The 57,671-nt window shown below is 57.0% G+C and carries 43 protein-coding genes, 4 tRNA genes, 3 rRNA genes and 2 pseudogenes (2 of these 52 running past the window's edge); 35 read left to right on the top strand and 17 right to left on the bottom strand.

Annotated features, from left to right (window positions below; translation table 11 throughout):
- On the top strand, positions 1-172 hold the end of the coding sequence (locus ACGHUK_RS13985) for a PTS transporter subunit EIIC (protein ID WP_390574540.1). Its footprint begins 1,376 nt before the window's first position; 172 of the gene's 1,548 nt are visible here — the last part of the coding sequence; its start codon lies off the left edge, out of view; its stop codon occupies positions 170-172.
- A gap of 675 nt (positions 173-847) precedes the next feature.
- On the top strand, positions 848-1,825 hold the full coding sequence (gene gluQRS / locus ACGHUK_RS13980; RefSeq protein ID WP_154255988.1) for a tRNA glutamyl-Q(34) synthetase GluQRS: 978 nt from the start codon (positions 848-850) through the stop codon (positions 1,823-1,825).
- Between the two features lie 54 nt (positions 1,826-1,879).
- On the opposite strand, the gene ACGHUK_RS13975 is transcribed toward gluQRS, so the two are convergent.
- The 3 genes from ACGHUK_RS13975 to ACGHUK_RS13965 form a co-directional block, all read right to left on the bottom strand.
- Positions 1,880-2,539: a phosphatase PAP2 family protein gene (locus tag ACGHUK_RS13975; protein ID WP_097774079.1), complete on the bottom strand. Its 660-nt coding sequence runs from the start codon at positions 2,537-2,539 to the stop codon at positions 1,880-1,882.
- A gap of 183 nt (positions 2,540-2,722) precedes the next feature.
- Positions 2,723-4,090: an MATE family efflux transporter gene (locus ACGHUK_RS13970; RefSeq protein WP_005937406.1), complete on the bottom strand. Its 1,368-nt coding sequence runs from the start codon at positions 4,088-4,090 to the stop codon at positions 2,723-2,725.
- Between the two features lie 90 nt (positions 4,091-4,180).
- On the bottom strand, positions 4,181-4,978 hold the full coding sequence (locus ACGHUK_RS13965; protein WP_390574539.1) for a hypothetical protein: 798 nt from the start codon (positions 4,976-4,978) through the stop codon (positions 4,181-4,183).
- Positions 4,979-5,211: 233 nt separating this feature from the next.
- Here ACGHUK_RS13965 and ACGHUK_RS13960 point away from each other — a divergent pair, with 233 nt between their 5' ends.
- Together ACGHUK_RS13960 and ACGHUK_RS13955 are read left to right on the top strand one after the other, a co-directional pair.
- Positions 5,212-6,867: a putative manganese-dependent inorganic diphosphatase gene (locus tag ACGHUK_RS13960; RefSeq protein WP_097774076.1), complete on the top strand. Its 1,656-nt coding sequence runs from the start codon at positions 5,212-5,214 to the stop codon at positions 6,865-6,867.
- Between the two features lie 176 nt (positions 6,868-7,043).
- Positions 7,044-7,370 (top strand): acylphosphatase, encoded by a 327-nt coding sequence (locus tag ACGHUK_RS13955; RefSeq protein ID WP_044953227.1) that lies wholly within the window; start codon positions 7,044-7,046, stop codon positions 7,368-7,370.
- Positions 7,371-7,432: 62 nt separating this feature from the next.
- Here ACGHUK_RS13955 and ACGHUK_RS13950 read toward each other — a convergent pair whose 3' ends face one another.
- Positions 7,433-8,104 carry a hypothetical protein gene (locus tag ACGHUK_RS13950; protein WP_390574538.1) on the bottom strand — a complete coding sequence of 224 codons (672 nt, stop codon included), beginning with the start codon at positions 8,102-8,104 and terminating at the stop codon, positions 7,433-7,435.
- Between the two features lie 483 nt (positions 8,105-8,587).
- Between ACGHUK_RS13950 and ACGHUK_RS13945 the strand changes: the two genes are divergently transcribed.
- The 5 genes from ACGHUK_RS13945 to ACGHUK_RS13925 all read left to right on the top strand — a co-directional run bounded on the left by ACGHUK_RS13945 (position 8,588) and on the right by ACGHUK_RS13925 (position 15,613).
- Complete coding sequence (locus ACGHUK_RS13945; protein ID WP_390574537.1) at positions 8,588-9,016, top strand: hypothetical protein; 429 nt, start codon at positions 8,588-8,590, stop codon at positions 9,014-9,016.
- A gap of 473 nt (positions 9,017-9,489) precedes the next feature.
- Positions 9,490-10,029, top strand: a complete 540-nt coding sequence (locus ACGHUK_RS13940) for a hypothetical protein (protein WP_390574536.1) — start codon at positions 9,490-9,492, stop codon at positions 10,027-10,029.
- A 283-nt stretch (positions 10,030-10,312) separates the two neighbouring features.
- Positions 10,313-11,740 (top strand): Wadjet anti-phage system protein JetA family protein, encoded by a 1,428-nt coding sequence (locus tag ACGHUK_RS13935; RefSeq protein ID WP_005937511.1) that lies wholly within the window; start codon positions 10,313-10,315, stop codon positions 11,738-11,740.
- On the top strand, positions 11,727-12,323 hold the full coding sequence (locus ACGHUK_RS13930; protein WP_097776755.1) for a DUF4194 domain-containing protein: 597 nt from the start codon (positions 11,727-11,729) through the stop codon (positions 12,321-12,323). The genes ACGHUK_RS13935 and ACGHUK_RS13930 overlap by 14 nt, the downstream gene beginning before the upstream one ends.
- Positions 12,320-15,613: an ATP-binding protein gene (locus ACGHUK_RS13925; protein ID WP_390574535.1), complete on the top strand. Its 3,294-nt coding sequence runs from the start codon at positions 12,320-12,322 to the stop codon at positions 15,611-15,613. Before ACGHUK_RS13930 ends, ACGHUK_RS13925 begins: the two co-directional genes overlap by 4 nt.
- A gap of 397 nt (positions 15,614-16,010) precedes the next feature.
- On the opposite strand, the gene ACGHUK_RS13920 is transcribed toward ACGHUK_RS13925, so the two are convergent.
- From ACGHUK_RS13920 to ACGHUK_RS13910, 3 genes are all read right to left on the bottom strand, one after another.
- Positions 16,011-16,748: a Type 1 glutamine amidotransferase-like domain-containing protein gene (locus ACGHUK_RS13920; RefSeq protein ID WP_097781039.1), complete on the bottom strand. Its 738-nt coding sequence runs from the start codon at positions 16,746-16,748 to the stop codon at positions 16,011-16,013.
- A gap of 145 nt (positions 16,749-16,893) precedes the next feature.
- Positions 16,894-17,871 (bottom strand): hypothetical protein, encoded by a 978-nt coding sequence (locus tag ACGHUK_RS13915; RefSeq protein WP_390574534.1) that lies wholly within the window; start codon positions 17,869-17,871, stop codon positions 16,894-16,896.
- 159 nt (positions 17,872-18,030) lie between these two features.
- Complete coding sequence (locus ACGHUK_RS13910; RefSeq protein ID WP_298637724.1) at positions 18,031-19,380, bottom strand: MATE family efflux transporter; 1,350 nt, start codon at positions 19,378-19,380, stop codon at positions 18,031-18,033.
- 338 nt (positions 19,381-19,718) lie between these two features.
- Between ACGHUK_RS13910 and ACGHUK_RS13905 the strand changes: the two genes are divergently transcribed.
- Together ACGHUK_RS13905 and ACGHUK_RS13900 are read left to right on the top strand one after the other, a co-directional pair.
- Positions 19,719-21,776, top strand: a complete 2,058-nt coding sequence (locus ACGHUK_RS13905; protein WP_207698900.1) for an RND family transporter — start codon at positions 19,719-19,721, stop codon at positions 21,774-21,776.
- A 5-nt stretch (positions 21,777-21,781) separates the two neighbouring features.
- Positions 21,782-23,488, top strand: a complete 1,707-nt coding sequence (locus ACGHUK_RS13900) for a hypothetical protein (protein WP_390574533.1) — start codon at positions 21,782-21,784, stop codon at positions 23,486-23,488.
- Positions 23,489-23,728: 240 nt separating this feature from the next.
- Here ACGHUK_RS13900 and ACGHUK_RS13895 read toward each other — a convergent pair whose 3' ends face one another.
- From ACGHUK_RS13895 to ACGHUK_RS13885, 3 genes are read right to left on the bottom strand one after another with little or no spacing between them, the layout of a single operon-like run.
- On the bottom strand, positions 23,729-24,268 hold the full coding sequence (locus ACGHUK_RS13895; RefSeq protein ID WP_005938490.1) for a histidine phosphatase family protein: 540 nt from the start codon (positions 24,266-24,268) through the stop codon (positions 23,729-23,731).
- A 10-nt stretch (positions 24,269-24,278) separates the two neighbouring features.
- Positions 24,279-25,181 (bottom strand): ketopantoate reductase family protein, encoded by a 903-nt coding sequence (locus ACGHUK_RS13890; RefSeq protein ID WP_390574532.1) that lies wholly within the window; start codon positions 25,179-25,181, stop codon positions 24,279-24,281.
- 16 nt (positions 25,182-25,197) lie between these two features.
- On the bottom strand, positions 25,198-25,413 hold the full coding sequence (locus ACGHUK_RS13885; RefSeq protein WP_005938496.1) for a hypothetical protein: 216 nt from the start codon (positions 25,411-25,413) through the stop codon (positions 25,198-25,200).
- Positions 25,414-25,550: 137 nt separating this feature from the next.
- Between ACGHUK_RS13885 and ACGHUK_RS13880 the strand changes: the two genes are divergently transcribed.
- The 5 genes from ACGHUK_RS13880 to ACGHUK_RS13860 all read left to right on the top strand — a co-directional run bounded on the left by ACGHUK_RS13880 (position 25,551) and on the right by ACGHUK_RS13860 (position 32,622).
- Entirely contained in the window at positions 25,551-26,468 is a 918-nt protein-coding gene (locus ACGHUK_RS13880) for a LysR family transcriptional regulator (protein ID WP_044953327.1), read from the top strand.
- A 312-nt stretch (positions 26,469-26,780) separates the two neighbouring features.
- Complete coding sequence (locus tag ACGHUK_RS13875; RefSeq protein ID WP_097781033.1) at positions 26,781-28,280, top strand: carbon starvation protein A; 1,500 nt, start codon at positions 26,781-26,783, stop codon at positions 28,278-28,280.
- 429 nt (positions 28,281-28,709) lie between these two features.
- A complete protein-coding gene (locus ACGHUK_RS13870; RefSeq protein ID WP_097774059.1) occupies positions 28,710-30,215 on the top strand; it encodes a carbon starvation protein A in 1,506 nt (501 codons plus the stop codon).
- Between the two features lie 227 nt (positions 30,216-30,442).
- Positions 30,443-31,465 carry an ATPase P gene (locus tag ACGHUK_RS13865; RefSeq protein ID WP_390574531.1) on the top strand — a complete coding sequence of 341 codons (1,023 nt, stop codon included), beginning with the start codon at positions 30,443-30,445 and terminating at the stop codon, positions 31,463-31,465.
- 128 nt (positions 31,466-31,593) lie between these two features.
- Positions 31,594-32,622, top strand: a complete 1,029-nt coding sequence (locus tag ACGHUK_RS13860; RefSeq protein WP_390574530.1) for an aldo/keto reductase — start codon at positions 31,594-31,596, stop codon at positions 32,620-32,622.
- Between the two features lie 40 nt (positions 32,623-32,662).
- Here ACGHUK_RS13860 and ACGHUK_RS13855 read toward each other — a convergent pair whose 3' ends face one another.
- Positions 32,663-34,027, bottom strand: coding sequence for an MATE family efflux transporter (locus ACGHUK_RS13855; RefSeq protein WP_371288563.1), 1,365 nt, complete (start codon positions 34,025-34,027; stop codon positions 32,663-32,665).
- Between the two features lie 161 nt (positions 34,028-34,188).
- On the opposite strand from ACGHUK_RS13855, the gene ACGHUK_RS13850 reads away from it, so the two are divergent.
- A tRNA-Arg gene (locus ACGHUK_RS13850) sits at positions 34,189-34,265 on the top strand.
- Between the two features lie 363 nt (positions 34,266-34,628).
- Here the strand turns inward: ACGHUK_RS13850 and ACGHUK_RS13845 are convergent.
- On the bottom strand, positions 34,629-35,405 hold the full coding sequence (locus tag ACGHUK_RS13845) for a type III pantothenate kinase (RefSeq protein WP_044953371.1): 777 nt from the start codon (positions 35,403-35,405) through the stop codon (positions 34,629-34,631).
- A gap of 657 nt (positions 35,406-36,062) precedes the next feature.
- Here ACGHUK_RS13845 and ACGHUK_RS13840 point away from each other — a divergent pair.
- From ACGHUK_RS13840 to ACGHUK_RS13825, 4 genes are all read left to right on the top strand, one after another.
- Positions 36,063-37,573: ribosomal RNA gene (locus tag ACGHUK_RS13840) — 16S ribosomal RNA — on the top strand.
- Positions 37,574-37,839: 266 nt separating this feature from the next.
- Positions 37,840-40,674 (top strand): 23S ribosomal RNA (locus ACGHUK_RS13835).
- 127 nt (positions 40,675-40,801) lie between these two features.
- Positions 40,802-40,918 (top strand): 5S ribosomal RNA (gene rrf / locus ACGHUK_RS13830).
- Together the 16S, 23S and 5S rRNA genes with 1 tRNA gene alongside form the textbook arrangement of a ribosomal RNA operon.
- Before the next feature lie 38 nt (positions 40,919-40,956).
- Positions 40,957-41,032: transfer RNA gene (locus tag ACGHUK_RS13825), tRNA-Lys, on the top strand.
- Positions 41,033-41,137: 105 nt separating this feature from the next.
- Here the strand turns inward: ACGHUK_RS13825 and ACGHUK_RS13820 are convergent.
- A complete protein-coding gene (locus ACGHUK_RS13820; protein ID WP_390574529.1) occupies positions 41,138-41,401 on the bottom strand; it encodes a hypothetical protein in 264 nt (87 codons plus the stop codon).
- 153 nt (positions 41,402-41,554) lie between these two features.
- Between ACGHUK_RS13820 and ACGHUK_RS13815 the strand changes: the two are divergent.
- A pseudogene (locus ACGHUK_RS13815) lies at positions 41,555-41,668 on the top strand (winged helix-turn-helix transcriptional regulator); the annotation flags it as partial.
- Between the two features lie 274 nt (positions 41,669-41,942).
- Here the strand turns inward: ACGHUK_RS13815 and ACGHUK_RS13810 are convergent.
- Positions 41,943-44,204 carry a glycogen/starch/alpha-glucan phosphorylase gene (locus ACGHUK_RS13810; RefSeq protein WP_390574528.1) on the bottom strand — a complete coding sequence of 754 codons (2,262 nt, stop codon included), beginning with the start codon at positions 44,202-44,204 and terminating at the stop codon, positions 41,943-41,945.
- Positions 44,205-44,399: 195 nt separating this feature from the next.
- Between ACGHUK_RS13810 and ACGHUK_RS13805 the strand changes: the two genes are divergently transcribed.
- Positions 44,400-45,257: an AraC family transcriptional regulator gene (locus ACGHUK_RS13805; RefSeq protein ID WP_118528562.1), complete on the top strand. Its 858-nt coding sequence runs from the start codon at positions 44,400-44,402 to the stop codon at positions 45,255-45,257.
- Between the two features lie 148 nt (positions 45,258-45,405).
- Positions 45,406-45,957, top strand: a complete 552-nt coding sequence (locus ACGHUK_RS13800) for a 4-alpha-glucanotransferase (RefSeq protein WP_390574527.1) — start codon at positions 45,406-45,408, stop codon at positions 45,955-45,957.
- Between the two features lie 113 nt (positions 45,958-46,070).
- On the opposite strand, the pseudogene ACGHUK_RS13795 reads toward ACGHUK_RS13800, so the two are convergent.
- Positions 46,071-46,196, bottom strand: a pseudogene (locus ACGHUK_RS13795) (hypothetical protein); the annotation flags it as partial.
- Between the two features lie 216 nt (positions 46,197-46,412).
- Here ACGHUK_RS13795 and ACGHUK_RS13790 point away from each other — a divergent pair.
- The gene (locus ACGHUK_RS13790) at positions 46,413-47,144 is read left to right on the top strand and encodes a GntR family transcriptional regulator (RefSeq protein ID WP_390574526.1); all 732 of its coding nucleotides are present in this window, start codon (positions 46,413-46,415) and stop codon (positions 47,142-47,144) included.
- Between the two features lie 280 nt (positions 47,145-47,424).
- Positions 47,425-48,942 carry a sodium/proline symporter gene (locus tag ACGHUK_RS13785; protein ID WP_349138141.1) on the top strand — a complete coding sequence of 506 codons (1,518 nt, stop codon included), beginning with the start codon at positions 47,425-47,427 and terminating at the stop codon, positions 48,940-48,942.
- A 134-nt stretch (positions 48,943-49,076) separates the two neighbouring features.
- Here ACGHUK_RS13785 and ACGHUK_RS13780 read toward each other — a convergent pair whose 3' ends face one another.
- Positions 49,077-49,739, bottom strand: a complete 663-nt coding sequence (locus tag ACGHUK_RS13780) for a helix-turn-helix domain-containing protein (RefSeq protein ID WP_390574525.1) — start codon at positions 49,737-49,739, stop codon at positions 49,077-49,079.
- A gap of 150 nt (positions 49,740-49,889) precedes the next feature.
- A complete protein-coding gene (gene pckA / locus ACGHUK_RS13775; protein WP_097774186.1) occupies positions 49,890-51,494 on the bottom strand; it encodes a phosphoenolpyruvate carboxykinase (ATP) in 1,605 nt (534 codons plus the stop codon).
- Positions 51,495-52,005: 511 nt separating this feature from the next.
- Here pckA and ACGHUK_RS13770 point away from each other — a divergent pair.
- The 9 genes from ACGHUK_RS13770 to ACGHUK_RS13730 all read left to right on the top strand — a co-directional run.
- Positions 52,006-52,638 (top strand): hypothetical protein, encoded by a 633-nt coding sequence (locus tag ACGHUK_RS13770; protein ID WP_390574524.1) that lies wholly within the window; start codon positions 52,006-52,008, stop codon positions 52,636-52,638.
- An 88-nt stretch (positions 52,639-52,726) separates the two neighbouring features.
- A tRNA-Glu gene (locus ACGHUK_RS13765) sits at positions 52,727-52,801 on the top strand.
- Positions 52,802-52,842: 41 nt separating this feature from the next.
- Positions 52,843-52,919 (top strand) — tRNA-Asn (locus ACGHUK_RS13760).
- A gap of 306 nt (positions 52,920-53,225) precedes the next feature.
- The gene (trpS, locus tag ACGHUK_RS13755) at positions 53,226-54,287 is read left to right on the top strand and encodes a tryptophan--tRNA ligase (RefSeq protein WP_390574523.1); all 1,062 of its coding nucleotides are present in this window, start codon (positions 53,226-53,228) and stop codon (positions 54,285-54,287) included.
- A 156-nt stretch (positions 54,288-54,443) separates the two neighbouring features.
- Positions 54,444-55,205: an SDR family oxidoreductase gene (locus ACGHUK_RS13750; RefSeq protein ID WP_005938331.1), complete on the top strand. Its 762-nt coding sequence runs from the start codon at positions 54,444-54,446 to the stop codon at positions 55,203-55,205.
- Positions 55,206-55,524: 319 nt separating this feature from the next.
- The gene (locus tag ACGHUK_RS13745; protein ID WP_005938335.1) at positions 55,525-56,334 is read left to right on the top strand and encodes a gluconate 5-dehydrogenase; all 810 of its coding nucleotides are present in this window, start codon (positions 55,525-55,527) and stop codon (positions 56,332-56,334) included.
- Positions 56,335-56,437: 103 nt separating this feature from the next.
- Positions 56,438-56,782: a cupin domain-containing protein gene (locus ACGHUK_RS13740; RefSeq protein ID WP_005938337.1), complete on the top strand. Its 345-nt coding sequence runs from the start codon at positions 56,438-56,440 to the stop codon at positions 56,780-56,782.
- 45 nt (positions 56,783-56,827) lie between these two features.
- Complete coding sequence (locus tag ACGHUK_RS13735) at positions 56,828-57,463, top strand: RpiB/LacA/LacB family sugar-phosphate isomerase (RefSeq protein ID WP_097781014.1); 636 nt, start codon at positions 56,828-56,830, stop codon at positions 57,461-57,463.
- A 12-nt stretch (positions 57,464-57,475) separates the two neighbouring features.
- A protein-coding gene (locus tag ACGHUK_RS13730; protein WP_154256464.1) for a DUF1622 domain-containing protein crosses the window boundary here: on the top strand, positions 57,476-57,671 show its 5' portion. Its footprint extends 212 nt past the window's final position; only the first 196 of its 408 coding nucleotides appear in the window; it begins with the start codon at positions 57,476-57,478; its stop codon lies off the right edge, out of view.

The raw sequence follows: 57,671 nt of genomic DNA, 5'->3' as shown, positions 1-57,671 counted from the left end.
CCGCCTGCGTGTCACGGTGAACGACCCGGCCTTCGTCAAGGAGCAGGCCCTGAAAGCCCTGCCCTGCAGCGGTGTGGTGCAAAGCGGCTGCGATGTGCAGATCGTGTACGGCATCCGCGCGCCGGAGGTGCGGCAGGCGGTGGAGCGGCGGCTGAACAGGGTGGTCTGTTGACCTTTGGCGGACGGGCAACTATAATAGGGAAAAAGCGGCTTCCTGTGCAGAGCATATTCGCGTGGATCAAGTTTCATGCCTTTTGTAAAAAGCATTACCGCCGGGTACGTTCTCTTTTGCGTGCCAAAAGAGAACCAGAAAGGACGGCGGTGCCCGCAGGGCATGAAAGCCCCAGTGGGGCTTTTAAGCCGCAGACCGGTTTGCGCAGCAAATGCCGCGTGTTCAGCGCGGCAAGGTCTCCGCTACTTTCGAGGCGCGGGAGGCGGCGGGTTGCGGCTCCCTGCGTCTGCTTTGTGCCTTGCGCGGCACTCGCATCCTGCAGGCCGCTGCCCCAACAGCTCCTCCCTGTTTCGGCCGCTGGCCGCGGTCGTTGCCGTTGCAAACTAGGGGCTGCTCGCCCCTAGTAACCCCAAAGCAGTTGGGCTCCATACAAAAAATCCAAGTCGCTCCGCTAGAGGATTTTTTGTGTTGCGCCGATTTATAGTCGCTGCGCGACGGCGATAAGCCGACAGCAGCAACATGCCGTTTCCCGTTACGACTTTTCCCGTGAAAAAGTAACTCCGAAACGACCGCAGTCGTTTCGGAGTTACAAATTTAAAAATAATATTTCCGCTGATATTGCCAAAGCGAACGCGTCGGCAATTTTAAATCGTCTAGCGGTTGAAAGGATCCCCAATGCAAAACCAAGCACATTGTGATAAATCGGAGATAATACCGCCAACCGGCCGCTTTGCACCCAGCCCCAGCGGGCGGCTGCATCTTGGCAATCTGGCCTGCAGCCTGCTGGCGTGGCTCAGCGCAAAAAGTCAGGGTGGGCGTATCGTGCTGCGCATTGAGGATCTGGATGCCGAGCGCTGCCCGCGCATCTATGCCGACTTACTGGAACAGGATCTGGACTGGCTGGGCCTTGCGTGGGACGAGGGCGGCAGCACCGGCGGGCCGAACGGCCCCTATTACCAGAGTGAGTGCGCGGAGATCTACACCGCAAGCTACAAAAAGCTGGAAGAGCGCGGCCTTGTGTACCCGTGTTTTTGCTCCCGCGCCCAGCTGCATGCGGCCAGCGCGCCCCATACCTCGGACGGCAACGTGGTCTATCCGGGCACCTGCCGCGGCCTGACCGCTGCCGAAATTGAGGAAAAACGCAAAAAGAAGGCCCCTGCCTATCGTCTGATGGTGCCGGACGAGGACATCACATTTGTGGATGGCTGCATGGGCCCGCACACCGAAAATCTTTTGCATGACTGCGGTGACTTCTACCTGCGCCGGGCGGATGGCGTGTTCGCCTATCAGTTGGCCGTGGTGGTGGACGATGCCCGCATGGGCGTTACCGAAGTGGTGCGCGGTGCAGACCTGCTTTCGTCCACGGCACGGCAGCTGTATTTGTACCGCCTGCTGGGCCTGCAGGCACCGGGGTTTGCCCACTGCCCGCTGCTGCTGGCCCCGGATGGGCGGCGGCTCTCCAAGCGCGACGGCGACCAGAGTCTGGAAAACCTGCGGGAAAAGTATACCGCGCAGGAGATCGTGGGCAAGCTTGCCTACGCCTACGGCCTGCAGCCGGAGCCTGCGCCCCGCACACCGGAAAGCCTGATCAAGGACTTTTCCTGGGCAAAGGTACCAAAGCAGGATGTCTGCCTGCCGGAGGATCTGTTCTGAACAAAAAAAGATGCGCTGTCCCTCGATGACAGCGCATTTCTTTTTTATAGAGATTCAGATGCGGCGCATCTGCGGCAGATCGTTGGTGTCCATCATACGGCTGAACGCGGTATCCAGTGCCAGCGCCAGCAAAGCGCCCAGCGCTGCATCGATGCAGCTGTGCTGCTTGAGCAGCATGGTGGAGCATACAATGGAGATGCACAGCACATCAGCGGCCGGGCGCATCCAGCGGAACCGGGGCTGCTCAAAGATGCGGCAGCGGTGATAGGCCAGCATCAGCGTGACCGAGTTGAACACATGGATGGATGGGCAGACATTGATGGGTGTGTCGGTGCTGTACAGGAACCGCACCGCACGGGCGAAGATGTCTGTGCCCGGCACATAGCAGGGGCGCAGATTCAGCCCGGTGGGCAGGATCACGTAGCAGGCCAGCGCAATGGTCATACCGCTGAACAGCGGCATACACAGCCGCCAGAAGTCCTCCCGAGGTGCCTTCCACAGAAGGAAGAACAGGGTGAACGGGATCCACGGAAACCATGCAAAATAGGGGATGACCGCATATTTGCAGAAGGGAATTAGATCGTCCAGCCGGCAGTGCACGAGGATGTGCGGCATATGGATCTGGGTGTTCAGGAAATTGAATGCGGAAAGATAAAGTATGAGATACAGCGCCATGAAGCAAAGCGGATGGCGCGAAAACCAACTGCGTTTCATTGAAAAAGCCTCCTTTTTGCAGAAGTGAAAGCTCTTAGCACTGTGAAATTATACGCCGGGAATATGACAAAAACAAGAACGAAAGCAGACAACATTGCTGAAAAACAAATAAATTATTTGTGCGTATTGCGTAAAAAAGAGCCTGCCTTCGCGGCAGGCTCTTATAAAATGCAGAGGAAAGATTCAGATGACCTGCTGTTCCAGCCACTTGCCGCGCACGAAGCGTACAAAGAAGCACAGGGAGCGGAACGCCCAGTCCAGATACATGCCCATCCAGATGGCCAGCAGGCCGCCGTGGAAGGCCAGCACACACAGGTAGCAGAAGCCCACCCGGAAGGCCCACATGGACACGATGCTCACGGTCATGGTAAAGCGGGCATCGCCTGCCGCACGCAGGATGTTGGGCATGGTAAAGCTGGAAGGCCAGATGAACAGCGAAACGATGTTGAACCACACCATCACTTCCAGCGCCATGGCGTAGGCTTCCGGCGAGAGGTTGAACAGGCCCAGTGCAAATTTGTTGGCAAACAGGAAGGCCGAAAGGTTCATGAACCATGCGCCGCAGTAGGCAAACAGCATCAGGCGGCGGGAGTAATACACGGCCTGATCTTTTTCGCCTGCGCCAAGGCACTGGCCCACCACGGTCAGCGCAGCCATGCCCACGGCGTTGGCCGGGATGTTCAAAAAGGTGGTGGTGGTGTTTGCCACGGCGTTGGCCGCAATGGCAGCGGTGCCCAGAGTGGAGGTCAGGCTGGAAACGGACAGCTTGCCGATCTGGAACATGCCGTTTTCAATACCGGCAGGGATGCCCACCCGCAGGATCTGCTGGATGAGCCGTGCCTTCGGGGCAAGGGCCTGCAGGCCGTCCACCCGCAGCGGGCAGGCGGGCCGCTGCAGCAGGTACAGCACAGCCACGCAGGCAATGGCGCGGGACACAAGGCTGGCCAGTGCGGCACCCATCACGCCCATTTTGAAGCCGTAGATCAGCACGGCGTTGCCGCCAATGTTCACCACATTCATTACAAGGCTGGACATCATGCTGATCTTGCTGTTGCCCTGCGCCCGGAACAGGGCCGCACCGGCGTTGTACAGGCCGATGAACGGGTAGCTCAGGGCCGAGAGCAGGAAGTAGGTCTCGGCATAGCGCATCACGTCCACGTCGATGGAGCCGAAGATGCCGCGCAGGATGGCATGGCGGCCCGCCACCACAACGGCGGCCACCAGCAGGCTGAAGCTGGACAGGATGAACAGGATCTGCGCCGCTGCATTCTTGGCATCCTTTGGCTCCTGCCGGCCGATGTACTGGCTGGTGACCACCGCGCCGCCGGTGGCAAGGGCGCTCATGATCTGGATCATCAGGGTGTTGAAGCTGTCCACAAGGCTCACGCCGGAAACAGCGGCTTCCCCCACCGAGGAGACCATCAGCGTGTCGGCCAGACCGATGGTCACGCTGAGCGCCTGCTCTGCGATCAGCGGCAGCAGCAGGGCAATGAGCTGCTGCCGGGTGAACAGCGGCGGCTTATGGAACGCGGGCGTTTTGGTTGCTGTCATAGGTTCCTCCGTAACGGTGACAAGATACACTTGGATACATGACCTATATCATACAGCAGAGCGCGCAGAATTACAAGAGAAAATCTTCTGTCAGGAAAATTCCCGACTGGGGGTCAGGCTGGTGCCGTAATATACGATATAATCATACGGGACGGTCGGCCCGAACACCGTCTTGTCTGGGTACTTCCTCAGCATGTCCGCTTTCAGGTCGGCCGGGGTTTCGGGCACACCGGCGCAGAGCGTATCGGTGCACACGGCATTCCAGAGGCCCGCAGAGAACGAGGTGCAGTTGTAAATGGCCGACCAGTGGTCTGCGTTGGCCAATGCCTGATTTACCGTGTCTAGCTGGCTCTGGTCCAGTGAGACCTGAATGCCGTAAAGATTCTGATAGTAAGAAGCGTTCAGGTAATATTTGTAGTAGCCCTCCAGATTGTACCAGATGCCGGAATGCTCGCAGCGGTTGCCGCGGGTGCTTACGGTGATGGACGTATCCGGCGCAATGAGCAGTCCGCCCACATTGATATCCTGCTCCGAGACATTGGTGATGGTGAGGAAGCTGTGTCCGCTGGTGTTGAGGGGAACATCGCCGTGGTCATCGGCGCGGGCAAAAAGCCGCAGCACCGCAACGGCTCCCTCGGCAGGGGCATCACCGTAGACCTGCGCAGGGGACTTGTGGTCTGCCTGCGCAAAGTGGTACGGCCCGCCAAAGTTGGTGGTAAAGCCAACGACATTGCGCATCAGGTCGGCAGAACCGGTGATATCTGTTACCACCTTATCCTCTTTTGCGGCGGGCTGTGCGGCCTTGGGTTCCTGTGCGTAGGCGGGCAGGGCGCACAGGCAGGCCAGCAGCACACAGCAGGAGAGGATGCGGAAAAACTGCTTTTTCATAGATGCCTCCATTTGTGTTTTTTTCAGGTAAAGCTTACCGTTTTTTGCAGGGTCTGTCAAGGACTGCGGCAGGCGGAAAAGCCGCGCCGCAGCGTGTTTGTTCCACTTTACCCGTGCAGGCAATTGTGCTAAAATAAACCTGAGGTGCACCGCGCTTTGCAGGAGCGGGGGAGTGCACTGTGGTAAATGAGATAAGAAATAAAAGGTAAATCAGAACCCAAAGGGGGAACAATATGCCAAAAGCAGCCCATAAGGTGGTCGTGATCGGCCACCGCAACCCGGATACCGATTCCATCTGCTCGGCCATTGCCTATGCAGAGTTGAAAAACAAGACCAGTGATCTGGTCTGTGAGCCCCGCCGTGCAGGCAAAATGAATCAGGAGACCGAGTTCGTGCTCAAAAAGTTCGGGGTAAAGCCCCCGCGCATGTGCACGGACGTGAACCCCAAGATCCGCGATGTGGACTACCGCGAGATGCCCGGCATCCCCGGCTCCACCAGCCTGCGCAAGGCGTGGGAGATCATGCGTGACAAGCAGATCGACACCCTGCCGGTCACCAGCCCGGACAACGAGCTGGAGGGCGTGATCACGGTCAAGGACATTGCCACCGCCAACATGGACGTGTTCGACACCGGCATCCTGGCCAAGAGCCAGACCACCTACCGCAATATTTTGGAAACGCTGGGCGGCACCATGGTGGTGGGCCGCGAGGACGACGTGTGCACCACCGGCCACATCCGCATCGGCACCGCCACGCCCGAAATGCTGGAAAATACCGTGGAAAAAGGCGACATCGTCATCCTGACCAACCGCTACGAAAGCCAGCTGTGCGCCATTGAAAAAGAAGCGTCGCTGCTCATCATCTGCAACGGCTCCAAGGTGGGCCGCACCATCCAGCGCATTGCCGAGGAAATGGGCGTGGCCATCATGTCGGCCCCGGTGGACACCTACGCCGCCGGTAAGCTGATCAGCCAGTGTGCGCCCATCTCCTACTATATGACCCGCAGCGACATCATGAAGTTCACCCTCGTCACCCCGGTGGCCGATGTTACCCGCGTGATGGCCAAGGTGCGCCACCGCTATTTCCCCATCCTCGACGAGGACGGCAAATACTGCGGCATGGTCAGCCGCCGCAACATCATCAATCTGCAAAAACGCCGCATCATCCTGGTGGACCACAACGAGGCCACCCAGGCCGTGGAGGGCTTCGATCAGGCCGAAATTCTGGAGATCATCGATCACCACCGCATCGGCAGTCTGGAGACCAGCGGCCCGGTGTACTTCCGCAACCAGCCGGTGGGCTGCACGGCCACCATCATCACCCAGATGTACGACGAGAACGGTATGGAGATCCCGCCGCAGATCGCAGGCCTTCTGCTGGCGGCCATCCTTTCGGATACGCTGGTGTTCCGCAGCCCCACTTGCACCCCGCTGGATGAGGCCCTTGCAAAGCGTCTGGCAAAAATTGCCGGTGTGGACATTGACGAGTTTGCCAGCGAGATGTTTGAAGCAGGCGAAAAGCTGGACGGCAAGACCGCCGAGGAGGTGTTCCTGCAGGACTTCAAGGTGTTCATGTGCGGCGATATCCGCTTTGGCGTGGCGCAGGGCAGCTACATGACCCGCAAGAACCTGCTTGCCGCCGAAGCGCTGCTGCAGCCCTATCTGGAAGAAGCCCGCAACAAGCAGAACGTGGAGGATATCTACATGCTGCTCACCGATGTGCCCAAGGAGGAGAGCGTGGTCATCAGCGATGGCCGCTATGCTTCCGAGGTGCTCTCGGACGGCTTTGAGACCCAGCCTGCCGAGGACGGCAGCTTTACCCTGCCCGGTGTGGTGAGCCGCAAAAAGCAGTTCATCCCGGCGCTGATGACCGCCTATCAGGAGCTTTGAGGGAAAGGAAAGCTTCCTTGCCCTCTCAGTCTCGCTTTGCTCGACAGCTCCCCCAAAGGGGGGAGCCCTTGGCAAAACCGCAAACGTTGCATGGACTGCCAAGGCCTCTCACTCTGGGAGAGGTGGCATTGCGGAGCAATGACGGAGAGGGCGAGCCCGGTAAAGGTTTAAATGATATGTTCAACTTTTTAAACAAAAAAGACCGCACGCCGCCCGCCCTGCCGGAAGGCACTGTGCGCCGCCGCTATTCCATTGAGGGGCAGGTGCAGGGGGTGGGCTTCCGCTACCGCGCCCGCTATGCGGCCCAGACGCTGGAACTGACCGGCTGGGTGGAGAACGAGGACGACGGCAGCGTGACGCTGGAAGTGCAGGGCGACCCGGAAAAGTTCCTGCGGCTGTTCGCCATGATCCAGAAAAGCGATTATATCCAGATCACCGGCATCCGCCAGAAGGATCTGCCGCCCGACCCATGGGAGCGGGGCTTCTCGGTAAAAGGGTATTGATCTGAACTGCAAACAAAAAAGCTGACGCGAAAGCGTCAGCTTTTTTGCTCTTTCTAAATTTATCAACCTGCTGTTTTTAGCGGGGAATTGTCTGTCCAGATGGTGCCGTCCAGCAGCCGGGTCACAGCCAGAGTGCCGTTTGCGGAAACACGGGCCGGGTCCAGCGCGTAGAAATCGCTCTCCTTCAGGTTCGCGGGGTCTGCATCCGGGCGGATGCCCACCACACAGACCCAGTGGCCATAGGCGGCGCTGGTGGCGATATGGGGGTAGTTCACCTCGTTCCAGCCGGAACTGGTCAGGTGGTATTCATAGCTGGAGGTGCGGTTCGTGTGCCGTTTTACGCCGCTCACCGCAGTGTTTTTCAGATGCACGATCACCGGCTTCCCGGCGGAAAGCTCACTGTAAAGCTTCTGCAGGCACTCGGACAGGCTGCCGGAATAACCGTAGTAGCCGCCCGCAGACCAGACCGCACCGTTTGACCACATGCCGCTGCCGGAGGAAACTTTTCCATCCAGAATGGTGCGTGCATAGCGCAAGGCGTACCAGCTGCATTTGCCGGAGGTCTGGTTGCCGATGGAAAGGATCTGGCTGGTGTTGAAGTCTAGCATCCGGATGCCGTGCGTTTCCTGCAGGGCAGCTGCGTGTGCGTGGGGAACGGCCAGAGCCAGCACAAGGCACAGCGCCAGAACTGCCGCCGCCAACCGCTGTGCCGCGCGGGCGGGACAGTGTTGCATATTGAGCCACATCCTTTGTTTTTTCTACGACCTTATTTTACCATGCAAAAATGGTAGAATTGTGTAAAATCGTAATTTTTTTGAAAGGATTCTGAAAGATGGATCAAGATGGATCGGAACACAACATCTGTTCAAACCGGGAAGGACTGTGCCCCGGAAAAGAACAGCATGGAGCTTCCGGCCGGAAGAAGATTTTCCAGCACGGTAAAGAACCTTTGCGAAATAAGGACAGTGTATCTCAATACTGCAACAAAAAAGCCGCTGTTTCATTGATTTTGAACGAAAATGTTTCGGAAACTTTATGCATCTTCTCAATTGACAAAACCAACTGCTGTCGGATAAAATAAGGCCAGAACGACACCCGTTCTGTAGTGCGAAAACACAGCACTGAAATGAGACAAATCAACAAAATCTTGAAATGACAGGAGGCGCTTTACAATGAAATAGCTGAAGAAATTTGCTGCCCTGCTTCTGGTGGGTGTGATGGCTCTGGCCCTGCTGACGGCCTGCGGCGGTGGTGGCTCTGGTGAGAATGCACAGGCCGAGGCCAGCGTGATGACTGCGATCAACGACGGGCGTGCTACTCCGTTGAAGAATAATGACTCTGCAATGATCTCCATTGCGGATAAGAATCTGGATGCCTATCTGTACGGTGAACATGGCAACTACGGATTTAAGAATAATGTTCATATGGACTGGGTAGATGGTAAGCTGACCTTTACTGTTGTGGTAAAGTATGATTACAACAATACAAAGCTGCAGGACGTTATTGATTCTATTACGAACAATTATCCGAACAGCAATGTGGATTTCAAACAGTCCAGCAAGTGGACAAGAGTGGGTGTCGTTGCAAAAACCAAGAGCGGACAGACTTACGTTGCTGTGTCGGTGCAGGTGGGCAAGCTCGCTTGACCTAAAAGGCTGATTTGGGCTGTTCCATAAAAGATTTGATCAGTTTCCTTTTTTCTTCCTCCCCGAAGAGCTTTCCTTCCCCCGGAAAGCCCTTCGGGGCTTTTTTGCGTTTGAACCCTCTCAGTCACGCCTTACGGCGTGCCAGCTCCCCCAAAGGGGGGAGCTTTTAGGCATCTGACGGTTTGCAGCAAATAAGCTCCCCCTCTCGGGGGAGCTGGCATCGCGCAGCGATGACTGAGAGGGTTGCCTCCCTCACTGAGGGAGGTGGCAAACCCGCAGGGTTTGACGGAAGGAGTCCGTCCCGCCCCGGGGCTTTTTTGCGTTTAGGGACAATTGCCAAAAAGAACTGCGGAATTTGGGCGATCTGCCTGTTGACATGCGGGGGGGGGGGTATGGATAAAATAAATTCAGACGGGTAAAGCGATTTGGGGTCGCCCAAACCGTCAGAATCAAAAATTTGGGAGGAACATGAAATGAAAATGTTCAAACGTTTCGCAGCCGCCCTTCTGGCCGGCGTGATGGTTCTGGCAATGCTCACCGCCTGCGGTGGTGGCAGTGGTTCTGGTACATCCACGATTGGCGAGGAATTTGAAAACAAATACATCGCAGCGATTAACACTCTCCGTGGCGAGAAGGCAGAAAAACTGGAAAATGATACCGACCTGCGTAACAAGGCTCTGGCTCAGTTGGCGAAAATCAACGAGGATGGCACGATTGCGCCTACTGATGCAAGCACTACTACTGGAACGCTCAGCGATGATAAAAAATTTGTAACAGTTGTAACGATTAACGTACTAACGGATAACAAGGGCGAAGTCGTTGATGGTGTGTGTCAGGCAAAAGAAATCACCCCCGAGTCCTTGGGTGAAATTACCAAAGGTGATGCTACTCCTGATGTTGTAAAAGCTGTGCAGGCAGTTAAGAGAATCGGTATTGCCACTAAAGTAATCAATGGCAAAACCTACGCAGCAATAGCACTGGAAATTGTCACGTCTGTGCCGGATAAAGCTTAATTCGCAAAATTGAAGAATTGACTTGCCCCGAGGAGCACCCCGCTCCCCGGGGCTTTTTTGCGCCTTTTGGCAGAGATGTCGTTTCCAGGTACGACCTCTTTCCGTGAAAAAGCATCTCCGAAACGACCGCAGTCGTTTCGGAGATGCAAAATTTAAAATAATTCTTCCGCTGATATTTGCCAAAGCGAACGCGGCGGCAATTCTGAATGGTTTCTCTGTCAAACCGTGTCGTTTTGTGGTACAATAAAAACGTATTCTGATGTGAACAGGAAAGGACGTTTCCATGCAGCTGTTTGAACTGGTGTCCCCGCGGCTGTTCCGCCCGCTGGCGGGGCCGAACCGGGCTTTTTATGCGGAATTGCTGCTTCTGCTCTGGGAGGAGTGCCGCCACACGGCGGATTACAGCATTTCCCGTGCGGAGGCCGTCTGGCGTGCCGAGGATTACTTTGCCGCACTGGCAAAGCCCCTTGCGCTGGATGCCGACGGTGCGGGCGATGAAGAAGAGCAGCCCACCCGCGACCCTCACACGCTGGCCGTGGGCTTTCTGCTGCGGCTGCGCCGCACCGGCTGGCTGGAAGAGCAGCCCGGCAGCTACGAGGGGGAAGCGTCCCTTGCCTTTGTGCCGGAGGTAACGCCGCTGCTGGAAGCGCTGGAAGAAATCCTGAACCCCCGCGTAGTTACCTATACCGGCAAGCTGTACAAGGCATGGCAGCTGCTGGGCAGCATCGGGCAGGAAAAAAGTCCCTATGAGAACGTTCTGCGGGAGGTGGACGCAGACCTTGACGCGCTGAACCGCTCTCTCCGGGCGCTCAATGCCTCCATCGGCCACTATATCGACCGGCTCACCCGCAACCGCACCCCGCAGGAGGTGCTGGAACTGTTCGACCAGTACGAGGAAAAGGTGGTGGCGGCGGCCTACCACCGCTTCAAGACCAGCGACAACCTGTTCAACTACCGCGCCTATCTGGAAGAGGAGCTGGACGACTGCGAGGAGAACTACCTGCCGCAGCTGGCCTTTGATTATGCCCGGGTGGAGCGCTGCGCACCGAACGAAGCGACACCTGCCGTGCGTGCACTCATCCAGAAGCAGCGGGACGCGCTGGAAGAGATGAGCCTGCTCATGCGCGAGATCGATGCAAGCCACATCCGCTACCGCAAGCGGGCCGTGCAGCGGGCACAGTTCCTGCTGCTGAGCGACCGCTCGTCGCAGGGCAGCGTCACCGCCCTGCTGCGCCGCTACGCCGAGGACATCCGCACCCCGGAGCAGCTGTTTGAGCCGGACGACGGCCCGGTGGCAAAGCGGCTGCACCTGTACCCGGCGGCGGTGTTCGGGGAAAAATTTCTGTACCCGCCCGCTGCCCAGCGTACCGCCGAGCCGCTGGCCCCGGTGCGCACCGAAGGATTCGATCCGGAACAGCTCAAAAAAGAGCAGCAATTGCTGCTGGATTACGCCCGCCTTGCCGTTACCGAGGAGAACGTGGCCCTGCTGGCCCGGCAGGCCCTTGCCGCCCGCCCGCAGGTGAACGCGGCACTTCTGGCAGACGAATACCCGAACGATTTTGCCCGCATCATCGGCCTGCATACCTACTCGCAGTCGCCGCACCGGGATTATGACATTCAGCTCACCGGCAATTGGGTGGAGCGCGGCGGTTTCCGCTTTGAGGACTTTGTCCTCACCCGCCGCAGGGAGGAAGAAAATGGCAACCATTAACATGCTGGAAGAAACCGCGAATTACCTGCTGAACCACTGCTTCGTGCTGGGCGGCGTGGAGGATCAGCGGGCAAAATATCTCTACGTGCAGGACCATCTGGACGAGGTGCGCGCTGTGTTCGCCCCGCTGGGCTATTCTGTATTGCTGTACCCGGCACCCCTGCAGGCGGCGGCTTTGGTCAACGGCCACGAGGGCAGTCAGGCCCGGCTGCTGAAATACGAGAGCATCCTGCTTTTGGTATTGCGGCTTTTGTACCTGCAAAAGCGCGAGAGCCTTGCGGCCAATGCCGACGAGGTGCTGGTGACGGTGGAAGAGGTGCAGACCGAACTGCAGAAGATGAATCTGCCCCGCCGTCTGGACCAGAAAACGCTGGAAAACCTCATGCGCACCCTGCGCCGGTACAATCTGGCGCGGCCTGTGGGGCGGCTTTCCGGGCTGGACAGCCGCATTGAAGTATTTCCCACCGTGCTGCTGGCCCTGCCGGACGCCGACCTTGCGGATGCCGCAGCCGAGAGCGGGCGCACCCGCACAGAGCTTGGCCTTTATGAACGACCGGAAGAAGCAGGGGAGGGTGAAGAATGATCGAACTCAAACGGCTGAAGCTTATCAACTGGCACAACTTTGAAAATGTCACCTTCGACTGCGCACGGCTCACCTATATGATCGGCGTGAACGCCGTGGGCAAGACCACCATTCTGGATGCCATCCGCTACTGCCTGACCACCAACCGCAATTTCAATGCGCTGGGCAATAAAAAGAGCGGCCGCACCCTGCAGGGTTCGGTGCACGCAAAGCAGCGCGGCGAGAACGCCTACCGCCGCCCGGGCCATACCGTGGCCTACATCGGGGCGGAGTTCTGGGACAGCGTCAAGCGCACCCCCTTCGTCATCGCGGTGCGGGTGGAGTCCGAAGGTCCCATGCAGGAGCTGCACCCCGGCGATCAGACATGGTATCTTTCGGAGGACGGCTGCACGCTGGAACAGCTGCCCTTCATCGACCCCAAGACCGGTGCACCCAGCGCAAAGGAGGACTTCAAGCCCGCAACGGGCCGTCTCTCCTACACCCGCAGCCCCAGCGAAGCGCGGGACCGCATCTGCCGTGCGCTGGGCATCGGGCGCGCCTCCAGCCCCTTGGGCAAAAAGTTCAACGAGGTGTTCCAGATGGGCACCAGCATGGACGAGATCCCCAACTTCCGGGAGTTTTTGTACCAGTACATCCTGCCCCAGCCGGAGCTGGATCTGGACGCTTTGCAGGGCGACCGGCTGGAACTGGAAAATCTGCACGCCGTGCTGGCCGAAGCACAGACCCGCGCCGACGCGCTGGAAGAGATCGTGGATTTTGGCCGCGAAGCTGCCGAAAAGCAGACCCAGACCCTTGTGAACCGGGGCGCGGCGCTGCTGGCCCGCGCCGCTGCCGACGGCAGCGAACAGACCGTCTGGCAGGAGCATCTGGATGCGGGCCGCCGCCAGCTGGACGGGCTGAACGCCCGCTATGCCGAGGCCAAAAATGCCGAAGCGGAAGCCCGCCGGGCCTATCTTTCCGCCCACGGTGCCGCCAGCGCCAGCGGCGAGGGCCGGGCACTGGACGCCCTGACCGAGGAGCTTTCCCGCCGCAAAACGGCGCTGGATACCGCCGCACGCAAAGCCGAAAAGGCAGAAAGTGCCCTTGCCTGCACCCAGAGCCTGCTGGCTGTGCTGCGCCGCAGCGGCTTTGCTGCCGGCATCAAGGCCGAAGAGCTGACGGCGGACACTCTGCCGCAGCTCACCGCATGGCTCTCCGCGCAGGAAAAACCGCTGGAGGAAGCCTATTTTGCTGCCCGCCAGAACACTGCTGCTTTGCAGAAGGAGCAGGCCGGCAAGCGTGCGGAGCTGGACGCGGTGTCCGGCGGCAAGTGGGTCTACCCCCACGGCGATGCCGCCACCCGGGTGCGGGATGCCGTGAATGCGGAACTCAAGAGCCGGGGCATGCAGCCGGATGCGAAAATTTTCTGTGAACTGTTGAACGTGGAGGACGAAAGCTGGCAGGACTGCGTGGAAGCCTGCCTTGGCGACCGCCGCTTTGATATCCTTGTGCCGCCCGCCCACTACGAAGCCGCCAAAAGCGCCTTTGTGGCTCTGAAGGACAAGGTAGGCCCCATCAGCCTGCTGGACACCCCGGGCATCCGCAAGGCCAACCGCCGCGCCGACAAGTACGGCCCGGACAGCCTTGCCGCGCAGGTGAGCAGCGAAAACCCGCTGGCTGCACAGTATGCCCAGACCATTCTGGGCCGCATCGTTTGCTGCGACACCCCCGATACGCTGGAACAGCATCCCGACAGCGCCACCCGCGACCTTCTGCGCCACCACCCCTTCCGGCTGGAACGGCTGCGCACTCCCCAGCGGTATATCGGTCTGGACGCACGCCGCGCCCGCGCCGGGGCGCTGGCGGCCGAGCTGGAAGCTCTGGGGGAAAGCGCCCGTGCTGCCGCCCAGACAGAACAGAACCTGAAAGCCGCCTATAACCAGTACCAGACCCTGCTGCGGGGCACGGCACTGGACGAGCTGGCTGCGCTGTGGGATGCCCGCGCCGCACTGACTGCCGCACAGAATGCTGTGACCGAACAGGAAGCAAAGCTCACCGAGTGCCGCGAGAACCCGCTGCTGCAGCAGCTTTACAAGGAGGAAGAAGCCCGCGAAGCCGCGTGGGAGACTGCCCGCGCCGCCGTGGAGCAGGCGGGCGGCGACATCCGCGTGTGCCAAAAGCAGATCGCCTCCTGCGAAGCAGAGCAGAAAAAGGCAGGGGAAACGGCACAGCAGAGCGCCGATGCTGCCCGGAGCTTCTTTGCGGCGCACCCGCTGGTGGAGCCGCTGGCCCGCACCCGGATGCTGGCGCTGGCCCCGGCAGATAAGCCCCGCGCCGCCGCACAGGCTGCGGAAAAGGCGCAGGCCAAGCTGGACGATGCGCTGGCCGTCTATCTGACCGGCACGCTGGAACCGGCCCAGAAAGCCTACAACGAGCACTATGTGTGCGATTATCCGCTGGGCCTTGCGGGGTTGGACCAGTACCGCGCCCAGCACGAGAGCCTTGTGCGCATCGATCTGGAACGCTACGCCGCCCGTCTGGAGCAGGCCCAGCGGGACTGCAAGGACCGCTTCCGCAAAGATATCCTGTTCCGCATGAAGGACGATATCTTCAACGCCCGGCGGCAGTTCCGGGAGCTGAACAAGGTGATGGAGCAGCTGACCTACGGCGAGGAGGTCTACCGCTTTGAGCTGGAGCCCAGCCGTGACCCGCAGCTGGCGGCCTTCTATCAGGTCATCGTGGACAAGGGCAACCAGCAGATGACCGAGGGCGACTCGCTGGACAACCTTGCCGCCACCGCCGACCCTGCATATGAGCGTCAGGTGGACGAGCTGATGGAAAAGATCATGGCGGACGTGGATGAGAACACCCGCGCCCGGCAGGAGGGCCGCACCGGCGGCGTGACCCTCTCGGACTATGTGGATTACCGCACCTATCTGGACTACGACATCAAGGTGACCAACCGGGTCACCGGCCAGCAGGCATACCTGTCCCGGGTCAGCCGCGACTCCTCCGGCGGCGAGAATCAGGCTCCCTTCTATGTGGCCATCTGCGCGTCTCTGCTGCAAATTTATGAGAAGAGCGAGAACAGCATCCGCCTTGTGCTGCTGGACGAAGCCTTCAGCAAGATGACCAGCGACCGCATCCGCCCCATGATGGAGCTGTTCCGCCGCCTGCAGCTGCAGGTGCTGCTCATCTCCACCGTGGAAAAGAGTACCGCCATCCAGCCCTACTGCGACATCACCTACTCCATCGTCCGCCACGGCGACACCAACGCCATCGCGCCCTTTGTCCGCCTTGCGGCGGAATGATGTGCGCATTGTATGCGCAATGATGTCTGCCTGCGCCGGAAATGAACGTGGAACGATCAAAAATGCCCGCCGCGTTGCTTTGGGCATATTCAGCGGAAAAATGATTTTAAATTGAGCGACACCGGGCAGCCTGCGGGCTGCCCGGTGTCGCATTTTCACCAGAGAGGCCGCAAGGGAAAACGGCATCTGCAGCGCCTGTTTCCTGCGGAAACAGCGGCACTGTGGATGGGCTGCCCGCTTGACGTTACAAGCCCTTTCGTGAAAAAGCAGTTCCGAAACGCCCGCAGGCGTTTCGGAACTGCAAATAAAAATAATAATTCCACTGATGATGGCCAGAGCGCAGCGGAGGCCATTTTAATCGTCAAGGCTGCCGTAGAAGCCCCGCTTTTGTCGCGCTTTACCGTAAAGGCAACACATCTTCGTCTTCGTTGATCTCTTCCATCATCCCGTCCGCAAAGTACCAGCCTCTGCCGTACAGCGCCTCGCTGCCGTCGGCGCACAGGATATACGAGCCGTCCGGCAAAGCGAGAAAATGCCGCTTTTTGCTGTCGGCAAGGGCGATGTCCTCCATCTTCTGCCCGTCCAGCACATGATCCCGGATGAACTGGTAGTGGGGCAGGATGCGGGTCTCGGTCAGGCCAAGGCCGTTCATCCAGCGGGAGTAGTGCGGGTCGGCGGCTTCGCCCGGTTCCTCGGGCGCGGCGTACACGATGTGGGCGGCGTTCATGCTGCCGGCACTCACGCCCAGCACGATGCCGTGGTAGTTGTGGAACAGCCCCGGCAGGCCCAGCTGAGCAAAAAAGTGGTTCTGGGTGGGCACGTGCCCGCCGCACAGCATCACAAAGCCGCTTTGGGGCAGAAGAGAACCGATCTCCTCGGCATTGCGGGCATCGCAGGGGATGAGCGCCGTCAGGGGCAGGTGGGCGTTCGCAAAGCTCTGGGCAAACACCCGGCACATCTCGTCGTTCTGCTCGTAGGCGTAGGGGTCTGCCGCAATGGCAAGGCCCAGCACGGCGTGATCCGGCCAGACGGCCCGCAGGTTCGCCACAAAGTGGTTGCGCGTGTCCAGCACCGGAATATCCGGCCCCGGCTCAAAGGGGCAGCCGCTGGGGCTGCTGGTCAAAAACAATGTCATAATGATCCCTCGTAAAACAGTGAATAAGAAGCTGTGTCCATTCTAACACGATTTTGCTGCCAGCGGCAGAGCCAGAATCACCAAAAAAATCCCCCGCTTTTCGCCGTTTCGCAGAAAGCAGGGGATCTTTAGAAGAAATTAAAGTTCAGTAAACATAGCCTTTGGCGGTATAATCGCTCAGATTGACACGGAAAACTGTCCAGCCATCCGCATTGCGATACATACCGGGTGCAATCTCAGTGTAAGAAGGATTTCTGCCGTTTGCAATCAAAGCCATTTTATTATATTCACTTGCATTGCCGATAACAGTAATAGAGCCAAGTACAGAGTAGGCTTTCTTAACACGAACCTGTTTCAAGTTGAGATTTACGGTAGTGTAGTCCAGCCAGTACTGAATCTTACTGTCATCGGTATAGCTGATAGAAGCAAGTTCATCATCTGTATAGATGCCCTTTACGCAAACGATAACTTCGTTTGTCTGAGTATTGGAATCAAATGTCGTTAAAAGTTTTTCAAGGTTGGCGTAGTAGCGCTCAGGTGTTTCCACAATAGAAGCCACTTTTGCCGCACGGGCAGCGTCGACCTGTGTTTTAGTAGTGGAGTACCCTTTGGCGGCATAATCAGAAAGGTCAATGCGAACTTTGTAATTGAGAGAGTCTTTGACAAAGTTGTTTCCTAAAATGCTGATGCCGGAACCACCCGAAAAGTTTTTAACAGCAGTTGTATAGTTGAGTTTGGCAAGACCTTCGTTGAAATGTCCGCCAACGGGTAGCAAATCATAGGAATAGCCAGTTTTACTGTGGCCGTTCTGGTCGGTCACAACATACTCGATATAAAGACAAGGACCATATGTAGTACCCTGAGCAACTCTTGCATCAAACTCGCTTTGAACCCAGTAATCTGTGTCACAAAAACCAATGGCACCGGTCAAGGTGACTTCGGCGGCATTGCCGTTATCATTTGCAACATTGCTGAAAAACTGGTTTAGAGAAGAATAATACAGCTGTCCACGTGCAAGAACTTCCGCATCAGTAAATGCATAGGTGGGCTCTTCAGCGAATACGTGTAACGGAAGCATAAGCAGTGCCAGCAGTAACGAGACCAGAAATTTTCTGCGTTTCATATAAAACCTCCTTGCGAACAAAAACATTATTTTGATTAAGTATAATATTGTCATATGCGGGCTTCAATGGAGATGATAGACAAAAATAAACGCAGAAATTCGTTTATTTGTCGAATTTCTGCGTTTATGCGTTTAATAGAAAGAATATAGATAAACGGCTTACACCTTGCGGTAATGGAACACCTTGTCCTTGGTGAGGAGCATGGCAGCGCTCACGGCCAGAGCTGCCAGCTCGGCGGCGGTGACGGCCAGCCAGATGCCGTCGATGCCCAGCAGCAGCGGCAGCAGGAGAATGGCGATCACCTGAAACGCCAGCGTGCGCAAAAAAGAGATCAGCGCGCTGGTCACGCCGTCGCCCAGCGCCGTGAAGAAGGAGGACGCATACACGTTGAAGCCCATGATGAGGAAGCTCAGCGCATACAGCCGGAAGGCCCGGCTGGTCAGGGCCAGCAATTCCGCATCGTAGCCCACGAAAATGCGCGCCACACAGGGGATGATGAACATGGAAGCCAGCGTCAGGGTCACAGCCACCACGGCGATGAGCCGCAGGCTTTTCCGGTAGAGATTGTGCACCTCGGCGTGGTTGCGGGCACCGTAGTGGAAGCTGACGATGGGTGCACTGCCCACGGCATAGCCCACGAACACCGCCACGAACAGGAAGGCTGCGTACATGATGACACCGTAGGCGGCCACACCGTTCTCACCGGCCAGACGCAGCAGCTGGTAGTTGTACAGGATATTGACCAGCGACATGGAAAGGTTGGTCATCAGCTCGGAAGAGCCGTTGATGCAGGCATCCCGCAGGACTTTGCTGTAAAAACTGGTCTTGCACAGGTGCAGGCGGCTGGAGTTGCTGCGGTCGATGAAGTAGAACACCGGCAGTACGCCGCCCACCAGCTGGCTGATAAAGGTGGCAATGGCCGCGCCCTCCACGCCCCAGCCCCAGATACCCACCATCAGCACATCCAGCACCATGTTGGTGCAGCCTGCGCCCACGGTGAACCAGAAGCCGAGGTGCGGCTTTTCGGCGGTGACGAAAAAGCTCTGGAACATATTCTGCAGCGCAAAGGTGGGCAGGGACACCATCAGGATGCGTCCATAGCGCACCGCGTAGTCCAAAAGCTCCCCCTTTGCGCCCAGCAGCACGGCAATGGGCCGCAGGAACACAATGCCCAGCACGGCCAGCACACTGACCGAGACCAGAGCCGCCAGCAGGAACAGGGTAAAATAGCGGTCGGCCTTTTTCTGGTCGCCCTCGCCCAGCGTGATGCCCACGATGGCGCTGCCGCCGGTGCCCAGCATAAAGCCGATGGTGCCCAGCAGCATGGGCAGCGGCATGATGAGGTTGACCGCGGCAAAGGCCGTCTTGCCCACAAAGTTGGAGACACACAGGCCGTCCACGATGCCGTAGATGGAGGTGAACAGCATGGTGCCGATGCAGGGCAGTACGAACCGCAAAAGGCGGGAATAGGTGAAATGGTCGGAAAGCTGGATCCGCTGCTTGGACATGGCGTCCTCCTTTCTGCACAAGGTGCAAAAAACGGGCCGGATAAATGTCCGTGAGTGCACGCCCGGCCTCGATCTGCTTCGTCACTACGGCAACGAAACCTCCGGCGGGGCGCTGTCTGCACGGCATCTTATCCGGCCCGTTTCAAATTACGTTGAAAACGGTCCTCCGATGAACCAAAAAAGAGCATATCAGAATTTATTTTTGTTGTCAAGGCAGAAAAATCAAAAAATCGGCATTCGAGGGTCAAAATTCATAAACTGTCTCTTTCCAACGTTTATCAAACCTGTTAAACTGATAAAAGTTTTTTATGGATCCGGAAAGGAGAACTCCTGTTTTGATGAAACGTTTTTATACCGCCATCGTGCGCCGCCGCAGGCTGGTGCTGGCGGTGTTTGCACTGGCGGCTGTGCTGAGCGTGTTCGCTGTGCGTCAGGTAAAGGTGGATTACGATATCAACGACTACCTGCCGCCGGAATCCCCCTCCACTACCGCCATCGAGGTGATGAACGGTGCTTTCACCGGCGGCATCCCCAACATGCGGGTCATGGTGCGGGATGTCACGGTGCCGCAGGCGCTGGAGTACAAGGAAAAGCTTGCCGCCATCGACGGAGTGTCCTCCGTTGCATGGCTGGACGACAGTTTGGATGTGACAGTGCCTTTGCAGATGCAGGACACCGCCACGGTGGAGAGCTATTATAAGGATGGCTGCGCCCTGTTCACCGTGACGGTGGAGGACGAGAAGCGTCTGGAAGCCGTGGCTGCCGTGCGGGAGCTGATCGGGGAGGGCAACGCGCTGGAGGGCGCGGCGGTCTCCACTGCCGTTGCCACCAACTCCACCGTGACCGAGGTGGCAAAGATCGCCGCCATCGCGGTGGTGTATGTGCTGTTCATCCTGATCCTGACCACCGATTCCTGGGCGGAGCCGCTGCTGGTGCTGACGGGCCTTGGCGCGGCCATCCTGCTCAACAACGGCACGAACCTCATCTTCGGCACCATCTCCTTTGTCACCAATGCGGCGGGCAGCATCCTGCAGCTGGCGGTGTCGCTGGACTACTCGGTGTTCCTGATCCACCGCTTTGCGGAGTGCCGGGCTGAAAACCCGGATGCCAGCCCGGAGGAGTGCATGGTGGATGCCCTGTGCAGATCCACCGGCTCCATCCTGTCCAGCGGCCTGACCACCGTCATCGGTTTTCTGGCACTGGTGCTCATGCAGTTCCAGATCGGCCCGGATCTGGGCCTTGCGCTGGCAAAGGGCGTGGTGCTGAGCCTTGTCACCGTGTTCACCTTTATGCCCGCGCTCACGCTGGCAGCGTATCAATGGATGGATAAGACCCACCACAGGCCCCTGCTGCCCAGCTTTGACAAGTTTGGCCGCTTTGTGGCCCGCATCATGCTGCCCATGGCGCTGGTGCTGGTCATTCTGATGGTGCCCAGCTATCTGGCCTCCAACTCGAACCAGTATTACTACGGTGCCGCCCACATGTTTGGCGAGAACACCCGTCTGGGTGCGGACACCGCCGCCATTGAAGAGACCTTTGGCCGCAGCGACACCTACGTTGTACTGGTGCCGGAGGGCGACACCGCCACGCAGCAAAAGCTTTCGGATGCATTGCACGCCATCCCGGAGGTGACCGGCATCCTTTCCTATGTGGACAACGCAGGCGCGTCCATTCCGCCGGAGTTCGTGCCCGGGGATACGCTGGGGCTGTTGGTCTCCGGCGGCTACACCCGCATGGTGCTTACGGTGGACGCCGACACCGAGGGCGATGGGGCCTTTGCGCTGGTGGAGCGGGTGCGCGCCACGGTGCAGCAATATTACCCGGACAATTATTATCTGGCCGGTCAGGGCGTGAGCACCTATGACCTGATGGACACCATCACGGCCGACATGGTCAAGGTGAACCTGCTGGCCATCGGCGCAGTATTCCTGATCCTGCTCCTCATGAAGCGGCAGCTGCTTTTGCCCATCATTCTGGTGCTCAGCATCGAGACCGCCATCTGGATCAATCTGGCCATCCCGTACTTCCGGGGCCAGTACGTGTTCTACATTGCCTATCTCATCATCAGCTCGGTGCAGCTGGGCGCTACGGTGGATTACGCCATCCTCTTCTCCGACCGCTATCAGGAGTTCCGCGAGACGCTGGGCCGCAAAGAAGCCGTTGCGGCCACGGTGTCCGCTGTGACCACCTCGGTCAGCACCACCGGCAGCGCCATGGCGGTGGTGGGCTTCCTGATGGGAGCCATTTCCACAAACCAGCTGCTGGGCCAGCTGGGCAATTTTCTGGGCGTGGGCAGTCTGGTGTCGCTGGCCATCGTGCTTTCGGCACTGCCGGGCTTTTTGTATCTGGCCGACCCGCTCATTATAAAAAAGAAAAAACAGCCGAAGGAGGCTTGACCGAGATGAAACATCGATTTGTGCGCCGGGTGTCGGCGCTGGCGCTGGCAGGCTGCCTGCTGGCGGGCAGCAGTCTGCCGGCCTTTGCAGCAGCCTCCGCTGCCAAGGAAGAGGTCATTTATGCAAACCTTACGGCCTCCGGTGCTGTGACCGGCGTGTACGCCGTGAACAGCTTTTCCGTGCAGGCGGGGGACACCGTTGCGGACCACGGCAGCTACACTGCCGTGCGCAACATGACCACGAGCGATGCCGTGGAGCAGAGCGGCGATACGGTCACGGTGCATGTGACGGAGGACGGCAAGCTCTATTATGAGGGCACCATGGACGCCGCCACGGCCCTGCCATGGGTGGTAAAGCTGACCTATACGCTGGACGGGGCAGAGATCCGCCCCGATGAGCTGGGCGGCAAAAGCGGTGCGCTTTCCATCCGGCTGCAGGTGAGCCGCAACCCGGACTGCACCGGCAGCTTTTTTGACGACTACGCGCTGCAGGTGACCATGAGTCTGGACACCGGCCTTGCCCGGAACATCAGCGCGCCGGGCGCTACGGTGGCGAATGTGGGCAGCAAAAAGCAGCTTTCCTACATTCTGCTGCCGGGCGCGGACAGCGACGTGACCGTCACTGCCGATGTGACGGATTTTGCCATGGACGCCGTTTCCCTGAACGGCGTGCGGCTGAACCTGAACCTCGACCTCGGAGATATGGACCTGACCGGGATGCTGGAACAGCTGCAGAGCGGCTCCGTTCAGCTGGACGATGGTGCCAACGCGCTGGCAGACGGCATTGCGCAGGTGCAGGCGGGCATCGACACCCTGAACGGCAATTCCGGTGCCTTGACCGGCGGCTCAGCCCGGGTGCGTGCCGCCCTCACCCAGATGCAGACCGCGCTGAACGGCATCTCTGCCTCCACCGACGAGCTGAACACCCTGCTGGATGCCTCTACCCAGATCCGGGACGGCATTGCCCGGCTGGATGAGGGCGCGGCACAGCTGGAACAGCAGGTGAGCTTTGAAGCCTACAAGGCCATCCTGAAAGAGAACGGCCTTGACCTTGACGTGGTAAAGGATGGCAATGCCAAGGCCATTGAGCAGCTGCAGGGCATGGTATGGATGATGCCGCAGCTCAAGGATGTGATCCTGCTTTTGCAGGGGTCTACGGCCAACATCGATGCCATGCAGACCTATCTGGACACCGTGAACGGCGGAATTGCCCAGCTGCACGAGGGCAGCAGCACCCTGAACGGAAGCTACGGCGAGTTTGATGCCGGGGTGCGTCAGCTGGCCGGTGTGCTTACTGGGATGCTGGGCAATCTCTCGGTGCTCACCGACGGCGTGAACCAGCTTGCCACCCAGTACGTCCAGCTGGACAACGGCCTGAACGCCTACACCGACGGTGTAGCCCAGCTGAAGGCGGGCGTTGCGCAGCTGGCGGAGGGTGCTGCACAGCTGACCGGCGGCACCGGCGAGCTGCGCAGCAGCGTTTCCGGCATCGACATGGGTGCCCAGCTGGACGGCCTGCTGAACAGTCTTTCCGGCGGCGGGGAGGTGCAGAGCTTCACCTCGGCAGAGAACACCGAGGTGGGCGCGGTGCAGTTTGCGTTGCAGACCACTGCCATCACGGCCCCGGCCCCGGCTGCCCAGCCGGAACCGGCAGCTGTGACCCTGACCTTCTGGCAGAAGCTGCTCAAGCTGTTTGGACTGTATAAAGGATAAGACATAAAAAGAAAGAATCTGCAATTGTGATGCCCGAAGTTCAGGCTGACAGTTGCAGATTCTTTTTTGTTAACGGGCTCGCCCTCTCAGTCTCACATTTGTTCGACAGCTCTCCCAAAGGGAGAGCCCTTGGCAGAACCAGAAAGTTGACCGTAATGCCAAAGCCTCTCACTTTGGGAGAGGTGGCACGCCGCAAGGCGTGACGGAGAGGGCGAGGCCGTGCAAGATTTTGAAGAAACTTTATTCAAAATGATATTCCACCAGTTCGCAGTTTTTGATGCCCGCAGCTGCGTATTCCTCGTTGGTCATATCGTAGAAATAGGACTGTACCACTCGGGCGATGCCGTTGTGGGCCACCAGAAGATAGGTCTTGTCGGTGTCGGCCTTCAGCTCGTCCAGCAGGTTATAGATGCGCTGGGCCAGCTGCATCATGCTCTCGCCGCCGTCGTAGCGGTCGGCGAAGTGGGTCTTGGAAACGCGGAACTCGCCGCCGTTGCGGGGCGTGCCCTCGTATTTGCCAAAGCACTGCTCCCGCAGGCGCGGCTCACACCGGGCGGGCAGGCCGGTGGCCTCGGCAATGGCCATGGCGGTGTCGGCGGCGCGGGACAGGGGAGAGTACAAGATCTCATCGATGTGCACCCCGCTGGCTTTGACGGCTTCGCCCAGCTTCCGGGCCTGCTGGCGGCCCCGCTCAGTGAGGGGGCTGTCGGTCATGCCGCAGATCTTGTTTTCAACGTTCCAGACGGTCTCTCCGTGGCGGGTGAAATAAAGCGTATGCATGGGTGGCTCCTTACTGGTTGTATCCCGCCTCGATCTCGCGGATGCGGGTGTAGAAAAAGTCATTGGCAGGGGTGGGCATCCCGTACTTCTTGGCCCGCTGGCGCACCACACCGGCAAACTCCTCCACCTCGGTGGGGCGCTTTGCCAGCACATCCTGCCGCATGCTGGGCATGCCCTCGGGGTTAAAGGTGGGCATCATGGCGTCGAGGAACTGCACATCGTTGTCCGGCGGCAGGGGCACGCCCTCAAGGTTCGCCAGCCGGATGACCTCCTGCATGGCCGCGCGCATCATGTCCTGTGCTTCGCCGGGCTGGCGCAGGCCGCCGTAGGGCTGGTCAAAGGCGGCTGCGGCCTGATTCAGGCCGTCATTCACCATCAGCTTGTTCCACTGCTTGTAAAGGATATCCCCACAGGGCTCGTTGGCAATGCCGCACTCGTCCAGATAGTCAGCCACGGCCTGCACGCGGTCGGTCATTTCGCCGCTGCGCTCACCGAACTGGATCTTGCCCGCCTGATTGAACACCAGCGTGCGCCCGGTGCGGGTGGCGTCCATGCCGATGGCAACGCTCCACAGGGTGTGGCCGGGATAGGCTGCGTCAATGTGCTCCTCGCTGGTGATGCCGTTCAGCACGCTGAGGATCACGGTGTCCGGGCCAATGAACTTTGCAATGTCCTGAATGGCCTGTTCCAGCACCGTAGCCTTGACGGCCACCAGAAGCAGGTCTACCGGTTTGCCCTCGGCAGGGGTGACGTAACGGAAGCTGCACGCTTCGCCGTTGCAGACGACCGGTTCGGCAGAGTAGCGGGCGATGCGATCCTCATCGGCAATGACCTGCACGCCGGGCATTTTGCGGCCGAACAGGATACCCAGTGCGCCCAGACCGATCAGGGCAGAGGTTTTGATCTTTTTCATAAGTTCCTCCTGCATTTTATGCTTTTTTCAGTGTGCCGTCTGCGGTCAGGACGACCATGCTGCCCTCGTCGATGCCTAGGCGGGTGAGCTCTTTGTCCGGGTAGGGCAGGGTGCGCCGCTCCCCGGCGGGGTCGGCCAGCGTGACATCGCACAGCACCGGCTGACCGGCGGGCAGCTCCTCGCAGCCATACATCTGCTCTTCAATGCGCAGAACGCGGTAGGTAGTCTCCATAGCAGCTAAACTCCTTTTTGTAAATACAGCATTTTTATTATAAAGCTCTGCGCGGGGCGCGTCAACCGCATTTGGCTTGACAGCCGGCCGCCCGGCTTGATAAAATAGGAATGATTTTTGGAACAGGGGGCAGTCACATGAATATTACGGAACTGCGTTATCTGGTGGCCATCCGCAAGTGGGGCTCCGTGAGCGCGGCGGCAAAGCAGCTGTATGCGGCCCAGCCCAATGTGAGCAAGGCGCTCAAGAATCTGGAAGAGGAATACGGCATCCGCATCTTTGAGCGCTCGTCCACCGGCATGATCCCCACCGAACAGGGACGGCATTTTATCCGGCAGGCAGAGCGGGTGCTGGACGAGGTGGACCGGCTGGATCTGGATGCCCGCAGCCGGCAGAGCAGCTGTGCGGAGCTGCGGGTGGTGCTGCCCCACGCCACCTACGCTTCCTACGCGACGGTGGATTTTTTGCAGCAGATGGCAGACAGCCAGCAGCTGCGGGTGCATATCCGGGAATCCGGCTCCATGGAAGCGCTGGACCATGTACTGCGGCGGGGCTATCATCTGGCCCTGCTGCGCTACGCGGAGGAGGATGAGGATTATTACCGCCGCTACTGCGACCGTCACGGCCTGCACCGGGAGCCGGTGATGGAGTTTGAATACCGGCTGCTGACCAACCGCGAAGGCCCGCTGGCAAAGTGCGAAGTGACCGACATCACCCAGCTGAACAGCTATATGGAAGTTCTGCACGGTGATTTCCAGCTGCCCGGCGGTGAGGACAGCGGCCTGCGCTGGCATACGAACCCGAACCGCCGCATCCATGTGTATGAGCGGTGCAGCCAGTTTTCCATCCTGCAGAACCTGCCCAATGCCTATATGTGGGCTTCGCCCATGCCAAAGCGGGCGCTGGAACAATACCATCTGGTGCTCAGGAAATGCCCGGCCCAGCGCCAGCGCATGAAGGATGTTCTGGTCTATCCGGACAGGGGGACCCTGCGCCCGGAAGAGCAGACCTTTGTGCAGCTGCTGCACAAGCAGGCGGCGCTGACCGTGAAATGACCGCCGAAACCGGTTAAGAACTGGCAAAACATCGGAATGCAGAAAAACCGGAAAGCAAAGGAATTTGGCCGACAGCCGCGGCGCTTTATGCGCTGCGGCTGTCTTTTTGCTGATAAATCGAGCGAAAAAGAGACGAAACATCGGTTAAAAAACTTTGCGGCTATATGGTCTTTGATATGCCCCCATACCAGAAGCATATTATCACTTTTATGAAAAATATGTTAACATAGACCCAGAAAGCTGGCCGGGATGAATGGAAAATATGGAAAATGCTTCCATAATTCCGGCACAAAGAAAAAGGAGGTTTCTGGTATGATCAGTTTCTTACTCTGTCTGGCGATCCTGATCGTGGGCTACTTTGTCTATGGTAAGATCGTGGACAACACCTTCGGCCCGGACGACCGTGAAACGCCTGCTGTGCGCATCAATGACGGTGTGGACTACGTTGTGATGCCCCAGTGGAAGCTGTTCCTCGTTCAGCTGCTGAACATCGCCGGCCTTGGCCCCATCTTTGGTGCCATGCAGGGCGCATTGTGGGGGCCTGTGGTGTTCCTGTGGATCACCTTCGGCACCATCTTTGCAGGCGGCGTGCACGACTACTTCTCCGGCATGATGAGCGAGCGCAACGACGGCGCTTCCATCGCCGAGATCACCGGCAAGTACTTAGGCCCTGTGATGCAGAACGTCATGCGCGTGTTCTCGGTGGTGCTGCTCATCATGGTGGGTACTGTGTTCGCGGTGGGTCCCGCAGGCCTGATCGTGGAGCTGTGCAGTCAGAGCGGCGCTTCCGGCGTGCTCACCTCGCTGCTGTTCTGGCTCATCATTATTCTGGTGTACTACTTTATTGCAACCTTTATCTCCATTGATGCCGTCATTGGCAAGATCTACCCCATCTTTGGCATCTGCCTGATCATCATGGCCATCGGTGTCATCTTCGGCATCTTCACCAATCCCGCCTACACCATCCCGGAGATCTGGGATCACTTTGGCAGCATGCATCCGTCGGGCACTCCCATCTGGAGCTTCATGTTCATCACCGTTGCCTGCGGTGCAATCTCCGGCTTCCACTCCACCCAGTCGCCCCTGATGGCCCGCTGCATGAAGAGTGAGAAGCAGGGCCACTTCGTGTTCTACGGCGCAATGGTCTGCGAGGGCGTTATCGCTCTGATCTGGGCCGCTGCTGGCTGCAGCCTGTACGAGGTGACCGGCGGCCTGAACACCGGTCTGGCCGAAGCACTGGCCATGGGCCAGTCCAAGGCTATTTATGATGTCTGCTCCAAGACCATGGGCGGCGTTGGCATTGCTCTGGCAATGATCGGCGTTGTCATCTGCCCCATCACCTCCGGCGATACCGCGTTCCGTTCCGCTCGTCTGACTCTGGCCGACTGGTTCAAGATCGATCAGGACAGCTACGCAAACCGCCTGAAGCTCTGTGTTCCTGTGCTGGGCGTTGGTGCTTTCCTGGGCATCGGCAACGCACTGGGCTTCATCAACTACACCGTGATCTGGCGCTACTTCAGCTGGACCAACCAGACGCTGGCCATGATCGTTCTGTGGGCTGCATCCATGTACCTGTTCAAGGAGAAGAAGAACTACTGGATCACCGCTGTGCCCGCTACCTTCATGAGCGCGGTCTCTTCCACCTACTTCATTCTGGCTCCCGAATGCCTGGGCGGCCTGCTGAACGCCAAGACCGCAGAAGGCGCAACCATCTACAACACCGCCGTTGCATACCCCATCGGCATCATCTTTGCCATTGCAATGCTGGCAGTCTTCCTCCACGCAACGAAGAAGGCAGCCCAGAAGGCATGACACGATATATACAAAGATATATACAAATGATCTGCTGAATAAGGCACCCTCCGCTGAAATGGCTCGGCGGAGGGTGCCTTGTATTTTGCGGCGTTTCAGGCAAAGAAATCACGATTTGCGGAGAAAATTGAAAACGATTGAGCAACTTGCACAAAAGCAGGCCAGAAAGTTTGGCAGCAGCGGCTTTGACCGGTTCCGGGAAAGGTCTTTGCCGGGGAATTAAGAAAATTTGTCGTGAACGCGATAAAAATTCTTTGCGGGTATTCCGCGGAAGCATCTTGCCATATACTTTTTGATATGGGAACCATACCAGAAAAATATTAACTGCTTTATGAAAAAAGTGTTAACATGAAGCCAGAGATTGGTCAGAGCCGCAGCTGGGCACGCAAAATGCTGGCTGTGGTTTGAATCAAAAAGGAGGTTTCTGGTATGATTAGTTTCTTACTCTGTCTGGCGCTCTTGATCATCGGCTACTTTGTCTATGGCAAGATCGTTGACAACACGTTCGGACCGGACGACCGCGAAACTCCTGCTGTGCGCATCAACGACGGCGTTGACTACGTTGTGATGCCCCAGTGGAAGCTGTTCCTCGTCCAGCTGCTGAACATTGCAGGTCTGGGCCCCATCTTTGGTGCACTGCAGGGTGCTCTGTGGGGTCCCGTGGTGTTCCTGTGGATCACCTTCGGCACCATCTTTGCAGGTGGTGTGCATGACTACTTCTCCGGTATGATGAGCGAGCGCAACGATGGCGCATCCATCGCTGAGGTCACCGGCAGATACCTCGGACCTGTCATGCAGAACATCATGCGTGTGTTCTCTGTTGTGCTGCTGATCATGGTTGGTACCGTGTTCGCAGTGGGCCCCGCAGGCCTGATCGTTACCCTGTGCAAGAACAGCGGCATGTCCGGTCTGCTGACCACCACCCTGTTCTGGCTGATCATCATTCTGGTGTACTACTTCATCGCAACCTTTATTTCCATTGATGCCATCATCGGTAAGATCTACCCCGTGTTCGGCATCTGCCTGATCATCATGGCTGTGGGCGTTATCTTCGGCATCTTTACCAACCCCGCCTACACCATCCCCGAGATCTGGGCAAACTTCGGCAACATGCATCCGTCGGGCACTCCCATTTGGAGCTTCATGTTCATCACCGTTGCCTGCGGCGCTATCTCCGGCTTCCACTCCACCCAGTCGCCTCTGATGGCTCGCTGCATGAAGAGTGAGAAGCAGGGCCACTTCGTGTTCTACGGCGCAATGGTCTGCGAGGGCGTCATCGCTCTGATCTGGGCCGCTGCCGGCTGCGCACTGTACACCATCACCGACGGCAAGATGGCTGGTCTGGCCGAGGCTCTGGCTGCTGGTCAGTCTGCTGCCATCTACGACGTGTGTGCAAAGACCATGGGCGGCGTTGGCATTGCTCTGGCAATGATCGGCGTTGTCATCTGCCCCGTCACCTCCGGCGATACCGCGTTCCGTTCCGCTCGTCTGACCCTGGCCGACTGGCTCAAGATCGATCAGGACAGCTACGCAAACCGCCTGAAGCTCTGCATCCCGGTTCTGGGCGTTGGTGCTTTCCTTGGCATCGGCAACGCACTGGGCTTCATCAACTACACCGTGATCTGGCGCTACTTCAGCTGGACCAACCAGACGCTGGCCATGATCGTTCTGTGGGCTGCATCCATGTACCTGTTCAAGGAGAAGAAGAACTACTGGATCACCGCTGTGCCCGCTACCTTCATGAGCGCTGTGTCCTGCACCTACTTCGTGCTGGCACCTGAGTGCCTGGGCAAGATGATCAATACTTACGCAGACGGCAAGCTGGTCGCTTACAACACTGCCGTTGCATACCCCATCGGCATCATCTTTGCAATCGCAATGCTGGCACTCTTCATCCATGCCACCAAGAAGCACACCGCTTCTCAGAAGGCATAAGGATGTCTGCCGCACCGCATAAGCCTTAAACTCTGACACCCCCGCCGCTGCACCCCGCAGTGACGGGGGTGTTTTGACATAACAGACAAACCTTTTGTGCAAATCTTAGCAGCAGAAGGGGTTGCATTTTGAGGGCTGCAGTGCGAAAATAGAACCGGTGATTTTATTTGGAATGGCTGCAGCATCTGCGGCTGGACCGGAAACTAACAGTAAAGAAGGGAACTTCCATGATCTTCAAACCTGCACAGCTGGGTATGGCAAAGCTTGATAATCAGGAGCTGGTGGAGGACAGAAAGTCCTGCAAAAAGATCGGCCCCTGCGGCGTTGGCAAAAAGGCGCTGTACCTCAACAGCTTTTACATCGACCGCCGCTATTATCTGCCCTACGGCAGCATCAGCCGCGTGTTCAAGCGGGTGGCTATGAGCTCCGGCGGCTTTACCGGCAAGGGCATGTTTGCCTCCATGGCCTACCTTGTGGTGGAGTACGATGGCGGCAAGCAGAAGCAGTGCAACTTCAAGGACGAGCGGGATGTGGACAAGCTGCTGGAGGTGCTGGCCAAAGAGCAGCCGCAGATCCATCTGCTCAGCGCAGCCGGTGAGCAGATGCTGCAGAAGAAGGAAGCCGAAAAGGCCTCCCGCAAGCTGCCGGAAAGCGAGCTGACCGACGATGCCCGTCACAGCATCACGGTGCTGCGCAGGGCAAAGGAATATCTGGAAGCAAAGCCGGAAATCGCCGATGAGCTGAGTGCAGCCGAGCGCCGCAAGCGTGCCCAGCTGCAGAGCAAGCCGGTGTACCGCTATGTGGCGCTGGCCATCTTTATCATGGGCATCGTCTCTGCGGCCTATGGCCTGTATGCCGTCACCACCCATACCGGCGGCTATGGCATCTACTTTGCGCTGTTCGGCTTTGCAGCCATCTTCCTGTTCTCCAGCTACAACATGCTGCCCACCGCCCACAACAACCACAGCGCCATCATGAAGCGGGCCGAGAAGGCCGAAGCTGCTATGGCAGAATACGTGAAGCACTACCCGAACGGTGCCTTCCCGGTGCCCAGCCATTACGCACATCCCATCGTGCTCAAGCAGATGGCCGATGCCATTGAAGAGGGCCGCGCCGTCACCGTGCCGGAGGCTTTGACTGCCGTGGAAAACCGCCTGAAGTCCCTGAACGCAGACGTGCAGGTGGAACAGGAGGAATACGACGAGGTGGTGGTCATCAAGGCGATGTTCCTGAACCACGATTATCAGTAAAAAGTAAGCAAAGAGGGCTTTTCCTTCGGGAAAGGCCCTTTTGCTTTGCCTAACTTCTTGCACAGCAGAATCGTTCGTTTTATAATGAAAAAGGAGAGTCTTTACACCCACGAGTGGAGGAAACAGCTATGGATATGGTCACCCTTGGCAGCACCGGCATCACGGTGAACAAAAATGGCTTTGGCGCACTGCCCATCCAGCGCATCTCGCAGGAAGATGCCGTCTATCTGGCCCGCAAGGCTTACAAGGCAGGCATCCGCTTTTTTGATACCGCCCGCGCCTACACCGACAGCGAGGTGAAGCTGGGCGAAGCCTTTGACGGCATCCGCACGGAAGTGTATATCGCCACCAAAACGGCAGCGCAGAACGCAGAGGACTTTTGGAAGGATCTGCACACCTCACTCACCAATCTGCGCACCGATTACATTGACCTGTACCAGTTCCACAATCCCGCATTCTGCCCGAAGCCCGGCGACGGCTCCGGCCTCTACGAGGCTATGCAGGAGGCCAAAACCAAGGGCATGATCCGGCATATCGGCATCACCAACCACCGCCTGAAGGTGGCCCACGAGGCCATTGACAGCGGTTTATACGAGACGCTGCAGTTCCCGTTCAGCTATATCTCCGGTGAGCAGGAGCTGGAATTGGTGAACAAGTGCAAGGCGGCAAATATGGGCTTTATCGCCATGAAGGGCCTGTCCGGTGGACTGATCACCAACAGCGCCGCAGCCTATGCCTTTGAGGCGCAGTTCGATGGAGTTCTGCCCATCTGGGGCGTGCAGCGTGAAAGGGAACTGGACGAGTTCCTCTCCTATATCGACAACCCGCCGCGCATGACCGACGACATCCGTGCCGTCATTGAGGGGGATCGTGCCGAGCTGTGCGGCGAGTTCTGCCGCGGCTGCGGCTATTGTATGCCCTGCCCGGCAGGCATCGAGATCAACAACTGCGCCCGCATGAGCCTGCTGCTGCGGCGTTCGCCCTCGGCAGAGCATCTCAGCCCCGCAGGTCAGGCCAAGATGAAAAAGATCGAGGGCTGCCTGCACTGCAACCGGTGCAAGGCCAGGTGCCCATATGGTCTGGATACCCCCGCCCTGCTGGCCCGCAACTATGAGGATTACAAGCGCGTTCTGGCCGGTGAAGTAAAAGTTCAGTAACACAAAAGCTCCTGCCCATTCAGACAGGAGCTTTTGTGCTTTATGCGGCAGCTTTTGGCTGCTCAAAAATCCTCATCGATTCCTTATAGCAGTGTGCGAAGTACACGATCTCGGCAAGGGCGGTCAGCGCCCAGCTGCAGGGGTACAGTGCGTACAGCGAGGGAATGGTGTGAAAGTGCGCGAAGATGGTGTATACCCAGATCACCCGGAACACGCAGGAACCCATTACCACAATAATGGTGGGCACCACAGTCTTGCCAAGTCCGCGGGAAGCGGCGATGGTGCAATCCATAAAGGCGGAGATGCAGTAGGCAAAGCCCATCACGCCCACGCGCTTCATGCCGGCATCAATGACGGCGCTCTCGGTGGTGAACAGGGCAAGGAAGGTGCGGCCAAAGAGGAACAGGCTTCCGCCCAGGATCAGGCCCACACCAAAGGAGTAGGCCAGACTGATGAAATAACTCTTCTTTACGCGGTCCGGCTTGCCAGCGCCGTAGTTCTGGCTCATAAAGCTTGCACAGGCCATATAGAATGCGGCCATGCAGTCGTAGATCATGGCATCGGCATTGGCGGCGGCGCTGTTGCCCTTGACCATGAGAGAGTCGAAGGAGTTGACCCCTGCCTGAATGAACAGGTTTGCAATGGCGAAAATGGCATTCTGGAAACCGGCCGGAAGACCAAGGCCCAGAATGCTCTTTGTTGTGGCGGGGTCCAGATGCAGCTTTTTGGTGTCCAGCACGTAGCAGTCCTGCACTTTGGTCAAAGCGTGCAGGATCAGCCCGGCCGAAACACACTGGGAGATGGCACTGGCCAGCGCCACGCCCACCACGCTCAGCTGGCACACGATGACAAAAAACAGGTTCAGTGCAATGTTCAGTGCGCCCGCAATGGACAGGTACATCAGCGGCTTTTTGGTGTCGCCGATGGCGCTGAACACAGCGTTGCCGAAGTTGTACAAGGCCAGAGCGGGCATACCAAGGAAGTACACCCGCAGGTACAGGATGGCACCGGGCAGCAGGTCGTCCTTGGTGTTCAGCAGCCGCAGCATGAAGGGGGAACCCAACAGGCCGACGAACAGCAGCACCACACCCGCGATCAGGCTGACGATGGCGGCGGAGTGGACAGTCTTTTCCACATCGTGCTCGTGCCGTGCACCGTAGAAGCGGGCCACCAGCACGTTGATGCCGCCGCTCAGGCCGATCAGGAAGCCGGTGAACAGGCTGACGAGGATGCTGGTGGAACCCACCGCGCCCAGCGCTGTAGAGCCTGCAAACCGGCCTACCACGGCCACGTCCGACATGTTGAACAGCACCTGCAGCAGGTTGGAAAGCGCCAGCGGCAGACTGACCAGAAAGATCTGTTTGGCCAGAGGGCCTTCGGTCAGTGTTTTGGTATTTGATTTCATGTTCTCTTTTTATCCTTTAACCTAAACCGTGCCCGCGCACACCGGGGCACACCCTCTATTATATGGGCCGCTGCGGCTTTTGCAAGATAGCATCGACATTTCATATTTGATTTTTTTGTGTGGCTGTGCTATACTACTTTACACCGATGAAATAAATATGTGCGATCGTAGCTCAGCTGGATAGAGCGTTCGGCTCCGACCCGGAAGGCCAGAGGTTCGAATCCTCCCGGTCGCACCAAGAATCCCCGACACACTTTCGTGTGCCGGGGATTCTTTTTGTGCGATCGGGAGGATTCGAACAGCAACGACGACGACCGCAGCCAGCGGCTGAAACAGGGAGGAGTTGTTGGGGCCGCGTTCTGATTTTTCAAAGCCCTGCCAAGGGGCTGCAGAAAAATCAGCAAACGCAACCCGTCAGGCCCTGCACAGCAGGGCAAGCAATCAGCCCAGCGGGCTGTTGCTTAGTGCGCGGTTGCCAACCTGTAGGAATGTCTAACAAGAGGACTACTGTTCATCCGGGGAAAAATCGAACTGTCCTGAAACCCGTAAAACACATCTGTGTTCTGGTTTTTCTTTTTTCAGTGCGCCGGGAGGGTTCGAGCTATCCTTTTTTGTTTTTCATCCAGATACGGTACAGCCCGTCTGTGATGAGGGTCTCCCGGTATAGAATGGGGGTGCAGCATGCTTCCCGGATGGGAATGGGCAGATTTCCGGTGGCGTAGAATGCTGTCTGCGGGCCAAGCTCTGCGCAGAAACGTTCCGCCAGACCGTCCAGCAGGCTGGCGGTGCCCAGTACAAAGCCGTTCTGCAGGCAGGAAGAGGTGCTCTTGCCCAGAATGGATGCAGGAGCCTTTGCGGCAAGGTCGATCTGCGGCAGCTGAGCGGTGTTCTTTACCAGTGCGCTCAGCGAGAGCTGCGGCCCGGGTAGGATCACCCCACCCACAAGCTCCTGCTTGGCATTGACTGCCATCATGGAGATAGCGGTATCGGCTGAGATCACTACCAGCGGCCCGGAACACTCTGCCAGTGCAGCAACAGCACCGCATAAAAGCTCGGCACCCAGCTGGGCGGGGTTGTCCAGCCGAAGCTTGATGCCGCTTTTTAGGCCGGGGCCGACCGTCAGGATGCGCGCATTGCAGAGGATACGCAAAGCGGAAAGAACCCGGCCGCTCAGCACGGGCACTACACTGCCCAGAATACCGCCTTCAATTTGTGCCGGCGAAGCACCGTGCAGAGAGAGCAGATTCACCAGACGGATGGCGTATTCGTCCACCGTTGCGGCGGTATCAGAGTGCAGCCGTCCACAAAAACGCAGAGTATCCTGCTCGTAGCCGCCCACGGTGATGTGGGTGTTGCCAATGTTGACGGTGAGTATCATAAACAAAGCCCTCCTCTGCAGCGCAATATAATGTATATATAATATAATAGCGCGCCCGCCGCGGATACTGACACAGGACATGGCGCTTCTCCCTTATAGAATAAGTATAGCTACCTTACACAGGATGCTGGGGGATGACTCCATAATACGTTTTGCCCGCCGCCTTGTCAAGAAAAAGGCACGTCCTGTAACGGGTGAAAAACAGGGAGATTCTTTATTCTGCAAAGAAATTGGAAAAAATCTGTCAAAAAGTGTTGACAAGGAGGCGGGGGTGTGGTATTATACTTGCGCGCCAAGTGCTGAGGCAAAAGAATGACTTCCGAAGCCTCAGCAGGAAGCCCTTGAAAAGAACCAATAGACGCAGAAAACACCAGCTGACACTGAGATGCTTGAAGCAGTCCAAGTTCAGAAAGTTCAAAAGCTTCTAAAAAATAAGGCTTGACAAAAAACCACTTCGGTGGTAAAATAAACAGGTCGTCAGCCGCAAGGCTGAGGCGCTACAGGACCTTGAAAATTGAACAATATCGAAAAACTTGTAAGGAACCTTTTAAGTGTTTGGAAAAACACTAAAAACAATTCCAAAAGTAATTCACACAGGACGCAAGCGATTGCGTGCTGAGCGAACAAGATTTAACACTTTTTAAGTGATAAATATCATTTATAAAGAGTTTGATCCTGGCTCAGGACGAACGCTGGCGGCGCGCCTAACACATGCAAGTCGAACGAGCGAGAGAGAGCTTGCTTTCTCGAGCGAGTGGCGAACGGGTGAGTAACGCGTGAGGAACCTGCCTCAAAGAGGGGGACAACAGTTGGAAACGACTGCTAATACCGCATAAGCCCACGGCTCGGCATCGAGCAGGGGGAAAAGGAGCAATCCGCTTTGAGATGGCCTCGCGTCCGATTAGCTAGTTGGTGAGGTAACGGCCCACCAAGGCGACGATCGGTAGCCGGACTGAGAGGTTGAACGGCCACATTGGGACTGAGACACGGCCCAGACTCCTACGGGAGGCAGCAGTGGGGAATATTGCACAATGGGGGAAACCCTGATGCAGCGACGCCGCGTGGAGGAAGAAGGTCTTCGGATTGTAAACTCCTGTTGTTGGGGAAGATAATGACGGTACCCAACAAGGAAGTGACGGCTAACTACGTGCCAGCAGCCGCGGTAAAACGTAGGTCACAAGCGTTGTCCGGAATTACTGGGTGTAAAGGGAGCGCAGGCGGGAAGACAAGTTGGAAGTGAAATCTATGGGCTCAACCCATAAACTGCTTTCAAAACTGTTTTTCTTGAGTAGTGCAGAGGTAGGCGGAATTCCCGGTGTAGCGGTGGAATGCGTAGATATCGGGAGGAACACCAGTGGCGAAGGCGGCCTACTGGGCACCAACTGACGCTGAGGCTCGAAAGTGTGGGTAGCAAACAGGATTAGATACCCTGGTAGTCCACACCGTAAACGATGATTACTAGGTGTTGGAGGATTGACCCCTTCAGTGCCGCAGTTAACACAATAAGTAATCCACCTGGGGAGTACGACCGCAAGGTTGAAACTCAAAGGAATTGACGGGGGCCCGCACAAGCAGTGGAGTATGTGGTTTAATTCGACGCAACGCGAAGAACCTTACCAAGTCTTGACATCCCTTGACAGACATAGAAATATGTAATCTCTTCGGAGCAAGGAGACAGGTGGTGCATGGTTGTCGTCAGCTCGTGTCGTGAGATGTTGGGTTAAGTCCCGCAACGAGCGCAACCCTTATGGTCAGTTACTACGCAAGAGGACTCTGGCCAGACTGCCGTTGACAAAACGGAGGAAGGTGGGGATGACGTCAAATCATCATGCCCTTTATGACTTGGGCTACACACGTACTACAATGGCGTTAAACAAAGAGAAGCAAGACCGCGAGGTGGAGCAAAACTCAGAAACAACGTCCCAGTTCGGACTGCAGGCTGCAACTCGCCTGCACGAAGTCGGAATTGCTAGTAATCGTGGATCAGCATGCCACGGTGAATACGTTCCCGGGCCTTGTACACACCGCCCGTCACACCATGAGAGCCGGGGGGACCCGAAGTCGGTAGTCTAACCGCAAGGAGGACGCCGCCGAAGGTAAAACTGGTGATTGGGGTGAAGTCGTAACAAGGTAGCCGTAGGAGAACCTGCGGCTGGATCACCTCCTTTCTAAGGAGTCAGGCGAAAGAGCGACATCGAAGATGGAGATCTTTCGGACAGGTAACAAACAAGCAGAGTAGATATTGTTCGATTTTGAGGGCCCTGAAAAGGGAACTCAAAGACGTACCTTGAAAACTGAATAATAACTGCGAAACAAAGATTATAGTAAGTTCTTTTTTAAGAAATATTACAATTTCAAAAGGAAGGGTAACAATAATCTTCGTTGGCAAGAGAGAATCAAGAGGATACCAAATGTTCCAAGAGAACGTTTGAAAGGTCAAGCGAACAAGGGCGCAGGGCGAATGCCTTGGCACTGGGAGCCGATGAAAGACGTGATAAGCTGCGATAAGCTTCGGGGAGCTGCAAATAAGCATTGATCCGGAGATTTCTGAATGAGGAAACTCACCTGGGTTCATACTCAGGTACGTTATACTGAACTTTAAAATAGGTATATCGAGGGAACCGCCTGAACTGAAACATCTAAGTAGGGCGAGGAAGAGACATCAAACGAGATTCCGTAAGTAGTGGCGAGCGAACGCGGAAGAGGGCAAACCGAGAGTAGAAATACTTTCGGGGTACGGAGCGCATTTAGGACTTAAGTTGTTAACCGAACGGCATGGGAAGGCCGGTCAGAGAGTGTGAGAACCACGTAGGTGAAAACGACAAGAGCCGAGCGAATTCCAGAGTACGGCCAGACACGTGAAACCTGGTCGGAATACGGGGGGACCACCCTCCAACCCTAAATACTACCCAGTGACCGATAGCGTATAGTACTGTGAAGGAAAGGTGAAAAGCACCCCGGGAGGGGAGTGAAAAAGAACCTGAAACCCTGTGCCTACAAGCACCTAGAGCGCGTCAAAGCGTGATAGGGTACTTTTTGTAGAACGGTCCGGCGAGCGATTGTATGCAGCAAGGTTAAGGACTTAAGGTCTGGAGCCGAAGCGAAAGCGAGTTTGAAAAGGGCGTTAAGTTGCATATAATGGGCCCGAAACCGGGTGACCTACCCATGGTCAGGTTGAAGTGGAAGTAAAATTCCATGGAGGACCGAACCGACCTCCGTTGAAAAGGCGGCGGATGAACTGTGGGTAGCGGAGAAATTCCAATCGAACCCGGAGATAGCTGGTTCTCCCCGAAATAGTTTTAGGACTAGCCTCAAGTTAGATACCTGGAGGTAAAGCACTGAATAGCCTAGCGGCCGAGAGGTTAGCGAAGCTTATCAAACTCAGAATGCCAGAGTATTGATGCTTGGGAGTCAGACAGTGTCAGATAAATGTCATTGTCAAAAGGGAAACAGCCCAGATCTACAGCTAAGGTCCCAAAGTCAGGTTAAGTGGAAAACGATGTGAAGATACGTAGACAACCAGGATGTTGGCTCAGAAGCAGCCACTCATTCAAAGAGTGCGTAATAGCTCACTGGTCGAGCGTCTTTGCGCGGAGAATTTAACGGGGCTAAACCTGACACCGAAGCTTAGGCAGCATGTTTACATGCTGGGTAGGGGAGCGTTGTATACGCGGTGAAACAGTAGCGCAAGCGGCTGTGGAGTGTATAGAAGTGAGAATGCCGGAATGAGTAGCGCGAATGCAGTGAGAATCTGCATGGCCGAAAGCCTCAGGTTTCTGGAGGAAGGTTCGTCCGCTCCAGGTTAGTCGGGAGCTAAGGTGAGGCCTAACGGCGTAGCCGATGCACAGACGGTAGAGATTCCGTCACCACCAAAAGAGTTAAACACAGGGACACATATGAAGTCTCGGAGCCGGGTGTTGGTTCCGGTAGCGATCGAGGGAAGTTAGTACCGAAGTCTGAGATGGAAGATGGCGAGAAAAGCTGTGTGAATTTCTGCGGTGCCCGTACCGCAAACCGACACAGGTAGGTAGGAAGAAGATTCTAAGGCCAACGGGAGAAGGGTTGTTAAGGAACTCGGCAAATTGACCCCGTAACTTCGGGAGAAGGGGTGCTGCAGCAATGCAGCCGCAGAGAATCGGCCCAAGCAACTGTTTACCAAAAACACAGGTTTGTGCTAAATCGAAAGATGACGTATACGAGCTGACGCCTGCCCGGTGCTGGAAGGTTAAGAGGAGATGTGCAAGCATTGAATCGAAGCCCCAGTGAACGGCGGCCGTAACTATAACGGTCCTAAGGTAGCGAAATTCCTTGTCAGGTAAGTTCTGACCCGCATGAAAGGCGTAATGATTTGGGCACTGTCTCAACAGCCCGCCCGGCGAAATTGTAGTACCGGTGAAGATGCCGGTTACCCGCGACAAGACGGAAAGACCCCATGGAGCTTTACTGTAGCCTAATATTGGGTTTCGATGTTGCATGCACAGGATAGATGGGACACTGGGAAGCAGGTGCTTTGGCGCTTGTGGAGTGGCCGTTGGGATACCATCCTTGCGATATTGGAATTCTAACCTGCGCCTTTGAATCAAGGCGGGGGACATTGTTAGGTGGGCAGTTTGACTGGGGCGGTCGCCTCCTAAAGAGTAACGGAGGCGTTCAAAGGTTCGCTCAGCTTGAACGGAAATCAAGCAAAAGAGTGCAAACGCAGAAGCGAGCCTAACTGCGAGACTGACGGGTCGAGCAGTAACGAAAGTTGGAGTTAGTGATCCGGTGGTATGTGAGTGGAAATGCCATCGCTCAACGGATAAAAGTTACCCTGGGGATAACAGGCTGATCTCCCCCAAGAGTCCACATCGACGGGGAGGTTTGGCACCTCGATGTCGGCTCATCGCATCCTGGGGCTGTATTCGGTCCCAAGGGTTTGGCTGTTCGCCAATTAAAGCGGTACGCGAGCTGGGTTCAGAACGTCGTGAGACAGTTCGGTCCCTATCTGTCGTGGGCGCAGGATATTTGATGGGAGCTGTTCCTAGTACGAGAGGACCGGAGCGGACGTACCTCTGGCGCACCAGTTGTTCTGCCAAGAGCATAGCTGGGCAACTATGTACGGATCGGATAAACGCTGAAAGCATCTAAGCGTGAAGCCGACCCAAAGATAAGATATCCCATTGTTTTAAACAAGTAAGACCCCTTGAAGACTACAAGGTTGATAGGCACGATGTGTAAGTGGAGCGATCCATTCAGCAAGCGTGTACTAATAGGTCGAGGGCTTGACCACAATTCGCTTGAGACTCTGAGAGTCAACGAAAAAATGTAAGCAGTGATTATTCAGTTTTGAAGGCACGTCCTTCTAAGAAACACTGGACAAAGTACAACAAACATGTTATACTGGTTCAGTCAGATCGGTCGGTGTCGATGACGGTGAGGTTCCACCTGTTCCCATTCCGAACACAGAAGTTAAGCTCACTTGTGCCGAAGATAGTTCGCTGGAAACGGCGCGTGAAAATAGGTAGTCGCCGACTTGAGTTATCAGAATGAAGAAACCGCATTCTGATAATATGCACCTCTAGCTCAGTTGGTAGAGCAACTGACTCTTAATCAGTGGGCCCAGGGTTCGAGTCCCTGGAGGTGCACCAGATATTGAACGTCAAATCGTAAGATTTGGCGTTCTTTTTTGTTATGTAACCCCGAAAAATCGGGGCTTGCACGGTCAATGCACGGTTTTTGCACGGTTGGAGTTTTCATAGGAATCCTCTGCATGGGCTGGAATTACTTTGAAATGCGTGGTAAATTTTGCAGGTCAGCAGAGCCAGACGGAGCTGCGCCTTTACTTCGGGGTCTGCATTCTTCAGCAGTTCCAGCAGAGCGGTCATAGAAATGGTCGGTTCGTCTGCGGCGGGCACAGCCTGCGGGCTGGGGCTTTCCTGTTTGGCATAGAAACCTTCCTCAAACTTCTTGCCCAGTTCTACACGAGAGGACTGCTGGATATGCGCATAGGTGTTCACCAGCATATCCCGCCGTAGCGTGTCCAGTGGTGCCCTGAACGGCCTTCACATCGCCGCCAGAGATCATCAGCTGATAGGCGGCACTGGAATGGCGCAGACCGTGAAAGACGATGAGAGGAAACTCCGGGTGTGCGTCCTGCCATTCGGGATCTGATGCCGGGCACAAAGCGTTTTGGAGCGCTGAAAAAGTCCATCGGTCATGTAACTCAGAAGGTTCTGACCGCTCAGCTGCGGCAGATGGAGGAAAGCAGAATAAGTAAAAGACGGGGTGCTGTGCATTTGTGCAGCACCCCGTCTTTTATTTGTGTTCATCTGCCCCCGGCTCATAGAGCAGCTCCAAATAGGGGTGCTTCCGGATGGCGGCAACCACCTCATCCAGGCGGGTCGCGCAGAAATTCTGGCAGCATAGAGTTTGTGCCGATAGAAATTTTGCGTACAGTAGATTTTGGAAATCTTCTTTGATGCCGCAAATCGTAGGCGGTGCCCATGGTTAGATAGATCTCGTCCTGCGGCAGAAGATCAATAAAATTGCAATAATAAACTATTCGCCCAGATGCCAGATGTCGCGGTCGTACTCGGCAATGGTGCGGTCGGAGGAGAACATGCCCGCTTTGGCAATGTTCACCAGACACTTGCGCCGCCAGCCCTTCGGGTCGCAGGCGTAATCGCTGAGGGCCTGCCCCTTGCGCACAACATAGGCGTTGAAGTCCGGCAGGGTCTGGAACCAGTCTTTATGGATCAGCTCGTTGTGCAGGCGGGTCAGGTTTTCGGCGTGACCGGCGGCCAGCATCTCCGGGCCGGTGAGGAAGTTGATGGCGCGGCGGATGTTGACATCGCCCTCCACCCACTGGGCGGGGTCATAGTCGCCCACGGCGTAGCGGTGGATGACCTGATCGGAGGTCTGACCGAAGATATAGATGTTCTCCTCGCCCACCTGCTGGCTGATCTCCACATTGGCACCGTCCATGGTGCCCAGCGTCAGCGCGCCGTTCAGCATGAACTTCATGTTGCCGGTGCCGGAAGCTTCCTTGGAGGCAAGGCTGATCTGCTCGGACAGGTCGCAGGCGGGGATCAGCTTTTCGGCGGCGGTAACGTTGTAGTTCTCCACGAACACCACCTGCAGCCACTTGGACACTTCCGGGTCTGCGGCAATGACCTTGGACAGGGTCAGCAGCGCATGGATGATGTCCTTTGCAATGGTGTAGGCAGGTGCCGCCTTGGCACCGAAGATGCTCACCAGCGGAGCAGCGGGCAGGTGCCCGGCCTTGATCTCGTAGTACTGATGGATGAGGTACAGCAGGTTCAGCTGCTGGCGCTTGTACTCGTGCAGGCGCTTGGACTGGATATCGAACACAGCATCGGTGTTCACGCTCACCTTCTGGGTGCGCAGCAGCCAGTCTGCCAGTGCTTCCTTGTTGGCCTTTTTCACAGCGGTCAGCTGCTCCAGCACAGCTTCGTCGTCAGCAAAAGCCAGCAGCTTTTCCAGCTCGGCGGCATCCTTGCGGAAGCCGGAGCCGATGTGCTGTTCCAGCGCGGCGGTCAGGCGGGGGTCGCATTCCAGCAGCCAGCGGCGGAAGGTGATGCCGTTGGTCTTATTGTTGAACTTTTCCGGGTACAGCTCGTAAAAGCCGTGCAGCTCGGATTTTTTCAAAATCTCGGTGTGCAGCGCCGCCACGCCGTTGGTGGAGTGGGTGAAGTGGATATCCATGTGGGCCATGTGCACCCGGTCGTCCTTGTCGATGATGGCAAGGCTCTCGTCCTTGGTGCGGGTGCGGGCCAGCGCGTCCAGCTTTTCGATAATGGGCATCAGCTGGGGCACCACGGTATCCAGATAGGCGCGGGGCCACTTTTCCAGCGCTTCGGCCAGAATGGTGTGGTTGGTGTAGGCGCAGGTCTTTGTGACGATCTTTACGGCTTCCTCAAATTCGATGCCCTTTTCGCCCAGCAGCCGGATCAGCTCCGGGATGACCATGCTGGGGTGGGTGTCGTTGATCTGGATGGCGGCGTAGTCGGCCAGATCATGGTAATCGCAGCCCCGGGCGGCACACTCGGCCAGAATGAGCTGGGCACCGGCAGAGACCATCAGGTACTGCTGGTACACCCGCAGGCGGCGGCCTGCCTCATCGGAATCGTCCGGGTAGAGGAAGAGGGTCAGGTTCTTGTCGATGGCAGTTTTATCGAAGGCAATGCCGTCATGGACGATGCTCTCATCGATGGTGTCAAGGTCAAACAGGTTCAGGGTGTTGGTGCGGCCCTCGTAGCCGGTAACGGCCAGCTTGTACAGCCGGGCAGTGTATTCCTTGCCCGCCAGCTCCACCGGGTAGGTGATGTCGGTCTTTTCCGCCCAGCTGTGGGCGGTGAGCCACGGGTCGGGCTTTTCGTTCTGCACGCCGTCCTCAAAGGACTGGTGGAACAGGCCGAAGTGATACCGCAGGCCCACGCCGTCGCCGGGCAGGTTCAGCGTTGCCAGAGAGTCGAGGAAGCAGGCAGCCAGACGGCCCAGACCGCCGTTGCCCAGAGAAGGTTCCGGCTCCACCTCTTCGATATCGGAAAGGCTCTTGCCGACGGCAGCCAGTGCATCGCGGGCTTCATCGTACAGTCCTAGATTGATGAGGTTGTTGGACAGCAGCTTGCCGATGAGAAATTCGGCGCTGATATAGTACAGCTTGCGGCCGGTGACCGGCTGCACACGGTCGGCGCTCTTCTGCCGGACGAGTTCCAGCAGCGCGAGATACAGCTCCTGATTCGTGCAGTCTGCCAGCGGCTTGCCCGTGAGACCCTGTAACGTTTCGGTAAAGCTCATAAATGCATCCTCCTTTGTTAGGGTGTATCTGAAAAGTCGAAAATAGAGTCTGTTTCTACAAATTCTTTGTTTTCAAATACACCTTGCGGAAAACAGGTTTGACATCTGTACTTCCAGATATACCACATAAAACAATCAAAATCTTGCCTAAAAAGCGCAGACTGTGGTACAATCCTATCATCGGGAGGTGAAACAATGCAAAATCAGGCATCTTTGCAGGAGACCAAGCAGCATGGTGCCGTGCGGTTTCCCTTCAATCTGTATCCCTGCACCATTCCGGGGGACTTTCCGCAGGTGGCGCTCCACTGGCAGGAGAGCATGGAGCTGGTCTTTGTCAAGCGGGGCACAGGACTGGTGCAGGTGGGCGCTGAGAGCTGCCCGGCTCGCATGGGGGACATCTTTATTTTTACGCCCGGCACCCTCCATGCCCTGCGGCAGGCCGAAGGGCAGTGCATGGAATACGAAAATATCATTTTTGAGCTGGAGCTTCTGGGCGGCGCAGAGGACCTTTGTGCCGAGAAATATCTGCTTCCGCTGCAAAGCGGGCGCTTGTCGCTGCCTGCGCGGCTGACCCCGAACGATTTGTGCTATCTGCAGGCCGCCGCCTGCCTGCGGGAGGTGGAGGATGCCAACCGCGCCAAGCTCCCCGGCTACGAGCTGCAGGTCAAGGGGGCATTGCTGCGGTTTCTTGCCCTGCTCCTTGCACAGGGCCGGCAGCGGCTTGCCGCCGAGACAGCCGACACCCAGCGGCTGAAAACGCTCCTGCAATGGCTCTCGGCCCATTATACCGAGGAACTCCGGGTCGCCGATGCCGCCGGGGTCTGCTCCTTCAGTGCCAGCCACTTCATGCGGTGGTTCCGGCAGATGACCGGGCAGAGCTTTGTGGCCTTTCTGAACGAGTACCGGCTCAACGCCGCCGCCGAAGCGCTGCAGGCCACGGATGAGACGGTTCTGACCATCGCTTCCCGGTGCGGGTTTGAGAACCTCTCCTATTTTAACCGGGCGTTCAAGGCGCACTTCGGCATGACACCCCGGGAGTACCGGAAAAAATAAGCAAAACGAGGCCGTTCTGCCTCTCTGGAAATGAGAGGGAACGGCCTCGTTTTTTGCACATCAGACCTCCGGCGGCGGGCAGCAGCTCTCCCGTTGGATGAGCTTATGCGGCACGATGATCTTGGTTGCCAGAAGATTCGGGTTCTCGATGTGGTTGATCGAGCTGTTCCGTGCCGTGGAGCAGGCATTGGGCAAGCGGGAGATCATTGCAGAGGATCTTGGCTACATGAGCGACACCGTCCGTCAGCTGGTGCGGGACAGCGGTTTCCCCGGCATGAAGGTGTTGGAATTTGCCTTTGACTCCCGCGACACCGGCAGTGCCAGCGACTATCTGCCCCACAACTACCCGGTGAACAGCGTGGCCTATACCGGCACCCACGACAACGAGACGCTGGTATCGTGGTACCAGACTGTCACCGATGCCGAGCGCGCCATGGTGCGGGACTATCTGTACGACTACGCCACCCCGGAAGAGCAGCTCTATAAAAGCATGATCGCACTGATCCTGCGCAGCGCAGCGGCGACCTGCATCATCCCCATGCAGGACTGGCTGGGGCTGGACAACTCTGCCCGCATCAACAAGCCCTCCACCGTGGGCCAGAACTGGCGCTGGCGGCTGAAAAAGACCCAGCTGAGCAAAAAGCTCCAAAAGGAGATCTGCCAGCTGACCACCCGCTACGGCCGGATGAACTGGGCGTGACAGTATAGTGCTCTGGACTTGATTTTGGAAAGTTTATTGCAGAATAATGGCAGAAGTAATACTTATTCAAAAATAAAAACGACAAAGAACAAATAAAAAAGTACAGAATATGGATCGGCCCGGTCGAACAGCTGGTTCACATAGTCCTTCTGGGGGATGCCGATGGTCCACAGGCTGTACTTGTCATCCATGGGGATGATGCCCTTTGCCATCATGGTATTCACCACCGGGATGTGCAGCCGGTCGGTGCCCACTTGGCCGGTGATGGCCACCAGCGGCGCACCGTTCGGATAGGAGTGCGCGAGGCGCACCACAAAAAAGCACGAAGCAGCAATGCTTGGTGCTTTTTCTTTTTGACATGTGCCGCGGGATGCTTTATAATAAGAATGATTTCAGATGCCTGCGGGGCGGTGCGCCCTGCGGTAAAATTACGGCAAGCAAAAAAGGGAACTGCTATGAGAGAAGAAAAGGCCAGCGCATTGCCGCTGCTGCTGGACGTGCGCAGAATGGACGAAAATAACCGGGCTTACGCCTACCGTATGCTGCGCAAAAATATTATGACCTTGCAGCTGCAGCCGGGCTGTCAGCTGAGCGAGGCCGAACTGTGCGAACAGCTGGCCATGAGCCGCACACCGGTACACGAAGCGCTGATGATGCTGAAAAGCGAGTGGCTTGTGGATGTTCTGCCGCAGCGCGGCAGCATTGTGTCCAAGATCAGCGTTCCATACCTGAACGAAGGCTTTGCCATGCGCCGCATTCTGGAACCGGCGCTGCTGCGCGGGCTGGCCGGAAAGCTGACAAGGGAACAGCTGAACGAATTTCAGGAACTGCTGAACCGGCAGAGCGAAGACCTTTATCTGGATCAGGATGCAGCAGATGACTTCTTCATCTCGCTGGATAACGACTTCCACAGGCTTTTGTACCACGATTCCGGCTACGACCGCATCTGGGAGGCTATGCACAACGTTACTTCCCATATGGACCGTGTGCGGTATCTGGACTCGGCCCTTTGCCGGGGAAATATTGCCTCGGTGCAGAAAGAGCACGAGCAGATCTTTGGCTACCTGCGGGACGGCCTGCCGCTGGACGTGGACGTAGAAGCCCTGTTTGAGCATCACCTTGGCATGTACCGCGAGAATTTCCAGAAGATATTGGAACGGTTCCCGGATTTCTTTGTACAGACATAAACCAAAAAGAGCACCCGCTGCTGACCCTTACAAGGCCATGGCAGGGGGGTGCTTTTTTGGTTCAATACGGATACGGCTTTACGCCGGGCTGCGGATATCAATTTACGCCGGCAGTGTTTCTGATGGATTTTGCACCAGAAATGCTGCTTTTTCTGTTCAAAACCCGGAAAAACAGCAGTTTGTGCTCTTGAATTGCCCGAAAAGCTTGCAGGAATGCAGGTTTTTGTGGTAATATTTAAGATATGTTCCCGTTGAGGGGAAGAAAGAGAGGGGTAATCAAATGATCAATATCTGCATCATTGCCACCATTGTGATCTATCTGGTGGGAATGCTGCTGGTTGGCTTTGTCTACAGCAAATCCAACGAGGACAGCAGCGATTTCTACCTCGGCGGCCGCACGATGGGCCCGCTGGTCACGGCTATGAGCGCCGAAGCCAGCGATATGTCCAGCTGGCTGCTGATGGGTATGCCGGGCCTTGCATATCTCACCGGCATCGCGTCGCCGGGCTGGACGGCCATCGGCCTTGCTGTGGGCACATGGCTCAACTGGCTCATCGTGGCCCGCCGCCTGCGCCGCTACTCGGCCAATCTGGATGCCATCACGGTGCCGCAGTTCCTTTCCCTGCGGTTCCATGACCAGCGCAACCTGCTCAACGCGCTGGGCGCGGTCATTATCATCGTGTTCTTCATCCCGTACACCGCTTCCGGCTTTGCCGCCTGCGGCAAGCTGTTCAACAGCCTGTTTGGCGTGGATTACATGGCGGCCATGGTCCTGTCCGCTGTGGTCATCGTGGGCTACACCATCATGGGCGGCTTCCGCGCTGTGTCTACCACCGACCTGATCCAGTCCGTTGTCATGAGCATGGCGCTGATCGCGGTGCTGGTGTATGGCGTCAATGTGGCAGGCGGCTGGGATGTGGTTCTGGACAACGCCCGCAGCCTGCCCGGCTACCTGACCATGGCTGCAAGCCACAATGCGGCAGACAACACCGCCACCTCCTACAGTCTGCTGGACATCGCGTCCACGCTGGCATGGGGTCTGGGCTACTTCGGCATGCCCCATATCCTGCTGCGCTTCATGGCCATTGAGGACGAAAAGAAGCTGGTGCTCAGCCGCCGCATTGCAAGCGTGTGGGTGGTCATTGCCATGACCGCTTCCATCGTCATCGGCATGGTGGGTCTGGGCATGACCAAGGCGGGCGCGCTGGAGTTCCTGAGCGGCTCTTCCAGCGAGACCCTGATCGTGCGCGTGGCCAGCCTGATCGCTCAGCACGGCGTGCTGGCAGCCATTCTGGCAGGTCTGATCCTTGCCGGCATCCTTGCCGCTACTATGTCCACCGCCGACAGCCAGATGCTGGCAGCGGCCTCCAGCGTATCCCAGAACATCCTGCAGGAGTTCGGTCACATGAAACTGACCGAGAAGCAGAGCCTGTTCGCTGCCCGCCTGACCATCATCTGCATCAGCGTGGTGGGCGTGGTGCTGGCCCGCGACCCCAACTCCAGCGTGTTCGGCATCGTCAGCTTTGCATGGGCCGGCTTTGGCGGCTCCTTTGGCGCAGTGGTGCTGTGCTCCCTGTTCTGGAAGCGCTGCAACTGGCAGGGCGCACTGGCCGGTATGCTCTCCGGCGGCCTGATGGTCTTTGTATGGAAGTACATCATCAGCCCGCTGGGCGGCGTGTTTGGCATCTACGAGCTGCTGCCTGCCTTCCTGATCTCTCTGGTGGTCTGTGTTGTGGTGAGCCTTGTCACCCCGGCACCCTCGGCAGAGATCGAGGCAGAGTTCGACGCTGCCAAGTAAAAACGATTGGGAATGCCCTCCGCTGTGCTCTGGGCATAGCAGCGGAAAATGATTGATCCTTATGCAAAAGAGCAAAGCCGGCGGGCTTTGCTCTTTTGCTTTTTCACGGGTGGGGACGGAGAGGAAAGCGGCATTTAATTCAAAAGAATCAACCATGCTTCGCAGCATGGAAGCAGAAATCCAAAACAGAAAAAGAACAGAAGATCCAGCACGAGCCGCATCAGACGGGTAAGCGGCGTGCTGAAAGACATGGCGTGAATGATAAAAAGATTCACCTCACCCCAGCGCCGGTAGTAACCGGTTTGCTCAAAATTGTTCCAGAGCTCAAGAGATAGAAATTCAAATCCGGCAAACAATGGAAAAATGACCAGGGAGGACATCCAGCCGTCGGCCTGAAGCAAACCATCGCTGAGAGTCCGCCAGTGCACAGCTAATCTGCCTGGACAGGCAAAAATTCCCCACAGGGCAAGTGCAATGCTTAATGCAAGAAGAGCAGTACGCACAGAATGCCAGTCTACAGTGTGCTGGCGGCGCAGCATGGTGAAAAAATCTTCCAGAGGAACGGGAGGAGTGTCATCTTTTTGACGGGAGTCATGACAGTGCATCAGGTCAGCGAGGGTCAGGCCCAGCACATCGGCCAGCGGCTCCAGCGTGTTGATGTCTGGCAGCCCGATGCCGCGTTCCCAGCGGCTGACAGCTTTATCCGTAACGTGAAGCTGCTGAGCCAGTTCGGCCTGCGTCATGTTCCGCTCCCGGCGCACTTGTGCAAGGAATGCACCAAATTCTTTTGCAACCATTCTGCTCACATCCTTTTCCACAGGATAACACAGAAATGTGGAAAACACAACCGACGGAGCGTTTACCTGCCAGTCTGCAGAACAAAAAGGACGTGCTCCCTTGCGGGAACACGTCCTTTTTTATCGCTTCAGTATCAGGCGGAGATCAGCTTACAGCTGGGGGCCGGCAGAGACCAGAGCCTTGCCGTGCTCGTTGCCCTCGTACTTCTTGAAGTTCTTGATGAAGCGGCTTGCCAGATCCTTGGCCTTCTCTTCCCACTGGGAAGCGTCAGCATAGGTGTCGCGAGGATCCAGAATGCCGGTGTCCACGCCGTTCAGCACGGTGGGAACCTCGAAGTCGAAGTAGGGGATCTTCTTGGTGGGCACATTGTTGATGTCGCCGTTCAGGATGGCGTCGATGATGCCGCGGGTATCCTTGATGGAGATGCGCTTGCCGGTGCCGTTCCAGCCGGTGTTGACCAGATAAGCCTTAGCGCCGCTCTTCTGCATCTTCTTGACCAGCTCCTCAGCATACTTGGTGGGGTGCAGCTCCAGGAAGGCCTGGCCGAAGCATGCAGAGAAGGTGGGGGTGGGCTCGGTGATGCCGCGCTCGGTGCCTGCCAGCTTTGCAGTGAAGCCGGACAGGAAGTAGTACTGGGTCTGCTCGGGGCTCAGGATGGAGACCGGGGGCAGAACGCCGAATGCGTCAGCAGACAGGAAGATGACGTTCTTTGCAGCGGGTGCAGAAGAAATGGGGCGGACGATGTTCTTGATGTGGTTGATGGGGTAGGACACACGGGTGTTCTCGGTAACGCTCTTATCGGCGAAATCGATGTGGCCCTCGGCATCCAGAGTGACGTTCTCCAGCAGAGCGTTGCGCTTGATGGCGTTGTAGATATCGGGCTCGGAGTCCTTATCCAGGTTGATGACCTTTGCGTAGCAGCCGCCCTCGAAGTTGAACACGCCGTTGTCGTCCCAGCCGTGCTCGTCATCGCCGATCAGCAGACGCTTGGGATCGGTGGACAGGGTGGTCTTGCCGGTGCCGGACAGACCGAAGAAGATGGCGGTGTTCTCGCCGTTCAGGTCGGTGTTGGCAGAGCAGTGCATGGAAGCCATGCCCTTCAGCGGCAGGAAGTAGTTCATCATGGAGAACATGCCCTTCTTCATCTCGCCGCCGTACCAGGTGTTCACGATGACCTGCTCCTTGCTGGTGATGTTGAACACAACAGCAGTCTCAGAGTTCAGGCCCAGCTCCTTGTAGTTCTCAACCTTGGCCTTGGATGCGTTGTAGACAACGAAATCGGGCTCAAAGTTCTCCAGCTCCTCAGCGGTGGGCTTGATGAACATGTTGGTGACAAAGTGTGCCTGCCATGCAACTTCCATGACAAAGCGGATGGCCATGCGGGTATCCTTGTTGGCACCGCAGAATGCATCCACCACGTACAGGCGCTTGTTGGACAGCTCCTTCTGAGCGATGGCCTTCACAGCAGCCCATGCTTCCTGAGAAGCGGGGTGGTTGTCGTTCTTGTACTCGTCGGAAGTCCACCACACGGTGTCCTTGGAGTTCTCGTCCATAACGATGAACTTGTCCTTGGGAGAACGGCCGGTGTAGATGCCGGTCATAACGTTCACAGCACCCAGCTCGCTGACCTGGCCCTTTTCGTAGCCTTCCAGACCGGGCTTGGTCTCTTCCTCGAACAGCTGCTCGTAGGAGGGGTTGTACACGATCTCAGTCGTGCCGGTAATGCCATACTTGGTAAGATCCAACTTTGCCATATTCGCTATACCTCTACTTTCGTTTGATCCATACGTCCTGTATAGGGCACAGCGTTTCCCGGCGGGCCGGGCGCTGCGCAGAAGGCTTGCAGTTTGTAAATGCAAATTCTCCTGTATACCATTATACATAAAAGTATCCCGAAATCAATAAACGAATCGTGCTATTTGCAGAAAAGAAACAAATTTCATTAAGAAATTTAACTGCCTGAAACAATTTCAGGAAACAAAAGCAGGGGGCGAAACCTGAAAAAATAAGGTGGAAAGGCAGAAAAACAATTTTTTGATAAAATTTTGACGAGCTGGGATGCATGAAAAACCGAGCACAAAAACGGCCCTTCCCGCAAAACGGCGCGGCAGGGAAGAGCGGAACAGGATCCACAGCCCGATTTGTGCAAAATTTACGAGATTTTGACGATTTTTATGACAAAGAAGCTTTGCCTGTGGTATACTGTATCTGACAAAAGGACAGCCCCGCTTTTTCTGTGTGCTACATATAAAAAGGAAAAAGATTATGAAGACCATCTACATCCTGCTCACCCGGTCGGGTACCCTGCTTTCAAACCTTGTTTACGCTGTTACCGGTGCAAATTATACCCACGCTTCGCTGGCTTTTGACGAAGACCTGAGCTGCCTGTACAGCTCTACCCGCAAAAACGGCTATACCATGTTCCCGGCAGGGCCCAGCAGGGAATACCTGAACCGGGGCGTGTTCCGTCTGCGGGAGAACGTGCCCTGCGCACTGTATGCGCTGGATGTGAGCGATGAAGCCTACACCCGTGCCCGCCGCCGTGCCGAGCACATGATGGCCCACGGCAGCCTTTACCAGTTCAACGTTATCGGTCTTGCGCTCTGCGGGATGCATATCCGCTGGAAGCGCCGCCGGCACTATTTCTGCTCCCAGTTCGTCAGCGAGGTGCTGGAAAAGAGCGGTGCCATGGAGCTGCCCAAGCACAGCACCCTGATGCACCCGAACGACTACACCCGGCTGGAAGAGCTGCGGTGCGTATACAAGGGTACACTGGCCGGCCTGCCGCAGCGCCAGCAGATGGAATTTGACCAGAACGATACGGTGATCGGCGTATATCTGGGGCTGGCGCTGGGCCTGTTCCACACCGGCGCGGCCCAAGTGCGGAAGATTTTTTGAAAAAATTGAATTTTTGTGTTGACAAAGCAGGCGTGCTATGCTAAAATAGCCAAGTCGGGAGCGAACACCCGATGCAAAATGGACGTATGGCCCGTTGGTCAAGCGGTTAAGACAGAGGCCTCTCACGCCTTTAACATCGGTTCGATTCCGGTACGGGTCACCATTTTATAGTAGTAAAACGGTCATGTGCCGTTTTATATAGATGCCTCTTTAGCTCAGTCGGTTAGAGCACCTGACTGTTAATCAGGGTGTCGCCTGTTCGAGTCAGGCAAGAGGCGCCAGCAAAGCGATGGAAGTTTTCCATCGCTTTTTTCTTTTTCTCCGGCCGCTTTTGTTGACAGAAAATGCGAGGCGGGATATACTTAAAGCATGTTTTAGAATTGAAAATTTGTTGGTGGGCGGATGCTTTTAAGAGCAGCATCCTCGCCCTCTCAGGCGCATTCGCGCCAGCTCCCCCAAAGTGGGAGCCTTTGGCAGTCTACACGAAGTATACCGTTATGCCAAGGCCTCTCCCTTTGGGAGAGGTGGATTTGCGGAGCAAAGACGGAGAGGGCGAGCCGCCTTCCGGCAAAATAAAGGAGAACATCATGAAAAAAATCATTCTGACCGGCGACCGCCCCACCGGCCGCCTGCATGTGGGCCACTATGTCGGTTCCCTGAAGGAGCGGGTGCGCCTGCAGAACTCCGGCGAGTACGATGAGATCTACGTTATGATCGCCGATGCACAGGCCCTGACCGATAACGCCGACAACCCGGAAAAGGTGCGCCAGAACATCCTGCAGGTGGCGCTGGATTATCTGGCCTGCGGCATCGACCCCGCCAAGACCCATATTTTCATCCAGTCCATGGTGCCGGAATTGACTGAGCTGAGCTTCTACTATATGAACCTCGTCACCGTGAGCCGCCTGCAGCGCAACCCCACCGTCAAGAGCGAGATTCATATGCGCAACTTTGAGACCAGCATCCCGGTGGGCTTCTTCTGCTACCCCATCAGTCAGGCTGCGGACATCACCGCCTTCCACGCCACCACCGTGCCTGCCGGTGAGGACCAGAAGCCCATGATCGAGCAGTGCTGCGAGATCGTGCGCAAATTCAACGCTGTTTACGGCGATACCCTGACCGAGCCGGAGATCGTGCTGCCCCAGAACGCCGCCTGCCTGCGCCTGCCCGGCACCGACGGCAAGGCCAAGATGAGCAAGAGCCTTGGCAACTGCATCTACCTGTCCGAGGAACCGGAGGACATCAAAAAGAAGGTCATGTCCATGTACACCGACCCCAACCACCTGCGTGTGCAGGATCCCGGTAAGGTGGAGGGCAACCCGGTGTTCATCTATCTGGACGCCTTCTGCCGCCCGGAGCACTTTGCCGAGTTCTGGCCGGAATACCAGAACCTCGATGAGCTGAAGGCACACTACCAGCGCGGCGGTCTGGGCGACGTGAAGGTGAAAAAGTTCCTGAACAGCGTCATGCAGGCCGAGCTGGAGCCCATCCGCACCCGCCGCAAGGAGTGGGAACAGCGCCTGCCCGAGGTGGTGGAGATCCTGAAAGAGGGCAGCGCTTATGCCGAAAAGACTGCCGCCGCCACGCTGGCCGAGGTGCGCAAGTCCATGCGCATCGATTACTTCGAGAACGACAACCTGTTGAAATAAAATCTATGAGAGTGTCCGGGATGCCGCAGGTGTTCCGGACACTCTTTTTATAGTTTACGAAAACTGCATAGAAAATGCGGTCAAACTGTGTTAAAATAGGGGCAATAAGTACAGAAAGCCCCCGCTCTGGGGGCGAGAGGAAAAAGGAAAATCACCATGCAAAAGACCATCTGGATCACTGGCGCAAGCTCCGGCATCGGGCAGGAGTTTGCACGCCGCTATGCAAAGCTGGGCTGCCGGCTCATCCTGACCGCCCGCCGCACCGACCGGCTGGAAGCGCTGGCCGCAAAACTGGGCACGCCCTGCCGCATCCTGCCTGCCGATCTTGCAAAGGAAGAGGACTGCCAGCGCCTTTTCAAGGAGCTGGAGGGGGAGACCATTGATATCTTTATCAACAACGCGGGCTTTGGCGTGTGCGGCAGCTATCTGGAGACCGACGACGCCCGGGAAGAGGAAATGATCCGGGTGAATGTGGAAGCCATGGCGCGGCTGTTCCGCTTTGCGGTGCGCAGGATGCACGCGGCAGGCGGCGGCACCATCCTGAACGTGGCGTCCTCGGCGGGGCTGCTGCCCGGCGGGCCCTATATGGCGGGCTACTATGCCAGCAAGGCCTATGTGGTCAGCCTGACCCGGGGCGTTGCCCGGGAGCTGCAGGAGCTGCACAGCCCGGTCTACGTGTGTGCGCTCTGCCCGGGGCCGGTGGATACCGAGTTCAACGACCGGGCGGGGGTGGTGTTTGCCCTCAAGGGCATCACGCCGGAGTTCTGCGTACAGGAAGCCATGCACGGCATGATGCACCGCAGGATCATCATTGTGCCCTCGGCTTTTATGCGGGCATGCACCACGGCGCAGAAGCTGCTGCCCGCCTCCCTGCTGATGCCCATTGTGGCACGGCAGCAGAAAAAGAAGCTGGGATGATATTCTGGATGGCTTAAGATGGCTCTTGTCAACAAGCCCAAATTTTTCCGCCGAAATTGTGCGCACCGCTAATGACTGAAACCGTGTATACAAGAAAAACCCGGGTTTTTGCAGCTTTGCACGACTTTTCACGAAAAAATTTCCCGGAAAATTAAAAATACAGCAAAAATGCAGAAGAAAATGCCTTGACAGAGCCCAAAAAGAATGTTACCCTGTATACAAGAAGGATGCTAAAATCGAGAGTTCGGCTTTCTGAGCGTCCTGCAGAGCAAAAACGGGGCTTCCCCGCAAAGGAACAATTTGATTGGAGGACTCTATTATGGCACAGTGCACTCCCAAATCTTTTGATCTGACCGGCAAGGTCGCGCTGATCACCGGCGCATCTTATGGCATCGGCATGGCTATTGCAAAGGCAATGGCAGCCAACGGTGCAACCATCGTGTTCAACGACATCAAGCAGGAGCTGGTGGATAAGGGCATCGCTGCTTACACAGAAGCAGGCATCAAGGCTCACGGCTACGTCTGCGACGTGACCGATGAGGATGCCGTCAACGCCATGGTGGCAAAGATCACCGAGGAAGTTGGCCACATCAACATTCTGGTCAACAACGCCGGTATCATCAAGCGCATCCCCATGACCGAGATGAGCGCTGCTCAGTTCCGTCAGGTCATCGATGTTGACCTGAACGCTCCCTTCATCGTGGCAAAGGCCATCATCCCCGACATGATCGCACAGGGCGGCGGCAAGATCATCAACATCTGCTCCATGATGAGCGAGCTGGGCCGTGAGACCGTCTCCGCCTACGCTGCAGCCAAGGGCGGCCTGAAGATGCTCACCAAGAACATCGCTTCTGAGTACGGCGCATACAACATCCAGTGCAACGGCATTGGACCCGGCTACATCGCTACCCCGCAGACCGCACCTCTGCGCGAGATCCAGCCCGACGGCAGCCGTCATCCCTTCGACCAGTTCATCGTTGCCAAGACCCCCGCAGGCCGCTGGGGCGAGGCAGAGGATCTGGGCGGACCTGCTGTCTTCCTGGCATCTGAGGCTTCTGACTTTGTCAATGGCCTGATCCTGTACGTCGATGGCGGCATTCTGGCTTACATCGGCAAGCAGCCCCAGTAATGGCTGAGGATATCCCAAAGGACTGAGCACGGCGGCAGCCGGGCAGGCTTTGCCTGCTGGCTGCCGCTTTTTGTGTTTGTATGGGAAAGGATGTTGTGTTATAATGGAAAAACAGCATAAAGACGCAGTATGGGTGCCCCATGCCGAGATCGAGCCGGAGGTGTGCGGCAAGGGCGTAAAGCGCCGCATTCTGGCCTACAGCAAGGATGCCATGTGCGTGGAAAATACCTTTGAGACCGGCGGTGTGGGTGCCATGCACTGCCACCCGCACACGCAGGTCACCTACATCGTCTCCGGCCGCTACCGCTTTACCATCGGCGACGAGACCCGCGAGGTGGGCCCCGGCGACACCCTGCTCAAGCAGGACGGCGTGATGCACGGCTGTGTGTGTCTGGAAGGCGGCGTGATGCTGGACTTCTTTACCCCCATGCGCGAGGACTTTGTATAACACCTGCACCTGCAGGAGAAGATCATAAAAGGAGAAGAAACTACTATGAAGATTGCACTCATCAACGAGAACAGTCAGGCCGCCAAGAATGGCATCATTGAAGCTGCCCTGAAAAAGGTGGTGGAGCCCATGGGCCACGAGGTGGTCAACTACGGCATGTACGCTGCCGACGATGCTGCCCAGCTGACCTATGTGCAGTGTGGCATTCTGGCTGCCATCCTGCTGAACAGCGGCGCGGCCGATTACGTCATCACCGGCTGCGGCACCGGCGAGGGTGCCATGCTGGCTCTGAACAGCTTCCCCGGCGTGATCTGCGGCCATGTGGAGGACCCTGTGGATGCCTACACCTTTGCCCACGTGAACGACGGCAACGCCGTTGCCATGCCGTTTGCCAAGGGCTTCGGCTGGGGCGGTGAGCTGAACCTTGAGTACTGCTTCGAGAAACTGTTCGGCTTCGGCCACGGTCAGGGCTACCCCAAGGAGCGCGTGGAGCCTGAGCAGCGCAACAAGAAAATTCTGGACGGCGTGCGTGCCGCTACCTTCAAGCCGCTGATCGAGTGCCTGAAGAGCATCGATCAGGACCTGCTGAAGGGCGCTGTGGCCGGTGCAAAGTTCAGCGAGCTGTTCTTCGCCTCCTGCAAGGACGAGGAGCTGGCAGCATACGTCAAGACGCTGCTGTAAGAGGATGCTGCTATGGGCTGGCTTTATCATCTGAACGCAGGCGTTACCCATGGACTGGAAGGCTTTCTGGAGACCGCAGTGCCCATGATCGCGGGCCTTGCCGAAGTGATCGGTCTGTTTATCATCGTCACCAGTCTTATCAAGGCCACCTACCACTATGTGCGGGCGACCTTCTTCCATGACCACCATGATTTCCACCACGAGATGA

Source organism: Faecalibacterium sp. i25-0019-C1 (genome assembly GCF_042854225.1).
GTDB lineage: Bacteria > Bacillota > Clostridia > Oscillospirales > Ruminococcaceae > Faecalibacterium > Faecalibacterium taiwanense.
This window is presented reverse-complemented; position numbering and strand designations above follow the sequence as displayed.

Excerpts from the sequence above, each read along its gene's own strand:
- gluQRS (WP_154255988.1), top strand. The coding sequence starts at position 848 with ATGCAAAACCAAGCACATTGTGATAAATCGGAGATAATACCGCCAACC.
- ACGHUK_RS13975 (WP_097774079.1), bottom strand. The coding sequence starts at position 2,539 with ATGAAACGCAGTTGGTTTTCGCGCCATCCGCTTTGCTTCATGGCGCTG.
- ACGHUK_RS13970 (WP_005937406.1), bottom strand. The coding sequence starts at position 4,090 with ATGACAGCAACCAAAACGCCCGCGTTCCATAAGCCGCCGCTGTTCACC.
- ACGHUK_RS13965 (WP_390574539.1), bottom strand. The coding sequence starts at position 4,978 with ATGAAAAAGCAGTTTTTCCGCATCCTCTCCTGCTGTGTGCTGCTGGCC.
- ACGHUK_RS13960 (WP_097774076.1), top strand. The coding sequence starts at position 5,212 with ATGCCAAAAGCAGCCCATAAGGTGGTCGTGATCGGCCACCGCAACCCG.
- ACGHUK_RS13955 (WP_044953227.1), top strand. The coding sequence starts at position 7,044 with ATGTTCAACTTTTTAAACAAAAAAGACCGCACGCCGCCCGCCCTGCCG.
- ACGHUK_RS13950 (WP_390574538.1), bottom strand. The coding sequence starts at position 8,104 with ATGCAACACTGTCCCGCCCGCGCGGCACAGCGGTTGGCGGCGGCAGTT.
- ACGHUK_RS13945 (WP_390574537.1), top strand. The coding sequence starts at position 8,588 with ATGGCTCTGGCCCTGCTGACGGCCTGCGGCGGTGGTGGCTCTGGTGAG.
- ACGHUK_RS13940 (WP_390574536.1), top strand. The coding sequence starts at position 9,490 with ATGAAAATGTTCAAACGTTTCGCAGCCGCCCTTCTGGCCGGCGTGATG.
- ACGHUK_RS13935 (WP_005937511.1), top strand. The coding sequence starts at position 10,313 with ATGCAGCTGTTTGAACTGGTGTCCCCGCGGCTGTTCCGCCCGCTGGCG.
- ACGHUK_RS13930 (WP_097776755.1), top strand. The coding sequence starts at position 11,727 with ATGGCAACCATTAACATGCTGGAAGAAACCGCGAATTACCTGCTGAAC.
- ACGHUK_RS13925 (WP_390574535.1), top strand. The coding sequence starts at position 12,320 with ATGATCGAACTCAAACGGCTGAAGCTTATCAACTGGCACAACTTTGAA.
- ACGHUK_RS13920 (WP_097781039.1), bottom strand. The coding sequence starts at position 16,748 with ATGACATTGTTTTTGACCAGCAGCCCCAGCGGCTGCCCCTTTGAGCCG.
- ACGHUK_RS13915 (WP_390574534.1), bottom strand. The coding sequence starts at position 17,871 with ATGAAACGCAGAAAATTTCTGGTCTCGTTACTGCTGGCACTGCTTATG.
- ACGHUK_RS13910 (WP_298637724.1), bottom strand. The coding sequence starts at position 19,380 with ATGTCCAAGCAGCGGATCCAGCTTTCCGACCATTTCACCTATTCCCGC.
- ACGHUK_RS13905 (WP_207698900.1), top strand. The coding sequence starts at position 19,719 with ATGAAACGTTTTTATACCGCCATCGTGCGCCGCCGCAGGCTGGTGCTG.
- ACGHUK_RS13900 (WP_390574533.1), top strand. The coding sequence starts at position 21,782 with ATGAAACATCGATTTGTGCGCCGGGTGTCGGCGCTGGCGCTGGCAGGC.
- ACGHUK_RS13895 (WP_005938490.1), bottom strand. The coding sequence starts at position 24,268 with ATGCATACGCTTTATTTCACCCGCCACGGAGAGACCGTCTGGAACGTT.
- ACGHUK_RS13890 (WP_390574532.1), bottom strand. The coding sequence starts at position 25,181 with ATGAAAAAGATCAAAACCTCTGCCCTGATCGGTCTGGGCGCACTGGGT.
- ACGHUK_RS13885 (WP_005938496.1), bottom strand. The coding sequence starts at position 25,413 with ATGGAGACTACCTACCGCGTTCTGCGCATTGAAGAGCAGATGTATGGC.
- ACGHUK_RS13880 (WP_044953327.1), top strand. The coding sequence starts at position 25,551 with ATGAATATTACGGAACTGCGTTATCTGGTGGCCATCCGCAAGTGGGGC.
- ACGHUK_RS13875 (WP_097781033.1), top strand. The coding sequence starts at position 26,781 with ATGATCAGTTTCTTACTCTGTCTGGCGATCCTGATCGTGGGCTACTTT.
- ACGHUK_RS13870 (WP_097774059.1), top strand. The coding sequence starts at position 28,710 with ATGATTAGTTTCTTACTCTGTCTGGCGCTCTTGATCATCGGCTACTTT.
- ACGHUK_RS13865 (WP_390574531.1), top strand. The coding sequence starts at position 30,443 with ATGATCTTCAAACCTGCACAGCTGGGTATGGCAAAGCTTGATAATCAG.
- ACGHUK_RS13860 (WP_390574530.1), top strand. The coding sequence starts at position 31,594 with ATGGATATGGTCACCCTTGGCAGCACCGGCATCACGGTGAACAAAAAT.
- ACGHUK_RS13855 (WP_371288563.1), bottom strand. The coding sequence starts at position 34,027 with ATGAAATCAAATACCAAAACACTGACCGAAGGCCCTCTGGCCAAACAG.
- ACGHUK_RS13845 (WP_044953371.1), bottom strand. The coding sequence starts at position 35,405 with ATGATACTCACCGTCAACATTGGCAACACCCACATCACCGTGGGCGGC.
- ACGHUK_RS13810 (WP_390574528.1), bottom strand. The coding sequence starts at position 44,204 with ATGAGCTTTACCGAAACGTTACAGGGTCTCACGGGCAAGCCGCTGGCA.
- ACGHUK_RS13805 (WP_118528562.1), top strand. The coding sequence starts at position 44,400 with ATGCAAAATCAGGCATCTTTGCAGGAGACCAAGCAGCATGGTGCCGTG.
- ACGHUK_RS13800 (WP_390574527.1), top strand. The coding sequence starts at position 45,406 with ATGTGGTTGATCGAGCTGTTCCGTGCCGTGGAGCAGGCATTGGGCAAG.
- ACGHUK_RS13790 (WP_390574526.1), top strand. The coding sequence starts at position 46,413 with ATGAGAGAAGAAAAGGCCAGCGCATTGCCGCTGCTGCTGGACGTGCGC.
- ACGHUK_RS13785 (WP_349138141.1), top strand. The coding sequence starts at position 47,425 with ATGATCAATATCTGCATCATTGCCACCATTGTGATCTATCTGGTGGGA.
- ACGHUK_RS13780 (WP_390574525.1), bottom strand. The coding sequence starts at position 49,739 with ATGGTTGCAAAAGAATTTGGTGCATTCCTTGCACAAGTGCGCCGGGAG.
- pckA (WP_097774186.1), bottom strand. The coding sequence starts at position 51,494 with ATGGCAAAGTTGGATCTTACCAAGTATGGCATTACCGGCACGACTGAG.
- ACGHUK_RS13770 (WP_390574524.1), top strand. The coding sequence starts at position 52,006 with ATGAAGACCATCTACATCCTGCTCACCCGGTCGGGTACCCTGCTTTCA.
- trpS (WP_390574523.1), top strand. The coding sequence starts at position 53,226 with ATGAAAAAAATCATTCTGACCGGCGACCGCCCCACCGGCCGCCTGCAT.
- ACGHUK_RS13750 (WP_005938331.1), top strand. The coding sequence starts at position 54,444 with ATGCAAAAGACCATCTGGATCACTGGCGCAAGCTCCGGCATCGGGCAG.
- ACGHUK_RS13745 (WP_005938335.1), top strand. The coding sequence starts at position 55,525 with ATGGCACAGTGCACTCCCAAATCTTTTGATCTGACCGGCAAGGTCGCG.
- ACGHUK_RS13740 (WP_005938337.1), top strand. The coding sequence starts at position 56,438 with ATGGAAAAACAGCATAAAGACGCAGTATGGGTGCCCCATGCCGAGATC.
- ACGHUK_RS13735 (WP_097781014.1), top strand. The coding sequence starts at position 56,828 with ATGAAGATTGCACTCATCAACGAGAACAGTCAGGCCGCCAAGAATGGC.